Origin of the sequence: Vibrio sp. 1751, assembly GCF_033339895.1 — a bacterium.
GTDB classification, from domain to species: domain Bacteria; phylum Pseudomonadota; class Gammaproteobacteria; order Enterobacterales; family Vibrionaceae; genus Vibrio; species Vibrio alginolyticus.
The window spans coordinates 57,672-115,342 of the sequence record NZ_JAWOVM010000005.1 but is presented as its reverse complement, the minus strand read 5'-3'; the positions used below and the strand labels follow the sequence as shown (position 1 = coordinate 115,342).

Sequence of the window (57,671 nt, the reverse complement as noted above, 5' to 3'; positions counted from 1 at the left end):
AACGCAGCCACAAGATTTACTGAGTCATAGCTATCACGTCCAGTTAAGCTGATGTAGTAACGACCCGCTTTAACGTAACCATCTTGCTCTGGTTCAAACACAATCTCTTCATTGCTGCCATCAGCATATTGACTCATTTCGAAATCATAGTAATGCGCGACTTTGTTGTAGCTCATGTAAAGATCCGCATCACCCGCACCCTCAATAGATACATTGAAGTTAACGGTGTTGGCTGGAACATCAACGTAGAACAGTTTTTCGCTGTATGCTTCGCCACTGAGCTGAAGGCTTTGGTTCGCCGTCAATTCAGTCACTTGTGCTTCAGGGCTTGTTGGTTCTGTTGGCTCTTCTGGGTCTGTATCAGGTTGCTCAGGTTCCACTTTTAATGTGTCCAACCAACGTTCAAACTCAGCATCGTATTGTTGACCTAAAGACGTCACCTGCTGTGCCCATTGTTCGAACTGGCCAGAGCGCGACAATGCCAACAAGCTTTCGACGTCTTGTGGATGATTTTCTAACATGAATCGAACAGCTAGATAACCCCAACGATAGATACGATTGGTATCGTGAGAGTACGTGGTATCAAACACAGTGGAAAGGCTCAGTTTACCATCTGCAATCAGCTCAATCGCAGCTTGGTAACCTTGCTTGTAATGCATGTATTCAGCAAAACCTTCTAGCCACCAAACAATATGACCATGAGCCAAGTTATCGCTGAACGAACCGTATTGGTTAAATCGTGCATCTAAATAGTGCGTGTATTCATGTTCTAGGTTCAAGATAGAGAGATCTTCACCATTCGCGTAGCGATAAGCGACGAAACGCGCAGTATTGTCCGCTTTTGAAGGGTCACCTTCTAGGTACTGACCACCGTTGTCCGTTGTATTACCAAATAGGAATGAAGAGTAATCAACGTAACTAGTGTTACTCGCGAATACCGCCACTTCAACACGATCATTCAAATCATCAGCGACAGGTTGATTACCCGTATTCGCAACTCGATGGAAGTCGGCTTCTTTTGCCGCTAGCACTTCACACGCTTTCGCTGCTTGAGCATCGGTCAGATCCTCAGAGCGAATAATGGCAGGTCCCTGACATTCAAAACGATTTGGCATTACACGTGCAGCTAAATCTTGCTTGGCTTGCTCAATATTCAGACCATTTAGGCCTTCTGGTGCGTAGTAGCTCATCATTTCAACGGCAGCAAGCCATAGTTTGTCATGCTCACTACCCAGTGGATAACGCTGCATCACCTGTTGCATTACTGCCAATGCTTTGCGTTTGGTCTCCTGATCTGGGCTCGCGAGCAAACGACCAGTTTCACGTAATGCATTGAAAACGATAAAGCTTGCATCCGTATCTAATGCCCAAGCATTATCAGATGCGAATTTCACCAACGTATCAATATGGTGTGTATTGTTTGCCATGTATCGGTAGAACGCATCGTTCGCCGCATGGCCTGCCATAGAGCGGAACAAGTTGTTTAAACCATCGACCCATTGCGTGTCCTGCGCGGTTTCACGATTAAAGTGCATCAACGCGGCCATCATGCTATCCATGGTCAGCGGCAACTGCTTAACGTTATCAACCATCAAAGTCAGGCTCTTCATTGCACCAACTTGTTCACGACCTTGATCCAAAGCATGAGGGTTGTTTAGGAATAGGTTCGTCGACTGAGCAAAACGCTGACTCAACGCTTGCGAAAACTCGGGTGTACCAGTACCAGCGTTGTAGCGAACGTAGTAGGCCGCTCGAATAAATTCGCCTAGGTTCTCTAGAATACGAGCTTGATCTGCTTCACCACGATAGCGAGCGATTTCTTGATCCAGCGCGACTTGGATACGGCTTAGGCTCGCTTCACTATAGATATCATTCAGCGTTTCTGAAGGTGCTGAAAACCAAGCGTGGTAGCAATCATACTCAGCACCAGAAACGGCAGTAGCCAGATCTCGCGATTGTTGTAAATCAGCAACAGCACACTGATTTTGTGCAAAAGAGAAGCCAGACACACTCGCTAGCATACAAGCAAGCGCCAAACGATGGCGCGGGAAAAAACGGATATGAGACATAACAACACTCATTGATTATTAACATACATTGAGTGGGGGTTTATATTCTTTACAGCTCAAACAGTGAAATCAGTGTCATAAAATTTATGAAACCGCTCCCAAAAATAGGTCTTTTACTCTAATTAAATGGGAGCAATCCCACTCCCAAAAAACTCACAATTATCAATAAAAACATTAATTTACCTTTTTCTAAATAACGACTTTATGAGGAAAATTGCCCTTAAACGCCCCCCTTAACTCTTCCAGATAGAGTTCACGACAATCAAAGGTTCTAAATTAAATTTTGATGCTTGATACCATCTATTTTTATTTGTGACTCATTCCCAATAAGTCATAGAGTGCATATCAAAAGGTTGGCATTAATGGTAAATTCTCCGCCAAATCAAACACATTTACTCCTCCAGTCATTGATGAGTGAATAAAGCAGATATTTGGCTAGGGATAATACATGTCACTTTGGGGATTTTTGGGAGCGGGGATTGCCTACTTCATGACAACGTTTGCCTTTGTTTTTGGCGGCATTTTTTGGTTATGTGCTGAAGGTAATACATTAAGAGAAACAAAGCGCCAATCATCAATAATGTCCGGGGTTATTGCTTGTACTATTGGAACTTGGGTGCTTGCTTTTGGTGTTTACGTTTACGGTTACTTTTGGGATAACTCTTCTCACTATTATTTTTATTTGCTCGCTCCATGGGGACTTGCCATTTTTGGGGTAAAACTTCGTAACCGCTGGGTTAAGCAATACGCGCGTGTAAAACACGCAAAAGAAGAACAGTGGCAAAAGCACTGGCGAGAATTATTAGGGGAAGATACTGAAGAGCTTCCACCATATACACATGATTACGAGCTCTACTCGGGCATTTGGCAAGCCAATGAAGCGCTCCAAGAACAGTGTTTTGCAGCCCTTCCTCACGGGAAAGCAGTCTACGAGAGAGTGAAAGCCTTCCAAACGATGGCCTCCCCCGCTGGTGACATAAACAATCAAGTTTTGCTGAGTAAACTCGATCAACTAGAGGGTGAAATCATTCAAGTTCTTGAGCAACACTCGCAAAAGAAAGTAAGCATTGAAACTGGCGCAGGTACTTTACACAAAGAGTCAAAACGCAATGTTTATCACCATGAGAATGGCCCAACAGAAGAGCAACTGTACGACTCAATCAACCTCCAACATGATTTGGATCGAGAGCTACGCAACATTATCTATGATCGGCTCGGTTACGATGGCGAAGATGAGTACTTTTTCCTCCAAGCGCCACTCGAAGAGCTTACCGAGAATGAAACCGCAATCAACTGGATGCTCTGGGGGTTAGTAAGCGACCATTTTGCTGTTGACCCATACCAAACGGCGTTGGATCTCAGCCTAATGAATGCGGAACCAAGATGGGGGCAAAATGAACGGTTTGTAATGATTACGGCTCAATAAACGCAAGTACTAAGTCTAACTTTAATACAACCTATTCTGAGACCACCCTCGCGTTGGTTAACTTAGCCAGTAAGCGGCCAACGCGATCGCGCATTTCACGTCTATCGACAATCATATCTAGCGCACCATGCGCTAGTAAAAATTCACTTCGCTGAAACTCGTCTGGTAGCTTTTCACGTACCGTTTGCTCAATGACCCGTCTTCCCGCAAAGCCAATACTTGCTTTAGGTTCACCAATATTGATGTCTCCTAACATGGCTAAACTCGCCGAGACGCCACCATAAGTTTGGTCCGTCAATACTGAGATATAGGGTAATCTGTGCTCAGATAAGTGGTTTAACGCGGCGCTGGTTTTTGACATTTGCATGAGTGCCACCAAAGACTCTTGCATGCGCGCCCCTCCGCAAGCGGAAAAACATACTAACCCAGATTTTGTATTAATTGCGCTTTCAACTGCTCGGACAAACTTCTCGCCAACCACTGCGCCCATCGAGCCTGCCATGAAAGAGAATTCGAATGCACACGCAACAACAGGCAGACCCAATAACTTGCCCTCCATCACCACCAACGCATCTTTTTCTCCAGTCGTTTTCTGTGCTAAAGCAATTCGCTCTTTATATCGCTTTAAGTCTTTAAAACCCAAAATATCTTGTGGCTCCAACTCACTTGCCAACTCTTGTTGTGTTCCATGGTCCAGAAAAGAGATCAACCTTTGACGCGCAGCCATTCTCATGTGATATGAGCATTTAGGGCATACTTCCAAATTTTCTTTTAACGCGGCACTATAAAGTATTTGTTCACACTCAGGACACTTTGTCCAAACGCCCTCAGGGATAGACGCTTTGCGCGAACCTATTATATTTTTATTCTCAAATAACCGTTCTAACCAGCTCATAAATTCACCACTATTGATTACGTTCTAGCGCGATATCTCGTTGTTTGTTCGCTTAAACTTGTAAATAAAATTGTATGTAACTTAGTACAGGGATAAAGTGCGATATGCTGGCTTGATAATCCAATAAAATGGGATAATGAAATGTTTGATAACGTTGACCAAATCTGGTTAAAAAGTTTTCACTGTGTTTATGAGAACAACAGCTTTAAGCGAGCCGCTGAGTGTTTGAATATACCAACATCAAATGTCAGCCGACACATTGCCCTGCTTGAAGAAAAGTTAAACATTAGGTTGTTCAATAGAACAACAAGGCGAATGACGCCTACCGAGGCTGGAGAAGAGCTCTATAGCAGCACTCGTCCGTTATTGGAGCAACTCAACGCCGCACTAGAAACGGTAACGCGCCACTCACACACGGTAACAGGGGAACTGCGAATTCTTATGCCAGACACACCTGTACTGGCAAAAGCTATTGTTTCCTTTTGCAATCAATATCCAGCAATCTCTTTGCATTGTGATACAACGCTCGCCCCTAAAGGCGATGCTATCGATGGCTTTGATATAATATTGAGTTTTCATAGAGGGACTTTGTCAGACAGTAACTGGGTGGCGAGAGAGATAAAACGCTGGCCCAGTACCATTTTAGCCGCGCCTCAACTAATTGAGAAATACGCCACCCCTTACAAAATTACGGATCTAAGTCATGTTCCCTGCATCACGACGCTTACCGCAGTAAATGGTGCACCATGGGTATTCAGAAACCCTGTTGGGGGCCATATTACTCAAACTGTGCAATCTTCATTCAAAGTAAACAGCGGTCATCTCGCCAGATATGGCGCGTTATCAGGGCTTGGATACGCAATATTGCCAATTGAGTCATGCCAAAATGAGATCAAAAATGGTGAGCTAGAAATCGTCACTCTAGAGTACGAACCTGAGGATTTAGTGCTTTACGCCTTTTACTCGTCTAGAAAACATGTAGCTAAGAAAATATCTATGTTTGTTGAACATTTAAAGCAAAACGCAAAACTTAACGCCTAGCTAAGCTTTACTCAACTAATTTATCGTATTCTGTTTTATCGTCTAGAAAGGACAAACACCGCTAAGCGATTTGAGACTCGATTTTTTCAAATAAAAAAGCCAGCAATTAACATTTACTGGCTTTTATTAAAGAGGGTCAGTTGGCGTTTAGATTCTAAACGCTCCTACGTGACGATCGAGTGTTCGCGATAGCTCCGCGAGTTGTTGACTTGATTCTTCTAGTTGCTCACTCGCCGTTAGCGCACTTTTCACTGAGTGGCTGACGGTATCCATGTTCATATTAATTTCGTTTGCTACCGTTGATTGCTGTTCTGTTGCGGTTGCTACTTGAGTATTGATATCTGAAATAGTCGTCACTTGTGCAGCTATTGCTTCTAAAGCCTGTCGAGCTAACTCGGTTTCTGCCGTTCCTTCTTCAATAAGAGTCTTACTATTGCTCATTGAATTCACCGCACTTTGAGCTTCAGTTTGTAGCTGGTGAATCATGTTGTCAATTTCATCGGTAGAATGAGCCGTTTTAGTCGCTAGGTTGCGAACTTCATCAGCTACGACTGCAAAACCTCGGCCGGCATCACCAGCGCGTGCAGCTTCGATAGCCGCATTGAGAGCCAATAGATTGGTTTGCTCCGAAATACCTCTAATCACCTCTAGAATACTACCAATCGACTGAGTATTTTCAGCAAGACTCACGATAATGTTGGAAGTGCTGTTCATCTCGTTTTCAAGATTAGTCATCGCCGTTTTGGTTCTTTCTAGCGTCGTGTAGCCATCTTGCGCTTCATTACTTGCTGCACTCGCAGCATTTGCCGCTCCAGCAGCATTGGAGGCAATTTCATTGACCGTCGCAATCATTTCGTTCATGGATGTGACAACCAGCATGGTTTGCTCGTTCTGCTCTTGCCCTCTTGTGAGCGCTTGTTGAGATTGCCCACGCAAAGCGACAGCTGAACTATTAAGCTCCACACCAGTATTTACAACTTGTGTAATAATCTCATGTACTTTCCCAACAAAAACGTTGAAAGCAGAAGAAATTTGCGCGACTTCGTCATTACCTTTCGCTGGCAAACGAACGGTTAAGTCTCCGTCTCCTTTTGAGATGTCTTGTAGAGCGTCTTTAAGCGCAGAAAGCGGTCTCATCAGTTTATTTAGCAGAAGTGACAGAATCAAAACACACATAACGAAGATCGCCACCATAGAGATCAACTGGTAAGTAATAATTCCATTCGTCGCTTGGCTCACTTCGGTAATAGGAATACCGATATCAAAAGTACCGTATAACTGACCATCCACATAAATTGGTGCCATGATGTCAAACACCCATACTTTCTGGACATCGGCATACCACTTTGAGTACTGTTGAACACCTCTCGTCGCGCCTTCAACAGTATATTCATCGTTATAGGTTTTGTTCAGCTTGTGCTTATCACTGTGGGCTACTGCCGTTACGTTACGGTCAATTACAACGGCATAACTCACGTCTGAACGTTGTTTCAGCCCCTCAACAAGCGATTGTAAATCTTGCATTGGATTGGCTGAGTTCTCCAAAATATAACTCGCATTTCCCGCTAGAAACTCAGCTTGAACTTGGGATTTGTTTAAGATGATGTCATCGATTTTCTGACTCGAAATTAGGTACGTTGATGCCATACTCGCCACGACAGCAATACCAAACATGGCGCAGACTGCTAATAAGATGATTCTTTTCATTATAATTGTCTCAATACAATTCAATTGATGCTCATTAATCGAGCGCTAAGCCTTTCTTCTCCAAAACCAACCAAACTGCATTTTGGGTCTGTTTGGCAGAGCAAGACATAACTTTATAACTATGTATCTGCTTGGTTCCCGATTACTTTAGACAGAAGGAAAAAAAGTCTTCAAAACGTCACATTTCTACGAGGTTTGGCGAAGGGACGAGTACGCAAAAGGAAACGTTTGCATAGTTAAATTTAACTATGCGACCAAATTGGTATCGAACATTAAAGAAAAGACTTCTAATTAGCGTTTTGACCGTCGGGAGCACTGTGGTCAGTGCTCCCGTTTTATCATTTAGTATCTCAGGTTCAGATATTAGAGCCACAATTGCAGCGGTTGTAATCCGAGATGCTTGGTGAAGCGAGAATGACTTGGTTTGCAGATATGGCAGCGATGTCAGATCGAGTGATTCTCAATCAAGAATCGGCAGCAAAATAGGCAAACCAAGGCATGAAGCTATTACCCATGCAAAAAGAAAGGAAAAGAATCTTTACCACAGAGTTTAACTTGTCAGCGATATGTATCCATGCATACCCATGTATAAACCAACTGCACTGATCAAGACGCCCGATAAGTAAGGAGCTCGACGTGCAACATCATTCAAACCGCTCCATTTAGATGTCGCTTTTTGCACGCCCACTGCTGCCACAACGCCAACTGCAACCAGAGTCAAGGCTAAGCCAATACTGAATGACACAACTAAAGTCGCACCAAGAGTCATTGCCTTAAGCTGCAAACAGATAAGCAAAACCGTTACCGCAGCAGGGCATGGAATCAAACCACCCGTTAATCCAAACAGCAGAATTTGCCCATTCGTCACGTCTCGATTCTCAAAGCGTTTTTGAATGTCTAAAGCGTGAGCGCGTTCGTGAGCATCTTGATATTCCTTATCTTCGCTTTCTAAATGAGAACCAGGACGGAAATGTACATCAAAGTCATGGGTATGATCATGGTGCCCGATGATCAAAGTGACAGAAAGTCCATTAGAGACTTTAATGCAAGACGCCGATTCCAAGTATCCATCACGCTCTATAAAGTTATAGATATCAGCAGGTTGATAACCATCACTCGATACCGAAACCTTGATACCTTCAGCAGTTAAAGGTTTACCGCTGAGTGTTCGCAACTGGAAACGGTGATGCTCCCCTTCCTCTGTAATCGAAAGCGAAACATGCCCATGTCCTGTATCCACAACTTGCGTCGTCCAGTCGCGAGCATGATCCTGAGCTTTGTTCCAAGCTCGCTCATCGCTCCATGTCCGCCAAAACATCCATACGCCGGTTGTCACGATAATGACCCCAGAGATAAGTTGCATCCATGGTTCAGCCGCTTCAGCGGTGAATTTCTGGCTAACATACATCCCGCCAACAGCGATTAACCATACAATTGCAGTGTGAGAAAGTGTGGCAGCTAAACCCAGCATCACGGCTTGTTTGACCGTTCCTTTCACCGCGACAATGAACGCCGCCATCATCGTTTTAGAGTGCCCAGGTTCTAAACCGTGCAAGGCGCCAAGCAAAATGGCACTGGGAATAAAGAACCACCCATTACCTTGTTGTAGTAACGCGACAAAATCCATTGTTGTTCTCTGTTGTTGATTCTAATTTATCGCAAACTATACTCCCCCCTAGTATTAAATACTACCCCCCAGTATAAATTGAGTGCTACATTATCAGTTAGAATAACTCGGCCCGTAACTTAAAGAAGATAAGACATGTCGCATACAACCAGAGATCAAAAGAAGCTCAACACTCGAGTCAGTAAAATACAGGGTCAGGTGAATGGACTTAAAAAAATGCTGGAAGAAGAGCATGAATGCCAAGATGTGTTGCAGCAGATTGCCGCTATTCGGGGAGCAGTAAATGGTTTGATGCGAGAAGTAATTAAAGGTCACTTACTTGAACACGTCGTACTTGAGGAAGACAAAACTCAACGTGAAAAAGATATGGAAGTCGTATTAAAAGTACTGGACTCTTATATAAAGTAACCCTACTTCGCTAGAGTAAAGTCACTAGGGTTAAACTCGAATATACCCTTTATAGATAATCGCTTACTAAGCGGGAAATAACAATTCCATTTCATATTGATTAAGTTGAAAATGGAACCTATATCGGTTCAAGTTAAATAGTTTATTTATAAGAACTAAAACGGCCCAAACATAGGGCCGTTCATATTATTAAAAAACTCTAAACTATCTGATAAAAATACATATTGTGATAGGTTTTTACTTTATGGAAGAGTACAAGTAAACCTTTATACCTCTTGTAATTCGACGTGCTTAGCGCTGTAAGATTTTGTAAATGCAACACACCCCAAAAGTACAGCAAGTGGTAACACAGGATCAAAGATTGAACCATGAGATCCGAAGAATAAGTTAAGAATCATGACTAATGAACCACCAATAGCCCAAGCAATTGTTGTTGGAATAGTCCAAATAATGAGTTGTTTCTTAACCTCGGTCACCCCCATTAGTCGATTAACAATATGGAATAGCGAGTCATTAAAGTAGCCAGCAAATAGAGATCCCATCGTAGCTGCCGTCGCTGCGAATAAAAGATTAACGTCAGGAATATTTACTAAAACTGGGGCAGATATAGAAGCAGCGGTTATCATGGAGACTGTACCAGAGCCCTGAATAATACGAACTAACGTCGCAATAATAAATGGAATCATAACCGCAGAAATAGGAAGCCCTGCAACTTGGTTAGCAATCTCTGCGCCCGCACCCGTTTCACGCAATACGGCACCTAACGCGCCACCAGCTCCTGTTACTAACAAAATGATGCCACAAGTGGAGATTCCTTGTTCCATCTTTTCATTCGCTTCTTCTTTGGTAAGGTTATTACCCAATGTGTAAACCGCTAATAACGTCGCTATTGATAGTGCAATAGTAGGGCTGCCGATAAAAGCGATAAATTGACCAAATGTTGTTGCAGTCAGCCCTTCGAAACCGAAAGTCCCCTCTAATAAACCCATCACTGATTTCGCAAGTATAAGTAAAATAGGGATAATAATTGGAGCGATAGATTTACTTAAAGCTGGTAGGTCTTTCGCTTCTTTACATGCAATGTACTCTTTGTGATCATTAATCAGTTGCTCACTAGACTTCGAGAAATGTTCGGTTGGAATGAATTCAGGAAACTGTTTTTCTAACCATCTTGCATACCAAACAATACCCATGACACAAGGCGCTGCGATCATCAAACCAAAACCTAACATGCTGGCAAGATCGACACCAAAGATACCAGCAACTCCCAAAGGCCCTGGAGTCGGCGGAATAGCGTGATGCGCTACGACCAAGCCGCCCGCCAGAGCAACCGTAAGCGTTAAAATCGAGCGATTGGACGTTTTTGACAAAGACTTCGCTATTGGATAAAGAATGATAAGCGCGCTATCCACAAAGATTGGGATGCTAACAATATAGCCAGTCACAGCAAGAGCGGCCTCTTCTTTCTTTTTTCCTAACCACTTTATAAAATTATAGGCAATACTTTCTCCTGCTCCAGAAGCCTCTAAAATAGCCCCCATCATAACGCCGAGACCGATGACAATACCTATACCGCCTAATGTTCCACCAAATCCTTTGCTAACGGTCGCAATCGTGTCGTCAACACTTAACCCACCAATAATACCTGCGATACATGCCGCAATTAACATCGCAATTAACACATGAACTTTTGTACGTAATACAAGAAAAACAAGGACTGATACGGCTACTATTAGTCCAATTACTGAGGTTGGTAACATTAGACAATCTCCATATTGTTAACAGAAATAAATTGTTGTAATACATCCTTGAAATTACTGTCTGCTTTAAATCCAAGCTCCAGTTCTTTAGTACAATCAATTTTTTGTGGCCAACTACTCACAATACGATCAATACCCGCATCATGCTCATAGGTAATATAATTAGAAAGTTGTTTACCCATTAGAGTGTCCATTGTTTGAATCATCTCAGCTGGTGTAGTTTGAATACCAGGTAAATTAAGCGTTCTATAGGACAGATTATTTAACTGCTCATAAGGCATTAGCCCTGCATATTGAATATTGTCCACCACTCTAGACGGGCTCGATATCCAAAGTTTTAGCGTAGGGTCTACAGGACAATTTGATTCTTGAGCATTCAAAGGCTCACGAATAATTCCGCTTACGAAAGAGCTAGCGGCAAGGTTTGGTTTCCCAGGGCGAATACAAATAGTCGGTAAACGTACGGATACAGCTTTAACAAAGCCTTTACGGGCATAGTCGTTCACCAATAACTCACCTATAGCTTTTTGCGTCCCGTAGGATGACTGAGGATGAAGTGCTGTTATTGGTGTAATCGTTTCCGGAAGATCACCACCAAATACAGCTAAAGATGAAGCAAACGTAAAACGAATATTAGGGTTTACTTTACGGCAACGCTCAAGCAATAACTGTGTGGTCGTCAGATTTACAGCTACGCCTAAATCAAAATCTTGCTCAGCATGGCTCGATACAATTGCCGCTAAATGAAAAATGTGTGTCGTTTCGGCAGTAATAACTTGGTCTATATTTTCTCGTTTTGTCATATCCATGACTAAAGAAACGACTCGGTCATCAATGCCCTCTAAGCGCGACTTTTGAATGCCGACAATAGTAATACTTTCAGCTTTGTTTTCTTTTAGTAGTGATTTGGCAAGTAGGGTTCCGAGAAAACCCGCCCCTCCAGTTATGATAATATTCATAGTCACGACCCTTTGTTTTTGTAATTAGTTTCAAGTTATTTATGGATAGAAATTAAAATTGTTATAGGTATGGTTTAACCCAACTAAGGCCCAGCTGCGTGCTATGCCTTGGGTTGTATTCACAACCGATCCAGCCTTGGTAACCAGAGTCATCCAAAACATTGAATAGGTGTGGGTAATTCAGTTCGCCTTCCGATGGTTCGTGCCTTTCAGGCACAGAAGCAATTTGAATATGGCCTGTGTATGGCGCCACATCGCGAATCAACGTACTCAGATCACCGTCCATAATTTGTGCGTGATAGAGATCGAGCTGCAATTTCACGTTTGGACGAGCCACTTGTTTGATGAGTTCCACCGCTTCACGCTGATGTGCAACAAAGTAGTTCGGTACATCGCGATTGTTGAGTGGCTCAATCATCAGCTCAACACCTTGTTCGGCAAACTTATCCGCTGCATAACGAATGTTTGAGATAAAGGTTTCAATATGCTGATCACGAGTGAAGCGAGAATCAACAATGCCAGACATAGCGTGAACCTTTTTACAGTTCAGTGCCTTGGCGTACATCAGAGCAGTCTCGACGCTCGTTTTAAATTCATCCTCACGCCCCGGAATAGCTGCAAAACCTCGTTCACCTGCATCCCAATCACCTGGAGGCATGTTGAATAACGCTTGCTCAAAACCAAACTGCTGTATCTTGCTTGCTAGTTTTTGCGCTTCGAATGCGTATGGGAAAAGGTATTCCACCGCTTTGAAGCCCGCTTGGTGTGCTTTTTCGAAACGATCTAGAAAAGGAACTTCTGTGAATAACATTGTCAGATTTGCCGCGAATTTAGCCATTACTTACCTCTCCCTTTTAGGTCTTGAATCTCAGTATCCGTTAAGTAGCGGATGTTGCTGTCTTTAAGAATGAACGCTAGCTTCGCTGTCTCTTCTAGCTCTTCTGCGTTATCCACTGCATCTTCAAAGTCCGTACCCGTGATCACTGGACCATGGTTCGCCAGGAGGAAAGCTCGGTAGTCACTTGCCCGCTGCGCAAGTTCTTCAGCAATCTGAGGGTCGCCCGGGCGCAGGTACGGAATCACTGGCAGTTCGCCAATGCGCATTACAAAGTAAGGTGTGAAAGCTTTGATGGCATTCTCGCGATCTAGACCTTCAAGACAAGAAAGCGCCGTCAAGTAAGTAGAATGCAGATGCACAATCGCATTACACTTTGAGTTATTTCGATAAATCGCCAGATGAAAAGCCACTTCTTTTGATGGCTTTTCACCAGAGATATGGTTGCCATCAATATCCACAACCGAAAGCTCTTCAGCAATCAAGCGGCCGAACGAGGAACCAGTTGGCGTTGCCAGAAAGTGTCCATTAGGCAGCTTTAGAGAAAGGTTGCCAGCGCCGCCAGTCGCATAGCCACGTTCAAACATAGAGCGAGCCATAGTGACCATTTGCTCTCGCAGTTGTTGTTCTGTCATCAATTCTTTATTCATCACAACCTCACCTATTCAAAAAACGACTGTGCTTTGGCAAAGAAGTGTTCATCGCCGAAGTTGCCCGATTTCAGAGCCAAAGAAAGCTCGCCTTCAAGTGACTTCACCCAAGGTACACCTGGTGCGATTTGAGGACCGATATGAAAACCTTTTACGGCTAGGCTTTGGGTTACAACCCCTGAGGTTTCCCCACCCGCAACGATGAAATTTTTCACACCGTTCTGCTGAAGTTTAACTGCAAGTTGGCTAAAGAATTGTTCAACCGCGTGACTTGAAGCATGCGCGCCAAACTCTTGTTGAATCGCTTTTAACGCCGCTGCATCTGCGGTTGCGTAAACCAGTGGTGCGAACTCGCTTTCGATGTTGGTCATGACCCAATCAAACACTTGATTTGAGTAGTCTTCCCCCGTCAGACACGCCTTCACATCAATAGCAAAGTGTGGCGCTTTTTCTTTGTAAACAGCGACCTGTTGGTTGGTCATGACAGAACAAGATCCAGATAACACAACGGTTGGTGCCTTTTTAGGGTTCCCCTCTTGCTTCGCATCACTTTGATCTTCAAGGTTCTCTATCCAGTTCTTAGCAATACCCGCTGCCAAACCAGAACCACCAGTTACCAGTTTTAGAGACTTCGCCGCTTGGCCAAGTGTGACAAGATGCTCTGCATTGAATGCATCAACCACTGCGTAGCGGTTGCCTTGTACTTTTAGCTCTTCAAAGCGCTCAATTACCGCTTTTGGACCTTGTTCAATTATTTGGAAGTTCACCAGGCCAGATTTGCCTTGAGATTGAGCATCCATCATACGAACTAGGCTTGAATCAGTCATTGGTGTCACAGGGTGATTACGCATACCTGAGTCGCTTAGCAAGTCCTGGAATACAAATAGATGGCCGTTGAAAACTGTGCGACCATTCACTGGTAATGATGGGCATACAATGGTGAACGCTTCACCTAGCTCTGCAAGCAGTGCATCCGTTACAGGACCAATGTTACCTTCTGCTGTGCTGTCAAACGTTGAGCAGTACTTGAAGTAAAACTGCTGACAGCCATTTGCTTGCAGCCACTTAAGCGCAGCTACTGAATCCTCGATTGCCTCATCTACAGGACAGGAGCGAGATTTAAGACTGATCACGACCGCATCTGCGTTTACATCAATCTCTTCTTTTGGAATACCGTTAAGCTGAACTGTGCGCATGCCGTTTTCTACAAGAAAACCTGCGATGTCTGTTGCGCCAGTAAAGTCGTCTGCGATAACGCCTAATAACATCATTTTTTCTCCGTTTTACGTGCGCTTACTTCTGTTTGTTTTCTACACCTGGAAGCTCAATACCATCAAAAATCTTGATAACGGCACTGTCGTCTTCCTGGCCAAAACCAGCATTGCTTGCACTCAAAAACATGTTTAGTGCTGTGCTTGATAGAGGAAGTGGAAATTTGAGATCTTTTGCTGTGTCCGATACGAGGTTTAGATCTTTCACAAAGATGTCGACCATAGATTTAGGGGAGTAGTCACCATCAACTACATGCTTCATGCGGTTCTCAAACATCCAAGAGTTACCCGCTGCATTCGTCACCACGTCGTACATCAGGTCAAGAGGAATGTTTGCACGTGCCGCTAATGCCATTGCTTCAGCACCAGCTGCGATATGAACACCTGCTAGCAATTGGTGGATAATCTTCACAGTTGCGCCTAGGCCAATCGCTTCACCGATGTTGTAGACTTTAGCTGCCGTTGCGTTGAGTACTGGTTTAAGTGCATCAAATGTGCTTTGCGCTCCCGACGCCATAATAGTCATCTCACCTAATTCTGCTTTTGCAGCACCACCAGATACCGGTGCATCAAGCATCACAAGATTGTGTTCTGCCAATTTCGCTTCAATTTGTTTTGCATCTTCTGCTGAGATGGTTGCTGAAACCATTACTGGCGTATTCGGCTTAAGCACTTTAGCAAGACCGGTTTTGAACAAGACCGTGTTAACTTGAGCTGCGTTCACAACAAGAACTAGAACCGAATCAAGCTTATCTGCAAACTCAACTGCATTTGCAGAAACTGCTTTTGCACCGAATGAACCTAACTCGTCAAGCGCTTGAGAACTTAAATCGAAACCATAGACATCTAGGCCTGCACGCACACATGACTTTGCGGCGCCCATTCCCATAGAGCCTAAACCGATAACACCTACAGATTGAACTTCACTCATAAAAACAATGCCTTCTGGTCTATTAAACTTTGTTAATTCTTGTTTGGTTGATGTGATTATATGTGAAGATTAATACTAAGACCTCGCTTTGAATCACATTTTTTCACACAAATTAACAATGTCGTGATATATACCTCTTTATGGGCAGAGATATTCCGAGCAGTTAACACAAGCGAAGGCTGTTCTTACAACGTTGAGAACATAATTCACAGATATTCACAACAAATGAAAAGATTGGTAGGATACTGAAAAACAAGAATATAGAAGTGAAACTATGATCCCAGCAGAACGTCAAAGAACCATATTATCCCTGTTATCACATCAAGAAGTGTTAAGCATTTCAGATTTAACCGACCACCTTGGCGTATCACATATGACCATTCGTCGTGATATCGTGAAGCTTGAATCCTCAGGTAAAGTCGTTTCTGTTTCTGGTGGAGTGCAACTCGCTCAAGCTCTACATTCCGAACTTTCCCATGATGCGAAGGCCGAGCAACAAGCGGATGAAAAAATTCAAATTGGTAAGCTGGCGGCTACGTTAATTGGTCAAGACGCTACGATTTACTTGGATGCGGGAACAACCTCTCTAGAAATCGCCCATCAAATAGCAAATCGTAATGATCTTTTAGTTATCACCAATGACTTCTCTATTGCTGCTTTCCTTATGACGCACAGTGAATGTGAGCTTTACCACACTGGGGGAAAAATTGACCGCGAGAACCAATCCACCATTGGAGGAAAAGTCGCAGAGTTCTTGAATGGGCTAAATATTGATATCGCCTTTATTTCGACTTCATCTTGGAGCTTGAAAGGCTTATCAACACCTAATGAAAATAAAGTTCTCGTTAAAAAAGCAATCATCAAGGCGGCACAAACCAATTATCTGATCTCAGACTCAACTAAATACGGTCAGATAGCGAGCTTTCATGCATTAGACATCGAGCAATTGGACGGAATTATTACCGATCGAAACCTATCCGAAGTGGTCACTCAAGAATTAACGGATAAAGGATTACGTGTGTATAAAGAGTAACACTACCTAAACATCTGAGTTCGCGTAACTTTTATACTCGTTAATTTATAGGTGCTTCCAATATACATAGACCGTGCTGTGTACTTTCTGGCAGAAAACACATCCTTTTGTTTTCTAAATTACCAAATTACTGATTACATCTGGATATGGAAGCTCACTTCGCTTTATCGCTGCTCGTCACTTGTCATCAAAAATCAAATTCACCGCAATTGCCATCAAAACCAAGCCTGAGATTGGTAGTAAGACACCTAATGGCGAGCGCTCAATGTAAGGCAGATTCTCTGCAATCAATAAACCCCACTCAGGTTCAGGCGGCTTAACGCCAAGTCCGATAAAACTCAGAGACGTCAGGCTGAGCGTAATGTATGGCAAACGCAGAAACGCGTGACGAATCAATGGCGGCAGCACATAAGGCAACAAGTAGTAACGAAGTACTCGCCACTGACTGGTTCCCCAAATGGGCGCAAGATGCGTGTAAGGCTGCGCTTTGGCTTCCATCAACAAGCTCGCACAGTGCGCCGCTAATGGTGCCCATGACACCATAACAATCGCAATCAAGGCACTGTTTGGGTTCATTCCCGTTAGACCAGCGATCAGCAGACCCGCCACAATGTATGGCACACCTTTGGTGATCTCAATTAAGCCTTGGCTATAACGAGTCACGAAGCCGAGCAGCAAACCAATCACCAAACTTAGGAACGTTGCGATGATGCCCATTTTGATTGTCGACATCATACCGCCGCCAACGCGAGCAAGCAGATCTCGCCCGACCGCATCTGCACCAAACGGGGCAGCTAAGCTTGGCGATTCAAGGCGGGTAAATTGGATGGTGTAAGGATCGCGCATTAACGCCCATCCAGCACAACCAATCAGCAAGACAAAGATTGTGGCACTGACGATACGTTTGGTGGTGCTTTGGGTAAAACGGAACGTGCTGTGACTGCTGATCAACTTGCCACTTGTGACACTGTGCCCGAGTAACCAACGTTGCAATAAGATGCTCGCACTGCTGATTAACATCGAGAACACCAACAACACCAACAAGCCGCCTTGCAGCATCGGCAGATCTTGTGACTTCGCTGCACCCAAGATTAGTCGTCCGATGCCCGGAATGGAAAACACTTGTTCCACAGCAACCGCGCCGCCGGTTAAACCAATCACCGTCATTGCGATTTGAGGAATCAAGTTACTAACGGCACGCCACAAGGCAAAGCGTAAGATTTGAAACTTACTGACGTTTGCCGATAGCCAAGTGATCACCCAAGGCTCATCTAATACTCGCTTGAGGCTGTCATTGAGCAAGCGCCCGAACAAACCAGCAGCAGGCAATGCCATTGCCAAACTTGGTAGCCAGAGGTTTTGCACGCCTTGCCAACCATAAGGCGGGAACCAGCCCAACCAAATGGAAAACACCATGATCAGCAACGAAGCAATCACGTATTCAGGCAGTGAGACCAACACCGAACTGAGCGTGTCATGATGTTTGTCTAAACGATTCTGTTGCCAACGACGCACAGTGTAAAGGACGCTCGCCATACACATTACAAATGCCATGCCTAGCGCTGTAAGCATCAGTAATAGCGACGTTTTTGCGGTTTGTTGAACGCTCTCCATCACGGATGCGCCACTCACCCAAGAGACACCTAAGTCACCTTGCATGGCAAGCGTCAACCAATCCCACAGTCGCTCAGCAGCGCTGCGGTCAAGTTGAAGATCTTCTCGAATTGCTTGCAGAGCTTCCGCCGTCAGCAATTGTTGAGCACCCGCACGGGCACGGAGGATTGATTGGCTTGGATCGATACCTGCAATATCCGGCATCAAACCCACCAGCACAACCACTACCCCGAGAGACAGGAAGCGCGACAAAAAACGCGTAAACCATTCAGGCATACAAGCGCTCCAACGAGAGCGCATGTTGGCAACAGACGACATCGAGTTAGTTCACCTCAGTAAACTGGTCGATCAGGCGACGCTCACGTGGGTCACGTTGTGCATTCTTCACACGATCACTCTCACCTTGGATTACACGCTCGTGAAGCAGTGGAATCACAGCGTATTGTTCAAGGATTTTGCTTTCTGCTTCGATGATCGCTTGTTGGCGTTTCTCACCCAATGGCTGACGATCAGCGTGTTTCAATGCAGCATCCACTTCTTCAGAGCAGAGCTGACCTAGGTTGTAAGAACCTTTACAGCTAAAGTCACTTTGCATGTACGCCACTGGGTCACCAGAATCCAGCACCGTTGCACGTGACAACAAGAACGCATCGAACTTACCTGCTAGTGCATCGTTTTCGATTTGTGCGTATTCACGAACGTCTAGTTCAACCACAAAGCCAGCCGCTTCAAGTTGTTGCTTTAGTAGCACCGCCACTTCTGGCAACTCTGCACGGTCGGTAAACGTACCAATGGTGATCTTTTCACCATTCGCGTGGCGCATTTCCATGGTTTCCATACGAGGGTTCGCATCACGAATTGGTTGAGCCCATGCCAATGCAGGACCTAACAAACCTTTCGCTGAGTCGGCGTGGTTCTCGTAAACCGTTTTGATGATTTGCTCACGGTTAACCGCTTGAGCCGCTGCTTTACGCAAACCGAACTGGCTAAACACATCTGATTTATTGTTTAGGTAAAGCGTGTTGGTACGTGGCATGGCGACTTCGTGCAGCTGTGAAGATTCCATCATCGCGATTTGCGAAACAGGAACGGCTTCAACTACATCCGCCTCACCGGTACGTAGTGCAGCAGCACGAGCAAAACCGTTTGGTACGTATTCAGCAAAGATACTGTCTACTTTTGCTTTTTCGCCCCAATAACCGTCAAAACGCTTCAGTTTCGCGCTGGTTGTGCCGTTGATTTCTGTCAGAACGAATGGACCGGTACCCGCATTAATTGGCACAACGCGACCATTTTCTTGATATGCAGCACCAGAAAGGATCGCTAGCTGTGGGCTAGATAGACGGCTTGGCAACAATGGATCGTTAAAGGTCGTTTTGATTTCAACAGTGAAGTCGTCCAGTGCGCTAACTTGCCATTCGATACCATCCAAAATGCGTGGTTTTGGTGCAGCATCTAATGCTTTTTGTAGAGAGTTCACAACCGCGTTTGCATCAAGATCAGAACCATCGTGGAATTTCACGCCCTTACGTACCGTAAATTGCCACGTCATCGGGTCAATTTGTTCCCACTCTGTTGCCAGCATAGGCTCTGCTACCGACTGATCGTTTAGGTTCACCAGCGTTTCTGCCGTGCTCCAACGTGACAGTTTGAACGCGTCATCTGAAAGTGGTGACAAACCTGTGCGTGGTGGTTGCATCATGGCAACGCGAATTTCCGTTGCTTGCGGTGCAGCTGCTTTTTCCGCTTCTGGCTTGCTTTCGCCAGAGTCAAAACAACCCGTCAGCAGTGCGCTTAAAGCCAGCGACAAAGCTAACTTGGGAGTACTAAGGTGCATAAGAAACCTCTCCAATGGTTTTTGTGAATTCATTACCTTTGTGTTGAGCGCTCATCAAGGCTCTCGTGATCAAGTGCGATGGGTTATTTGTCACGTTCTGTGCTGTGCCGTGCTCGACAACGCGTCCTTTGTCTAACACTAGGATTTCATCGCATAGGGTTTGTGCCGCATCGAGGTCATGTGTCACCAAAATCAAGCGCATCTGACGACTCTTTTGAATGCCTGCCAACAAGTCGAGAATCTGTTTACGACTGACGGGGTCTAAGCTACTGGTTGGCTCATCGGCAACCAACACGCAAGGCTCAACAATCAAAGCTCTGGCGATAGCCACACGTTGAGCTTGCCCAACTGATAATTGCTGCGGGTTACGATCCAGCAATGTGAGATCCAAACCGACATCCGTCAAAACCTTTTCCACCTTCTCGTTAAGCTCTTGCGTCAAACCAATGTTGCTTAGCGGCTCCAGTAAGATCTGGCGAACGGTGTAGTACGGATTCAAGCTCGATTGCGGCTCTTGAGGAATCAGTTGAATGTGCTGACACAACTCTTGACGCTGCTTAGCCGAGCTACGCGATAACGGATAACCACACACATACACTTCACCAGATGTGGGTTTACGAAGACCAAACAGAAGTTCAATCAAGGTCGATTTACCCGCACCAGAAGGACCAACAATCGCAATGTTCTTTGTGTCGATGGCAAGATCCAGTTGTTCGAGCGCTTTAAACGGTTTGCCCCCTAACCAACTTGGTTTGGAGTAATAGTGAACACTGGCTTGCTCAAAGCGAACTTCCGCCGATTTAGGCTGCGTGTGCCCGCTCAAGTTGTGCTTAGTCAAAATAGGCTCCAGAGATGAGGTTAAGGCAGCAGTTGCGCAAGTTGTTGGCAGAAAGGATGCGAGCTTTGCTGAATGGCTTGCCATGGTTCGCCATAAGCCACCATGGTGTTATCCGCAATCACCAAGACTTTGTCACACGCCAAAGCCGCAGACAGATCGTGCGTGATCAACAAACCACTGATGCTGCGTTGCTGAACACTGCTGCGGAACAACTCAAGGATCTCCGCTTCGGTGATGGGATCGAGCGCACTGGTAGGTTCATCAGCGATGATCAAGTTCGCACTACCAAGCAACGCAATCGCAATACAAATACGCTGGCGCTGACCACCAGATAACTGGCTTGGATGCTGCGCTAATGCTGCTTTTGGCTCCGTAAATCCGAGTTGAGACAACAAGGTCGTCACCGTGTCTCGGTTTGCTGAAGACAAGCGCGTTTTGTTGCCCGTCAATGCCAAACACAGTTGTTGCTCGACAGACGCCAATGGATTCAGCGCTTTAAGTGCATCTTGGAAAATGACCGCGGGACGCTGGGATTGACTCCGTTGCAGCATGGCAGTTTGTGCGACTTCACTGCTGTTAAGCTGGATAATTCCGTCTACCCAAATATCAGACGGCAAAAAACCTGCGACGGCTTTCGACAACATGGATTTACCAATGCCGGAAGGTCCCATAATGGCAAGAACTTCACCTTGAAACAGCTCAAAAGAAATGTCTTTGAAGAGTGTGCGTTCTGAGTCTGTAAGGCTGAGATTATTAACGGAGAGTATTGGTTGAGAAATCACGACATCAAACTAAATGTAACAATATAACATAACGATAGTATCACGCAGGTCTGAGCAAGAAAACAACTCAGAGGGGGTATTTCATCACCTTTTTCACGCTTTTATCAGCAAGGGCAGATGGCTCCGCCCTTGAGATAAAAAATCGAAATAAAACCGATTGTAAAAGCGTGAATTACTGACACTTTTGTTTCACTTGATCGAGGTACGGGAACAAGAAGACAAAGCGCCCAACGTAGAACAAAGTGAATGCCAGCCACAAACCGTGATTGCCCCAATATTGCACCGCAATAAATTGAGTCACTAAGAACAACACCATGGTTAGGAAGGTAGAGTTACGTACTGGTCGTGTCGTCCCTGTGCCGGTAAAGATGCCGTAAAACGTAAGACCAAAACCAGCAACCAGCGGGAATGCCAATAACCAAGGGCTCATGTCTAGGTACAGCGCAACAAGGTTTGGCAAAGTGGTAAACAACGTCACCACTTGGTGTTTGAACAGTACCAACAGCAAGGTCAATACAACAACGAACGCCGCGGTCCATTGCGTGTTTAGCTTAATCACGTTATCAAGCAATGTCGGATTCTTCTGCCCTACGGCTTTACCTGCAAAGACGCTCGACGCATTCGCTACACCATCAAACATGTAGCTGACGATAAAGGTCACTTGCATCAAGATTGCGTTCGCAGCGAGCACATCAGAGCCAAGCTGAGAGCCTACACGCGCCATCATGTTGAAGAACACCAATAGACACACAGTACGAAGCAGCAGATCCATATTGGAAGACGCGATAACTTTGAGATCTTTACGCGTCATTTTCGCGGTCTGAATGTAATCAAACAGCGGGAAGCGACAGGTTTTCAACACCAGCACCGCACCAATAACAAACGTCGAGATTTGCGCGATAAGTGTCGCTACCGCAACACCAGCAATGCCCATATCGAAGTACAACACAAATACGATATCCAGCACGATGTTCAGCACGTTACCAAACACTTGCGTGAACAAGGTTTCTTTGGCTTTCGCCTGCCCCATCAACCAACCAATCACGGTGTAGTTCAGCAGTACAAACGGCGCACCAAAGATCATGATATCGAAGTAAGTCTTAGCGTTTTCTGCCACGACGGCATCAGGGGAGATAATCAGCTCTGCCCCCATCCAAATCACGGACTGCAACGCAATGAAAATCAAGCCAAGGCAGAGTGAAAGCACGAAAGGACGCAATAAGCTACTCGCTTGATCTTCTGGGCTATTTTTACCTAATGCGATTGCACTTTGCCCGGTAGTACTGACGCGGAAAAAGCCAAACAGCCAATACAAAGTATTCATGATGACGGTGCCGATCGCCACGCCACCAATCATCTCAGCCACACCAAGTTTACCGATCACCGCGGTGTCCACCGCCCCCAATAATGGTTGGGTAACAGTAGAAACAATGAAAGGAAATGCGATTTTAAAATAGTCTTTATGAGTCAGGGACATCTTAAATTATGAACGGGGTTAATTTTTTATAAGGTCGCTATCATATGCGAATGGCGTCCGAACATGAACCAAAGTTCGCCAGCAAGGAATAGCATTGATAATTGATACAACCAGCAAACGTATTCTCATACCAAAGCTTGAAATAGGATAACGACTTATGAGAAAAGCCAAGTTAACTGCATATAAATGAGTTTCTAGTTTGGAAAGATTAGCGTTTGGTTGAGCATGGCAGATCAGAATGTATCTGCCATGTCATAACGGTAGTGATTGGTGAAAAGAGACCGTACAGATGATATTTAATGCTTGTGGGTTTCATCTGACAATGTTTAGGTCGATACCAAGCCTTATGTTCTGTAAAGCACCTTTACAACATGCCAACCGAACTTGGTTTTAACTAAATGCGGCGTTAACACTTCGCCAGAAAAGCACACTTTGTCGAACTGAGGTACCATTTGACCACGGCGGAATTCACCAAGGTCACCACCGCGTTTGCCTGACGGGCAAGTTGAATACTTCTTCGCTAATGTCTGAAACTTAGCGCCTTTTTTCAGTTGCTTGATTATGTCTTCCGCTTGCTCTTTGTGCTTCACAAGAATATGTAATGCGGCTGCTGTATTTGCCATTGATCTATCTCTCACTATTCTGGTCGCGCAAGTGTACCCAATCCTTTTTAACAGACCAAACATTTCTTAATAATAGCTCAGCGGTAAAGGCCCCAATACACGAGGAATATAAAATCGTCTACATAATGAGTTTAAAATACAAACAAGTTTTGCTCAGTTAATCACTATTCTCTAAAAGATTGTCTAAAAAGCTCACATTTGTCTCTCCGATGGTTGAAGCCTTCGTCTGATAAGATTAGATTAGACACAATTCGGTGGTATTTATAAGGTTATTTTCATGGCAAAAGTCGTAAGCAAAGCGAATCAGTCTCAGGGCATGTTGATGTTTAAGCTCACCCTGCAACAGAGTTTCGCTATCGGTACGCTAAAAGTCCGTGAAATCGTCCCATACATGCCAACGACGAAGATCCCTTACTCGCATCATCACGTCATTGGAACAGTTACGATACGTAACTTAACAGTACCAGTGATCGATATGTCAGCAGCTGTTGGCTTTCGTCCTATAAGTGAAGAAGAATATAAAAGCTGCTACTTGATCGTGACAGATTGCTTGCGAACCGTGGTTGCTTTTATGGTTCGTAGTATAGAGAAGATCATTGAGTGCGATTGGAAAGCTATTGAAACGCCACCTCCGAGCGCTGGAAAAAATATTTTCGTGACTGGAATTACTCGCTACGAGGACAAAACTGTTCAAATGCTGGATGTGGAGCTGCTACTTTCCAAAATTTATCCGCAGTACGAGAATTCAAAGATCCCAATGCTGACAGATATTGAGCGAGAACGCCTAAAAGCACTCAGTATTCTATTGGTGGATGACTCTTCCATCGCTCGTAAACAGCTGTGTGACGCACTCGATAGCATCAATATTGGGTATCAAATCTGTAAAAATGGTTTAGATGCATTGGAACTGATGAAAAGTGACGCTGCGGCTCATCGCCCAATTGATATTCTGGTCAGCGATATTGAAATGCCCGGATTAGACGGTTATGAGTTAGCATTTGAAGTTCAGAATAATTCTTCTCTGAACCATTCATACCGCATTTTACATACATCGTTATCGAGCGAAATCTGTGTAGACAGAGCTCACCAAGTTGGCGCGCATGAGGCACTTGAGAAGTTCAATGCTGGAGAACTAATCGAAGCGATGCTTCGCGGAGCAAAAGAGCTAGAAGCCAAAGCTATGACTTCTTAACTCTTATTGGACGAGTTGATTTGAGAATATAATGCAGTGCTTGTCCTATCCCTGATGCTCACATCCGCTAATTTCTCAGCTCACTTCTTTGGCATCGCGTAACTACGAGAAACGAATTCCGTCTCTTTGACTTGGTGAGCATGATTAATATAAGAAGCTAGGCTGTAAAGTACATTCGCTAATAAGTTCGCGTAACGAAACAAAATAGGTGAGGGCTGCTTCTTACCTGTATGTTCAACGGCAACTAATGCTCGTACCGTTTTTTTAGCTTGGCAACGGCACAAATGCAATTGACTGGCTGCCGAGTGCCCTCCGGGTAGAACAAAGCCTTTGAAGCCGCCATCAATACGTTGCTTGAGCAAAGCATAATCGGCCTTTAACTCTTCAACTTCCGCTTCTGTAATCGCTAATTTTCCGCGAACCGAACCATTTAGATGATAAACATTAGGCTGCATTCTTGTCAGTATATCGCGGCTAAACTCGTCCAATTCCATAGCGAGAACAAGGCCAATACGACTACAAAGTTCATCTGCTGTAATTTCAAAGTCACAAACCGGACTGTCCTCGTAAATAAACGGATAGCAAATCTCGCTCAATTCCTTGCTTACAGGTTTCATGCTTTTGTTCCAATATAAAAAAGGGAGTCAGTATAACCTAACTCCCTTTAAACGTTCATTATGCCAAATGATCGACATTCATATGATCGGTTTACAATCAGGCACTTTCGACTTTCTTGTGACCTTCTTGAAGGTGAACAAAATCTACTAAATCATCACCAGACACTTGATACGCCTGACCAAAACCTTTAACAAATAGCCCCGATTCTGGCTTTAAGTTAAACAAAACGAAATCCTCTAGCTGGCTTAGACCATCAATAATCTCACCAAAACGCTCTTTCATTTGTTCAACAACTTGTTGCCACATCTCTGTGTCTCGCTCAACTACATTTGCTACCGCATCAAAAGTTAAGCGCTTACGAGCAAACAGCTGCTTTGAAGACTCTTCATCTTCGATCATCATCAATGAAACATTTGGATTTTCTAAAAGGTTACGGGCATGACGAGCGATTTTAGAAATGAGAACGAAATAACCTTCCTGGTTTTGGACATAAGGCGCGTAGCTTACATTCGGGCGACCTTCTGCATCGACAGTTGCAAGCTGAAGTGTACGGCGCTCCTGACGAAACTCTTTGATCTCTGGCCCTAAACGACCTTGCAAACGCTCTTGTTTAACTTGTTGATCCATATTGATACCTGACTTTACTAATTAGTATTCGAGTTAAGCCTCGATTATGTTTGTGATTACTTTTTTAATTCGGCTTGTAGGGCGCGAAATGCGGTTACTTGTTCTTCAATCAACTCGCGCTTTTCGTTACGGCCTAAATAAACCTTGAAAATATTGCTTCCGCACTCCGAGAAAAAACCAAAATAGTGACTCTCTCTACCCATAAACGGTTTACTGACTAATGCGACATTTTTAACGTTATCTAATTTAAGGTGGCCGTGCAGTTCACCTTCTCTACCCATTAAATTGTAATAGCCACGCGCCACTTTTCCTTTTGGAAACGGCGCTTTAACTTCAAAGATAGAACCAAAAGAGTGGACGATGGTCGTCACCGGGCCAAAACCAACCAAACTTTCTAGGATGCTTTGCGCTTGCTCTCCTGGTGCAATAGCCACCATTTCCTGAGGTAGAGCCGCAACAACCTCAAACTCGGAAATGCCAAGACGCTCTGCCATCGCAGCTGGCAATAATTGTGGTTCTTGCTCTAGTAATACTTCAACTTGTTGCTTGATTGATTCCATTGTGTCTTCCGTTTTTGTTCAATTTGTTTTCATTAATTATTGGATGCTTTCGGTACCGTTTCGTTCATCTCTGACGTGAGTACCTGAATACAACTTTGAGCCAATGACACTGCCCAGAAGCTGCCTGCAAGAGTAAGGACTGCGCTACGTTCATGTAGCTGTACTAAGCCTTTCGCTTGCCACACTTTAAATAGAGGCAATAAAAACACGAACGCGTCCTCTCCCATAAATGATGGAAGTTGGTTTGCTTGAACAATGCCACGGTCAAACGCAGATTTGAGTGCAGAAAAAAGTGGTTCTAGAGGGCTTTGCTTCATCATCATCGCGATGGTGCATTGACCTTCTTTGACCGCTTTAATATAGGTCTCTAGTGTGCGGTGTTGCATCATCCCGTAGCCACCGATATTACCTCCAGCACCACAGCCAATTGGCAATACCTCTGCATAAGTCTTGGCTAAACTATTGTATAAACTACGCTCGCGGTTATCGATTGCCCAATGGTTCACACTCAGTTGCTTCATATGGTGTTTGGCCATAAAGTTCACACCGAGCTCATACATTCCCGCTTTTTCTGGTGTGGTCGCAGGTGGCGGGATTTTTCCCTTTTCTACGAGGTTGAGCATGGGAGCTGACCCACCAACCACTAACTGATACAAATCCAGTCCGTGTGCGCCAGTCGAGAGGAAATCATTTAAATCTTGCTCTAACACTTCTTTGGTTTGATAAGGTAAGCCATAGAGTAAATCGATAATGACCGGAATTTTGTCTTCTTTGGCGATCTCGCTCACTCGTTTGAGGACATCTTCCCTATCATCTAAACGTTTTGCGCTGCGGCGCACTTGTGTATTAAAACTTTGCACACCAAAAGAGAAACGATTAAACCCACCCTCTAAAGCGCCTTGATACAACTCATCAGAAAAACGATTGATGCGACCTTCTAAGGTGATTTCGCAGTCTGCGGCCAAAGGAAAGTGGTCTCGGATAGCCTGGCCTAACACACGAACCTGTATTGGAGATAAATCCGTTGGCGTTCCGCCCCCGATATATACGGCGTGAAAAATACCATTTTGTGTCCAAGGTAATGCCGCTTTCTCTCTAAGCTCCTGCATTAATGCTTCAAAGTACTCATCAACCAGTGTGCGACTTGCAGCATTTTGAAAGAAGTTACAAAAAGTGCAACGAACGCGACAAAACGGAACATGAATATAAAGACAGCGCTTATTGGTCGCTTTAATTGAGTTAGCCGTAATACTCGAAAAAATCGCCTGTTGTTGAGACGAGGGCACAGGTACGCTCGCTCCCCCGGCATGTGCAGAATGCTTCTTAACAAAAGCAAATCGCAATGGATCAGGACTATCACTGCCCAACACTGATTCATCAAGCTTATCGATATCGACGCTCATATATACTCGCTTAACTCCCATCATGTAAGGGATGGAAGCTGATCTTAAAAATTCTGCAAGAATCATAATTTGAGCGTAATGATAATGCAATTGATAATTGATCTTATTTCCATTGTAAGTAATAATCTGCCCAAGTTTTCATAGTTTCCCGAGATATTCCGTGAACGTACAAAGATATGTCATTGCAGGAGGTGCTTCCCTTGCCATCCATGCCGCACTTCTTTTTGTTTCTCAAGAGACAAAGGTGTTCGCGATGCCGGCTGGAAACCCAGCAAGTTCGGTAAGTCTAAATCTTGTGTCTGCTCCTCCCGCTGTCGAAAAATCTACACCAGAAAATGTAGCGCCACCAAAAGAGCAGCCTCAAGACCAACCTGAACCAGAAAAGAAGATTGTAAAAAAACAGGTCGTCAAGAAAGACGCTGTTAAGAAGAAGGTAGTAGAGAAAAAACCTGAACCGGTTAAACAATCTAAACCTAAAGCGGTCGAGCCCACCAAAACCGTAACAAAGCAAAAGGTTCAGCCCGAAGCGAAACCAAAGAAAAAAACGGAACCGGTGAAGAAAGAGACGGTAGCTCAACAATCCGCACCTGCGAGCCAATCCAAAGGGGCAACATCTCAGCCTGTCTTGGTCGACAAACCAACGTTTGTGAGTCAACCAACACAACCCCGTTACCCAAGGTCTGCACAAAGACGCGGTATTGAAGGTGTAGCCTTGTATGAGATATGGCTAGATGAGAATGGTAACCAGATTAAACAGGTTTTGATTGAGTCTTCCGGCACAGAGTCGCTAGATGCCTCAGCACTTCGTGCGATCAAACAGTGGCAATTTACACCACATATTTCAGGTGGGCTAAAAGTCGCTCACCGAGTACAAGTACCTGTTCGTTTTAAGTTGGATGGATAATGGAACAACTACAAGAATTACAAACTCAATTTGGGCTGATGACATGGCCTTTGATCATTTGCTCAGCTCTAACCGTGATGATCATCGCCGAGCGATTATTCCATGTGTTAATTAGCCTTGGTGTAGGAAAGCGAGCCATTCGCCAAAAGCTCACAGGATTAGACCCAACAAATGGGAGCGAGCTTGAAGCACTTGCTGAAGAGTTGTCGAATAAGCGGCCGCTTCTGTACCGTGGTGTTGCGATGTTGCTTGCTCATCATTCTTTCTCGAAATCTTTAAGAGAAGATGCCGCAGGTATTTGGCTGCAAGAAAAACGCCATCAGCTGCATTCCGGCCTTCGTTTGCTGACGCTGATTGGTGTCATCAGTCCTTTAATTGGCTTGCTTGGTACGGTACTTGGCTTAATTGACATGTTTAAAGGCATCGCGGTTTCAACGGGGAATATCACTCCGAATGATTTGGCTGACGGCCTAGGTCTTGCTATGCGCACCACTGCCGCGGGTCTCATTATCGCACTTCCTGCCATTTCAGGAGCGCAGATCATTGGTTTGTGGGCGGATCGTGTAATCGCCAAGCTTGAGCACACTTTAAACTACGTCAACTTATGGCTTGAAGGTATCTCGTTACAGCATGTCTCGCCAGACCACTCAAAAGTAACACTGCGCTCTTCTGAGAAGATTGAGGCTGCAACTCAATGATTAAAACACCACAAGAAAATAGTCGTAACGGTTTAACCCCCGATTTAACACCGCTGTTAGACATTATTTTTATCGTCATGGTTTTCCTGATGTTAACCGCAGCGGTCAAACTCGATTCATTAGACGTCAATTTACCGAGCACAGAATCTCAGGCTGTTGCAGATGTCGATAAGCAATCCATCACGGTAAATATTCTTAAAGACGAGCCTTACTGGGCTATTAACGGCAAGACATATATCGATTGGGACAACTTTACCCTCGCGCTGTTAGAAGAGAGTAAGTCAAGCGATAAACCGATTGTAATTGGAGCAGAAAAAACCGCGAATATTCAGTCGCTAGTACAACTTCTCGGCTTTTTACAAGAAAACGGAATTCAAGCAACTCAGTTACTCACTGAAGAGCCATCATAAAAATAAGTAAGATAGAGATCCTTTCAAAATGAAGAACACACGCATCACTATTCATGCTGTTGTCACGGCAGCTATTTCCCTACTTGCGAGTAGTCAACTTTTTGCCAATGAAACGCCATCCTCAGAGCGCGTTGTTAGCGCAGGCAGCGCCGTCACTGAACTCTTGCTTGAACTCGACGCTAAAGATAGCTTGGTTGCTATCGACGTCACCAGTCAATTACCAAAAGGAATGGAACTGCCTAAAGTGGGCTACCATCGTCGTCTTTCAGCGGAGGGGTTGCTCGCCTTACGTCCGACAAAAGTCATTGGTTCTGATGAGATGGGGCCGAAAACAACATTGAGCCAATTGAAATCGGCTGGCGTAGATGTAGAAATCGTTAATACTGATGCAAATGTCGAGGGCCTTTATCAACGTATTGATCAAATTGCGAACCTTATGGATCGCAAAGCTCAAGCTGAAAGCTTAAAGCAAGATGTCCAGGCGCAAGTACAAGCACTCAATGCAAACCAACCTGATCAAGCGAAGAAAAAGAAAGTGCTCTTTCTGCTGATCCATGAAGGGCGACCTGCAAATGTTGCGGGCTCACAAACGACACCCGATGCAATTATTCAACTCGCCGGCGGACAAAACCCAGCCGCTACACAACTCTCGTCTTACAAGCCTCTATCCACAGAAGCGATGGTAGAGATGCAGCCTGACGTGATTCTTGTTAGTGGTCGCAGCTATGAAACGTTGGGTGGTGCCGATGCAATTTTAAAAGCAATGCCGCTTCTTGCTGCAACACCCGCTGGAAAGAACAAAGACATCATAACGATTGATGGCCATGCTCTGGTAGGTGGTTTGGGCCTTAAAAGCCTTGCAGAAGCTAAACGCTTGAATGCACTGCTTTACCCATAGAGACATGACATGTTGTTAAGACGCATCCCCCTTTCAACGACGTTATCAGTGCTTAGTGGATTTTTAGCATTTATTGCTATCGCCTCTATTACCGTTGGCCCAATGAACATTAGCTTTGCTGACAGTTTGCGTAGCCTAACGGGAGGCAGTTCTGATCTCGCTCCTCACATTCAGTTGGTCATTAACGAAATCCGATTGCCTCGCACCATTTTGTGTATGTTCATCGGCGCCATTTTAGCAATTTGTGGTGTGGTTATGCAGGGCTTGTTCCGTAACCCATTAGCCGAGCCTGGTATCATTGGTGTGTCTGCTGGCGCTGCTCTTGGTGGTGCATTCGCTATTGTTGTATTTGCTGAATTTAGCCAAAACTATCCGCAACTAATGAACTTAGCGGCTCTGCCTCTTTTTGCTTTCCTTGGCGGTGCACTAACGACTATTCTCGTTTATAAACTCGGCACAAGTAAGTTTGGTACCTCAGTTACAATTATGTTGTTAGCCGGCGTTGCCATCAGTGCGCTCTCGGGTGCTGCGATTGGCTACATGAACTTTATCGCAGATGATCAGATGCTGCGAGACTTGACGCTTTGGTCGATGGGCTCATTAGCTGGTGCAAATTGGTCAGGGATTGCTCTATCTGCTGTAACACTCGTCATCCTATTACTCTGGTTCCAGAAGAAGTCGATGGCGCTGAATGCTCTGTTGTTAGGGGAATCAGAAGCAAGACACTTAGGAGTTCCGGTTCAAAAACTCAAACGTCAGCTTATTTTACTTTCTGCACTGGGTGTTGGTATTACGGTGAGCATCAGTGGTGCAATTGGCTTTATTGGGCTCGTGATTCCTCACTTAGGGCGCATGCTCGCTGGGCCTGACCATCGAACGCTATTACCAATATCTGCCTTAATGGGAGCACTGCTTCTTACTGCCGCAGATATGTTTGCTCGTGTTGCCGTGGCACCAGCTGAATTACCAGTTGGAATCGTGACCGCATTGATTGGCGCGCCCTTTTTCATCTACTTATTGTTCCAGCAAAAAGGGAAGATTTTGTAATGAACCAGATCGTTTTATCGGGGAAAAACATTTCGATGACGTATGGCAACCGTGTGGTGCTCAATGACATCAACATTGATATCCGAGCTGGTGAAGTGACCGCCCTACTCGGCCCCAATGGCGCAGGTAAAAGTACTTTGCTCAAGCTTCTATGCGGTGAGATCTCTTCGAATCATCACATCACTTACTTCGGTAAACAAAAGCATGATTGGGAGCCTGAAAAAAGCGCCAAACATATTGCAATGCTCCCGCAGCACAGCACCTTAACCTTCCCATTTCTAGCCAGAGAAGTAGTAGAGCTGGGGGCAATACCGCTATCACTGTCCAATAAAGAAACCACTAAACTGGCTTTACATTACATGGAACAAACCGACGTATTGCATTTAGCAGAAAGCCTGTACCCGTCTTTATCTGGTGGAGAAAAGCAACGACTGCATCTAGCACGAGTGATGACACAACTACATCAATCTGGCGAAAAACGAATCTTAATGCTTGATGAACCTACCTCAGCGTTGGATCTCGCCCACCAACACAACACGTTAAAGATTGCTCGTGAAACGGCAAAAGCACAAAACGCAGCGGTGGTTGTGGTGTTACATGACTTGAATCTAGCCTCTCAGTACGCAGACCGCCTTGTACTCTTGCATAACGGGAAACTAGTTTGTGATGACACGCCATGGAATGCACTAACGTCAGAGCGCATTGAGCAAGTTTATGGCTATCGATCTATTGTGACAAAACATCCGACGCTAGACTTCCCTCAAGTGCATGCCGCAGCATAAAGCGTATCTCCTCTAAGCCGTCTCTAAAACACTTCGATACGACAAAGGCCCGCAATATGAGAGTTGCGGGCCTTTGCTTTGATAGTGGCAGAATTTGGTGCTTTAAAGGCTATTACTTGCTCATTTGGATCAATGATCGACCAATCAACCACTCAAGCTCTTTGTCACCACCCGCACCAAACTGGCTTTCAACCATTTTGTATAAGCGGTCAATACCATTAGCAGCAAATTCTTGCGCATTTTCAGCGGTGACAATGTGATGGAATAGCAGTCGTAAAATCGCGAGAAACTCAGCATCTTCCAGCGCTTTAATCCAACTTTGTGAAAATGCATTTAATCCTTTATCAAACTCTAAGTGTTCAATAAACATTTTAAAGATACGGCCATCCAGTGCGGCGGTGAAGTCCGTTTTCTTAGGGAAGTGATGGCTAATACCGGTACGCGATATACCTGTCTGCTGGCTTAGCGTCGTGTACGACATTTTGTCGTAACCTAATCTGAGTAGCTGATCAATAACGGCATCCATGATCTTTTGGATAGTGATTTCGGTATCTTCTTTACTACGCTTTGGCATATTTTAAGCTCTTCTCTTTGTAAATCCATCTAACTCACTATTAAATGAGGCCAGAATGAAATCATTCTTAGCATTATACCCGGCTCGCCGATGCGGTTCGATTAGCGAAAACCTAGAAATCAGGTTGCTAAGCGCTGCACTTGAAAGCGCTTTGGGTATATGTATTGCGACTATTTAATATCATGTCGAGTTCCAAACCATAACGTCTTTACACTGCGTAATGTGTAATTTTCAGTTATGTTTTTGTCAATACATGCTACTCAAAATAAGGCGAAAAGTTAGTCTCATCAAAACCTTGCGCCAATTATTCATCGAAACTATTCAAAGACCAAGAATGATAATTATTAAAAATAATCAATCAAGAAATAGTCTTATAAATTAACCATTAGTTCAACTGGACTGAGCAAAATCTCGTCACTATGTTCGTTAATTGATTTTAAATGTTGATATATATCACATTAACGTTCTTGATGATTTAGTAATCCAATCTTTAACCCTTACTTAACAAGTGCCTATTCTGTTCCTTTTTTACGCAAAAGTCGTCATTTTTGTAGATACAGATCAAATACCTGATAGAATACCCTTAGTATTTACAAGAGGATTCGTTATGAGTGTCGAATTAGAAAAAAACCAAGTATGTGAGGCCTGCGGCTGTGCTGGCGAGATAGGCTTTATCATCAAAGAAGGTGACGAAGTTGCCGACGTAACGGTTTTCGCACAGACAAAAACAGAGCTAGAGTCTGAACTACAAAAATACATCGAGCTCGCTAAATCAGTATGTGCTGATGTTGAATACAATGTTTCAGAAATAACCGAAGAATCGAACCAAGCGACGGCTCGATTCAAATTTGAAGTAAGTGCTGAAAAACTTATCTTTGAATTAAAAACTCGCTCACTCGCGCGTTAATGAAAAAAGCGAGCATGATGCTCGCTTTTTATTTTTCCAATCTCTTAATCTTAAACCGCTCTAAATGAAACAGACAACTTCGGCGCGTTTATTTATCTTTTTTGAACACGACCCACTTTAACGAGCCATTGGTTTCAAAATCGTTCTCAGCGGTACACATCAGTAATACGCCTTCAACATTAATCACGGCCCCTGTGGTGTAGGCTTTATCATCGTAGTAACAGATACGCTGACCTACCTTACCGTCAGCAACTATTAGCGCTTTGTTTTCTGGTGTACTGTATGATTTAGCAAAAACGGAACCCGACAGCAGTACTGCAAAAACACCAGCGGTAAAAATAGATACACTTTTTAACTTCATGAAAATCTCCCTCAAACCTCAATAATACTAACAAGGACCCTTGTGAAGTTCTTGGAAGAATCTCATATTATTCAAATATCTACTGATATTTTTCTCACCTCTACACTTGGGTCTGCTTCACATTCAATCATTTAATTTATCTCATTTTAGTAAGCTTGAAGTTACTTAGCTCAGTAAAGAAGCGCACACTTTTAACGTGTATCTCTAATTTGAATATTTAAGTTATGAATCAAAAACTGTGAGCAAAAAATGCATAATAGGTTTATTTAAGTATAAGATAAGCACCTGTTGATCTCGGTATTTAACTAACTCTTTGACTATGCGTTTTGTTTCCCTATGCATTACTTCAATCCTGCTCTGCTCGTCTCCTTTGGCATATGAGCTAGATTACTATTCTAAGTTTGGTCACATCGATAATTACGGCAATCTTGATCTTAGAAACAAGCCTTACACCCAACTCCCCTCTGGCCTAGTGGTAAAGGGCAACTTAAACATCTCACAAACCCCTATCAAAACCTTGCCTAAAGGGCTTGATGTTGAAGGCAGTCTGGAAGCAACTAACAGCGCACTCAAAGTTATTCGCTCAGGAACAAAGATAAAAGGCTATGCAAACCTACTAGGTAGTAAGATCGAAAACTGGCCTAAAGGCATCAAACTAGGCGGTTACCTAAATCTGACAGATACACCGTTAAAAGCGCTTCCAGCTAAACTTCGAGTAAAAGGTGATCTAAGTGTTATTCGCACTCCCATTTCTGAACTTCCTGAAGGATTGGTGGTTGATGGTAATCTTTATATTGGAGGATCAGCGCTGAAAGTATTTCCAGACACAATGACGGTGAAAGGGAATATCTATTTAGGTGGTAACAGGATCACCAAATGGCCTAGCAATTTAACCCTTGGTGGCGCCGTCGCACCTTAAAGAGCAGATAAACAAAAGCCCCGGCAGGCCGAGGCTTTAAGGCATTCTGAATCAACAGAGTTCAGTGACGAAGATTACTCTTGGTTATTCACAGGATTAGCATAGCTCGCCACCAAATAAGGTCTTGCGCCTTCAGGTAGCTGATCCAACTTATCCGCGAGATGACGCTTAACCGCTTCCGTAATGATGCTCGAATCTTCATGCCCAGCAGCTAACAAGTTGATTGGGTACAACTTGTAGTTGTTGTGAATTTGGCGGTCGATTTCACCAGCAAGAGATTCCGGCGTTTCAAACTCTTGCTCAATCACATCACCAAACGCAACATGTACACGGCCTTTATAGCCAACGATACCTTGAATGATGCTTTCGATATCTTCAAATTCGCCTTTTTCATAGCGGCCATTTTCTGCTTTTTCGTACAGCTCTTTTGCTTTGGCAGCGTCACATGGATCATTTTCATAGGCAATCGAGACAGGAACGATTTTCAGAGAACGCGTGTACTCACCAAAGCTGATCTTTTGTTTACGACCTTCAACATGGAACATTTTTAAAATCGCAGGATCAGTAAAGTCGTTTCCATCTTTAGCACGGCCTTCCTTTTGGGCAATCCAAATTGAATTGCCAGTATCAAGCGAATGTTTGATATAGCTTGAAAGTTGTCCCAATGCTTTCATCATTTCTCTAGGCGCTTTAGCAGAGCGCTTAACGATGAAGCTCTTATTGAGTCGCATCAATTCTGTCGCACATGGCTTCTTCAGCAGGTTATCGCCAATCGCTATACGAACTGTACGGTGCCCACTTTGGTACAAGCCATAGTTTACGAGCGCAGGGTCCATCGCAATATCACGGTGGTTAGAAACGAATAGGTATGACGTGTTTTTATCCAGCTTATCCAAACCAGAAAAAGTGACGCCATCCGTTGTCTTATTCAATGTATCTTTCAGATACTTCTTCACTTCAATCTGAATTGCTTCGACAGAATCAAGCTTGCTCCACTTAGCTTTCAGGTAGATGCGCAGGATCGGGCTCATTAGCGTTTTGAACCACGCTGCTTTATTAGCAAAGCGATGTTCTAGGATAGCAGTGATAAATTCATCATCTTGGATTAGACGATCCAGCGCTGCTGGAATTTCTTCGTCGTTGTAAGGACGAATTTCAATATAAGGATCGGTATTGGCTGTCATTGTTCATTACATATCAAAAAAAGCTGGCACATTTTACGCATAGTTTTGCTGACAAGCAGCATTTCAACCCATACTTTTAACATGGTCATACCAGTTAAGCCACCATTTATCATGCTAAAAAATTCTCTCAGCAGGTTGGAATCGTATGGGTTTAACGTTACCCTTAGCGCCAAAAAACACTGGTACTCATAATGAACTACGCAATTGAATTTCACGACGCTAAATACCCCTTTCTTGATGTAGCTGCGCGTAAAAAAGCACTGAAGCACAGTCTATTGTCTGTCATCGAAGGGTTAGCCGTCATTAAATTGGGTAAGCAGGAGTATGCCATTGAACCAGGCCAATATTTTTGGATTCCTCAAGGATGTTTGAGCTCCCTCACCTTTTTACCTAATTCTCGTGTATATCGTTGTGATTTTTCTGTGCGTTTAAATGACGACTTCTCACAACAAGCGGGCTTTGTGAAGCCTTCACCGCTACTAAAAGCGCTCGTCGAGAAGCTAGCAACAACTGCCGAACGCTCGGATCTGCAAACCGATCTACTGACAGTAGTAAGACATGAAGTATTGACGCTGTCTCCTAAACTAGCGCACTCAACGTTAACGAGAACCATCAATCAATGGACTCCTGGCTGTGACATGAATATTTCTAAAGAGCTTTGCTTGGTACTAACACTACGTGAAGCAAGAAAAATGAAACTGTCGGGGAAGAAGGAAGAGCAAATTGTTGACTCTCTTTTTGCTGGTAACACCGAAGAATATGAACAGCTTTGCTTTTTAGTCTTTGGAGAAGCGCTATAACTTGCTCTTTAACAAGCTACGTTTTCAGCATTACGTAGAGTTACGGATACAGAAAGTAGAGATTCAAGTAAAAGCAAAAAGGGCGTACATTGATAATGTACGCCCTTTTTTCATTTGCTTGAGATGTCTAGAAAGGTACTTCTATCTGCATCATCCAGTCAGCGTCATAATATTCGTGCCAACGATAATCAAACCGCATTCTTGGCTGTCCGTCTGATTTATCACCAAAACCAACGCTGAACATCAACCCGTGACTACGAAGCCACTCTTCTGTATCCATTTTACTCTCTTCGTCTCGGAGCTCTTCCGGCATCCAAAAACCAAGACCAAAGTAATTCTTTTCTAAGTTTTGAGTTAGAAGTGGGGTCTCTTCCGGCTTAATCGCCCACTCCTCCCAATAGTTTTCTGTTGGTCCTTCAAGCTTCGCTTCCGCTGCATACCAAATCAATGCTTCAGTACTTAACACGCCGATGGAATCTAAAATTTCTTCACAGATAGGAAGAGTGTTATCTTCAAACACCACGGAACGATCAGAAAAATAGTTACACGCGGAATGAGCTTGTGTCACCACAAGCAGCGCACATGCACTAAATAAAACGACTCTGACCATGAAAATCTGACCTCTCAGTTCCCAGACAATGTTTCTCTGTATAAGCCTTTACTAAGTAATAAATCACGTACGGAAGGTGTTGTATAGGCGCCGATCTCTTCACCCTCGGCCAATGCTTTGCGAATATCCGTGCTTCTGACTTTTACTTTTTCAGGACATGCCATAACAGTCCAACGTTCCGTAATCTCTTCAGCTCTACTAAATTTAGCAAATTTGAAGAAATTATCAGGACCAATGACAAAAGTTATATCGGCAGTTGGGTAGATTTCTTGAATTTTTTCTAACAACGCATAGGTCGTCACACTTTGTCCAGGTTGGTATAAAGCTTGCTCTGCATCAGAACGCTGAACATTAGAAAGCCCCATATCCTTGATGAACACATCAACCATTTTGCACCGAGTTGGGTAATCAAGCATGTTCTTGCCCCAAGCGTGTGCAATGCTTGGCTCAAGTAGCACAAGATCAAAGTGGCTCAAAGACTCAATAACACTTTTATGCCCTAAACTAGGTGGGTTAAATGCACTACCAAAAATGGCGATTTTTTTCATATCCGGTGATTACCTGGTTGAAGAGAGTTTTCTAATCTGATGATTTCGGTATGATACTACTAATCTTTACAGCTTTTGACCCTAAAGTCGCGTTTAATGAGCCTCAACTGTATGGTTTATCACCATTTGAGCAAATGCGCTTTAGAGTCTGAAATATTTGCAGGAAAAGGAACCCTAAATGGAACAATCCATCCGTGACGAAATGCGCGTACTCCCTTCAATTGATCCGCATTTTGAAATTGAACGCCGTGTCGCTTTTATTAAGCGTAAATTGCAAGAAGCGGGCTGTAAGTCTCTTGTTCTTGGCATCAGCGGTGGCGTTGACTCAACGACATGTGGTCGTTTAGCTCAGTTGGCTGTAGACCAACTAAACGAAGAAGCGGGCAACAATAGCTACCAATTTATCGCAGTTCGTCTGCCATACGGGGAGCAAAAAGATGAAGATGAGGCTCAGCTCGCTCTGTCTTTTATCCAGCCAACCCATTCTGTATCGGTGAACATCAAAGCAGGTGTTGACGGGCTTCATTCGGCTTCTCACGTTGCATTAGAAGGCACAGACCTTCTACCAACTGATGCAGCAAAAGTCGACTTCGTAAAAGGCAATGTAAAAGCGCGTGCTCGCATGGTTGCTCAATACGAGATCGCGGGCTACGTAGGCGGCCTTGTTCTTGGTACTGATCACTCAGCAGAAAACATCACTGGTTTCTACACTAAATTTGGTGATGGCGCTTGTGACATGGCACCATTGTTCGGATTAAGTAAACGCCAAGTTCGTGAAGTGGCTGCTACATTGGGTGCACCTGAGCAACTAGTGAAGAAAGTGCCAACAGCAGACTTAGAAGAGCTTGCTCCACAAAAAGCAGATGAAGATGCCCTAAGCTTAACTTACGAGCAAATCGACGATTTCTTAGAGGGCAAACCCGTTCCACAGCAAGTAAGTGACCGTCTGGTAGCGATTTACAAAGCAACGCAGCACAAACGCCAGCCAATCCCGACGATTTACGACTAAGCGATATTTTCAGCTCTCTTTAAAACTCAAAACGCTGCTAAAAATAGCAGCGTTTTTTTGTCTAGGAACAGTTTTTGTCGAAGGACAAAGACGTTCTCGCCTAGTTGGTTACTGTTACGTCCGTCTCTGGCACAGCACAACACGCCAATACGGTTCCCATTGCACGTTCCTCATCAGTCAACGCGGGCACGTCCGGATGATGTACTTGACCCGACGTAAGCTGAACCTTACACGCGCCGCATAAGCCAGCACGACAGCTATTACTAACAACCTTCCCTGCATCTTCGAGCTGATCTAACAATGTTTTTTGGTTGTTGCCTACGACTTTAGTTCCATTAAAGTCAATAGCGAGACTTTTCTCTGGCTTTGACGTAAGAGAAGAAACTCCAAACGCTTCTTGATGGTAGTTTTCCTCTGGCAGCCCTTTTCTTAGTAGAAGACTTTTTGCTTTATCCATAAAGCCATCCGGGCCACATACAAACACCTGCCGCTGTTCAACATCTTTGATTTGCTTAATGTGTGACAAACTTAAACGCCCTTTCAAACCAAACCAATCAACAGCAGGTTGCGTTAAACAGACTTTTACTTCTAGCCCTGGGTGCTCACGCTTTAACTGCTCCAACTCTGAGCGACAAGGAATATCATTCTCGGTGCGACATTGATGGTAGAAAACCACATTATCCAACTGATTGTGATCCGCTAAGTAACGCACCATTGATAACATTGGTGTTACTCCGCTACCCGCAGAGAGTAACAGCAGAGGCTGCGCTTCATGCGTTTTAAGGTGGAACTGACCGTCAGGTTGTTCTGCCTCTAAAACATCACCGACTTGTAAGTTGTCTAAGAGTGAGTTAGAGACTCTTCCACCCGCGATACGCTTTACAGAAATAGCATAACGACCCGGGCGAGAAGGACTGGATGATAAGGTATAGCGTCGACCCACTTTCTTACCATCAATATTCACCTCTATTGGCAGGTGTTGTCCTGGCAAGTAATTAGGCAAAGAACCTTTGTTTGGCTCTAACCATAAGGTCACAAAGTCTTGGGCAATTTCTCCACGCTCAACACATGTAAGCTTCATGCGCACTGGCGAGTTATCTGCGTAAAACTCCGGCTCTTTGTACTCCAATACTTCAACTTTATCGCCTTGACGAATAATGCCTTCATTTCGCGCGACAAGATTCTGGCCAAAGAACACACCACCGACATCGTTTGCACGGAACTGTTGCAAGGTTTTGAGCGGCTCTTTGCTCTCACGGAATGTGCCTCTTTGGGTATTCACCGTAGTCAGGATACAGCGCTCGCAAGGTTTGAGAGACTCAAACTCTACCTCACCGATTCGTATGCGCTTCCATGAATCTTCTTCAAATGGCTTAGTATCAGAGACAACTAAGTTAGTACGAAACTGATCCATTGAGTGTAGCTCTGAACTTCTTCGGTTCAGCTCATCAAGTGAAGCTTGGCTGATCACTAAAACCGGATAACCATCAGCAAAACTGACGTTTTGACCTAGCTTTTCACGGACACGATTCGATTGCTCACCACTAAATAACAACTCAACGCGCAGCCCCAACACACGACTAAACCAGTCATCTGCATCATCTGTCGTGGTATAGGCAGTAAATGTATCTTTCCAAACCGTTGCAGGTGTCTCCTGCATTTTGAAATCTTGGTAACGGATTTTAAGTGGCTCCATACCCAAACTACTAAACACCACTCCATCGGACAATAGGGCAGACTTAATGGTTACCATTTGCGGATACTTTCGCGCAGTGATCATCGAGCCATCAGCTTTCGCAATCATAAAGCGACGATCGAAGCTCAATCCTTGCTTCTCAACCCATACGGACGACAGCGATAATCCGCCAACTGACTTAACCGGAAAAACATTAATTTGGGATAAAACGGGTTGCGACATGGCCTTCTTCCTACGGGTGTTTTTTATTTGTTGCGGTATTGTATACTCAAATCACATTAAGTTGCAGAGTCTACTGCCTCTTCATCCATCGCAACTTTCTCGAAACCATATTCTTATAAATTTGGTTTTAGTGACAAGTATTTACTACACTCAATATTCGCGTTTTTTAACACCGTTCTGACCAAATACCGTTTGATAAAGTGTGATACGACACACATAATTCACCCAAGTTATCACTACTCCCATTTATCGATTTGGAGCTTAATTATGGATACAAGAAAACTGGTTCTGATTCTGTTTTGTATCTTTCTTCCGCCTGTCGCGGTGTTTATGGAGAAAGGTCTAAATAAAGACTTTTTGATTAATCTAATATTGACGTGTTTCTTCTTTCTACCAGGTACGATCCACGCGCTTTGGTTAACAATGAAGTAACCACTTACACCCTCACTCTTTATAAAATTGAAAAATGGGATGAAATATGAGGGCAATTCCTCTATCATCCTGTCGCCTAAGCGCAAGCGTTTGCTCAAAAGCAAATACGGCGCTTAGGCTCCAATCAGACAACTTTTCAATGGTGGGAGCAATTAATGACAACACTGACTATCACTCGTCCTGACGACTGGCACGTTCACTTACGCGATGGGGAAGTTCTTAAAGACACCGTTCGCGACATCAGCCGCTACAATGGCCGTGCGCTGATTATGCCAAATACCGTCCCACCTGTTACCACAACTGAGCTCGCCCTAGCCTACCGTGACCGAATTATTAAAGAGCAACATGGCGAACAGTTTGAGCCTTTAATGGCGCTTTACCTTACAGATAACACGACACCAGACGAAATACGTAAGGCTAAAGCCACCGGAAACATTGTTGCTGCCAAGCTTTATCCTGCAGGCGCTACCACAAACTCAGATTCCGGTGTGACCAATGCGAAGAACATTTATCACGTTTTAGAAGCGATGGAAGAAGTCGGAATGTTACTTCTGGTTCATGGCGAAGTAACACATCACGATGTTGATATCTTCGACCGAGAGAAAGAATTCCTTGATACTGTCCTCGCTCCTATTGTCAATGACTTCCCTAATCTTAAAATCGTTCTAGAACATATCACCACCGCCGACGCAGCAAACTTCGTTAACAACGCCTCAGACAACGTAGCGGCTACCATCACTGCCCACCACCTTCTTTTCAACCGTAACCACATGCTTGTGGGTGGTATTAAACCTCATTTCTACTGTTTGCCAATTCTTAAGCGCGGAACCCACCAGCAAGCGCTGATCGAAGCAGCAACTAGTGGTAGCAAGAAGTTTTTCCTAGGTACAGACTCAGCGCCACATGCGAAAGGGGCAAAAGAATCGGCTTGCGGTTGTGCTGGTTCTTACACTGCACACGCAGCGCTAGAGCTTTATGCAGAAGTCTTCGAAAAAGAAGACAAGTTGGAAAACTTGGAAGCTTTCGCAAGCTTCAACGGTCCTGATTTTTACGGCATTGCACGTAACACAGATACGGTAACGTTAGAAAAATCCGCTTGGGATGTGCCAGAAACGATGCCATTTGGCAATGATATCGTTGTGCCTATTCGAGCAAATGAACAGATCGAGTGGAAAGTGAAGTAAGTACTTTACTGACATTTCACCTATAAAACAGGGTCATGCTTTTTGTAAAAAGAAGTCATGACCCTTGTTATTATCGTCTCATGTTTTAGATGTGATTATTGACCACGAAGCTTTTCAACCATCGTCCATACCGCAACCACAACCAACCCCGCCACAAAGCCGATAATACCGTTCAATAAAATAGGCAAAATGGCTGTAGCAACCGAATGACCACTAAAGTTCATAATAATCGGCTCTACAAAGTGATGAATGGCTGGCACGTTGTGCACCACAATTCCTCCACCCACCAAAAACATCGCAGCAGTTCCTACAATGGTTAACAACTTCATCAACTTTGGTGCAAAAGCGACCAAGGCCCCTCCGACTTTCGCCACCCAACCTTTACCGTTTGAGCGACTTTCAAGGTAAAGGCCTAAATCATCTAGCTTCACAATCCCAGCGACTAGTCCATAAACTCCAACCGTCATAATCACTGCAATTAAACTGACAACTAAAATTTGCGTAACAAGACTGGCTCCTGTCACGGTACCTAACGCAATCACGATGATTTCTGCTGAAAGGATAAAGTCTGTTCGAATCGCACCAGAAACTTTACGCTTTTCATACTCTTCTATCGACTCGCCAGTATTAACTAGCTCCTCTTTTTCTTCGTGCGGATGCGAGTGAGGAAACACTTTCTCAAGTACTTTCTCTGCCCCTTCAAAGCAGAGAAATAAGCCGCCAATTAGCAATAATGGCATAATAAGCCATGGAATAATCGCGCTAATAAGTAAAGCTGAAGGAACTAAAATCAATTTATTTTTGAATGAGCCTTTTGCAACCGCCCAAACCACTGGAATCTCTCGCTCAGATGCAACACCAGACACTTGTTGAGCGTTTAACGCTAGATCATCTCCCAACACACCTGCGGTTTTCTTTGCAGCCATTTTTGACATTAAGGCGACATCATCAAGCACCGTGGCAATATCGTCCAACAGTGTGAGTAAACTTGCTCCAGCCATTTTTTGTCTCTTATATGAAATTGAGTAAGTAACAAAATGTAACACCAATGAATCACTCATCAAAGTGATGATTTTGCAAAGAATACCACCCCAAATGGTGTTTTATATTGCCGTAAAGATAAGACAGGTCTAGTCTTGTGATACCTTTCAGCAGTCAAAAGAAAAAGTATAGATGAAAAGTGGATACATTTACCCAATCGGTACTCCTGGCCAACCTTGGAACGAAGAAGAACGTAAAGCTTGGTTAGCAACGCAAGAAGTAAAACGTAGCTACCAAGATGAAGTCGTCAGTAAAATCGATGCCCTACGCGAGCGTTTTGATGTTGAACAATATGGTGCGCTCTCATACAACGAGGCACGCTTCCCTCTGTTTTGTATCAAAACACGCAATTGGGATTCAACTAAACCTGCTGTGTTGGTCACAGGCGGCGTGCACGGTTACGAAACCAGCGGTGTACATGGCGCTTTAAAGTTTGTAGAAACGGAAGCAGAGCGCTATGCAGAGCATTTCAATATTGTCGTTGCACCCTGCGTAAGCCCTTGGGGTTACGAGGTGATCAACCGCTGGAATCCAAACGCGATTGATCCAAACCGCTCTTTCTATAAGGATAGCCCTGCCGAAGAGTCCGCTAACCTCATAAAGCTAGTTGCAACTTTAGGCGATGTGTTAATGCACATTGATCTACATGAAACGACAGATTCTGACGAAACTGAGTTCCGTCCAGCCTTAGCTGCTCGTGATGGTATTGAGTACATTGAAGGTATGATCCCAGATGGCTTTTACACGGTGGGAGATAGTGAAAACCCTCAGCCTGACTTCCAAAAAGCGGTCATTGAGTCAGTTGCAAAAGTGACTCACATTGCACCAGCAGATGAAAACGGAGAAATCATTGGTTCACCCGTCGTACAGTTTGGCGTTATCAACTACCCAATGGTAAAACTGGGCCTGTGTGGCGGCGTAACAAATTGCGTTTACGGCACGACAACGGAAGTGTACCCAGACAGCCCAACAGTGACCGACGAAGAATGTAACGATGCACAGGTTGCAGCCGTGGTGGGTGGTTTGAATTACATAATCGCTCAGCTATAACAATCGATTCTTGTATTGCTCCGGTGTCATGCCGGAGTATTTCTTGAACATCGCGATAAAAGGGCTAGCTTGGTTATAACCTAACGTCAGAGCGACTTCTTTCACAGTCTGCCCTTTACGCAGCAACTCCATAGAATGTAAATATCGCACACGTAAGCGCCACTCAGTAAAGCTCATGCCCAACTCACTCTGGCAATGTCTCGCTAACGTGCGTTCTGTGGTATGCACTTTTGCCGCCCACTCCGCCAAACTGATCTCATCCGTCGGCGATTCTTCTACTGCTTTTAAAATCGGTTCAAGATACTTATTGTCGGTAGTCGGTAAAAAGTGATGTTCGACTTCTTGCTTTGCAAGCTGGTCCAATAACACTTGTACCAAGCGCTTGTCTTCATCAGTTTGCGCGACGTTAATGTCACGCTGACGAAAGTCCTCAATGATGGCAGAAACGATGGGGGTGACTTTGATTAAACTGGTTTTGGTTGGAAAATGCGCCGTCAATTCAGGGGCAATGTTCAAAGAACAATATTCGATTGGCTTACGGTTGTAGCTAGTGTGACGAACTCCGGCGGGAACCCAAATAGCAAGATGTGGAGGTGCTAGAAATCTTGTGTCTTCTGCATCCATCTCCAGAATCCCACCGCTGATCAGTTGCACTTGCCCCCAAGGGTGGCTATGAATTCGTGTTTCTGTATTAGAGAGAAACGCTTCGAAATTCATAAATACATCTGATGGCGCACGATCGATTGATAAGGAGGGGTGAAGATTTCTGGCGCTCTTTTTCAAAATTGTCTTCCTATCGCTTACGATGTCTTTTAAGAGATACTTTTTATTATAAAGACCTGCCAGACTAGCGCCATCAATAATTGTGCTATAGGGTTCTCATGATTTATTTACTTCCGTTTTTCACCGTTATGATTTGGGGTGGTAACTCAATTGTGAACAAGATGGCTGCGAGCGCCATTGAACCAAGTGCGATGAGTTTCTACCGTTGGTTTGTCGCAATGGTACTCCTAACGCCATTTTGCCTGCCTGCAATCATCAAACAACGACACATTATTCGACCTTACTTAGCTAAGTTGGCGTTTCTTGCGTTACTTGGTATGGTTCTCAACCAGTCACTTGGATACTATGCCGGTTTAACAACAACGGCCTCTAATATGGCCCTGATCACCTCTTTAGTTCCTTTGATCAGTGTGTTTTTAAGTGTCCCATTGCTCGGTAAATCTATATCAATGTTAAGTATCGTCGGTGGTGTCATTTCGCTCGGCGGCTTGGCATTTATGCTTGGTCACGGTGATATCACTTACTTTTTACATCAAGACTTAACGCAAGGTGACAGCTTAATGCTCGTTGCTGCCATGGTATACGCGGCTTATTGTGTTCTGCTAAAACGCTGGAAAATGCCATTCAGTAGTTTGACTCTGGTTTACATGCAGGGCTTCTTTTCTGTTTTGATGCTCACACCACTTTGGCTCTCTAGTGAGCAACTGTTACCAAGCCAAGACGCGCTACCATTAATCGCTTATGCTGGTATTGCTGCTTCCATTTTCGCGCCGCTGATGTGGGTCAAAGCGATTGATTCAATTGGTGCTGATTCAAGTGCTATGTTCATGAACCTAATGCCTGTGGTTTCCGTCATACTTGCTTCAACACTAATTGGTGAGAAAATTTACGCTTACCACATTATTGGTGGGTTGTTAGTCATCTCTGGCGTTATCTTGTCGCAAATAAAAGTAAGACAGAGAAAACCATTATCCAATTCTGAGATTGCCTCTACCGCCAATTAACATCTACACCCCAAGCCACAGAACTACGCTGTGGCTTGTCACTTCCAGCGTTCGAATAAAAGTTAATATTTTGTTTCATTCGCTATTCCCGAAAATTCATCTTGCTGCTAAATTGGGAAAACAATAACCCATCAAGGAAAGACAGATGAGCAGTGGTCAAAGAGACATTACCCTTCGCTTTTTAGCAGAACCCAGCGATGTAAATTTTGGCGGAAAAGTGCACGGCGGCGCCGTAATGAAATGGATCGACTTGGCAGCGTACGCCTGCTCTGCAGCGTGGAGTGGTAAATATTGCATTACCGCATATGCTGGCGGCATTCGGTTTGTTGCGCCGATTCATGTCGGCAACTTAGTCGAAGTTAGCGCGAAAGTCATTTATACCGGACGAAGCTCAATGCACATTGCGATTGACGTGCAAGCTAGTGATCCAAAGCAAATGAAAAACAGACTCACCACTCACTGTATCGTTATCATGGTTGCTGTAGATGAAAACGGAAAACCAACCGATGTACCGAAATGGATTCCAGAGTCAGATGAAGACAAAGCCTTAGAGCAATCCGCTATCCGTCTTATGAACATGCGTAAAGAGATTGGGGAAGAAATGGAAGCACACGTTAAATATCTCAAGTAACTGGCATCCGTTAAGAACGCTATTAAGTACCTCAACGTTACCTAGACCCAGAGTGTGGAGCAACATCATGGTTTTGCCATTTGTTTCACGCTCGCCCTTCTCTGTCATAAATCCTTCACCTAGCTTTGCTTAAATCCATCCATTATTTTAGAGTTGGATAGAGTTTGGATCTTGAGACTAAAAGAAACGACCTTAAGTGAAGAGACGTTGACCAATTTAAAAGCGGTCGAGTACCAGTGGGTGAGAACCATGTACGTCGAGGGGTATAACGAAACAGAAATTAATCATTACATTCAAACTTGCTTTGGCGGTGACGTTACCTTTGCTAATCTATTTCGTCGCGTCGCACTGCAGCAAGAAAGTTTGTACACGCTGCTTCAATACGTTGGATGCGCACCTTCCAGCCGAGAGTTTTAATCTCTTCCTTCCCTACCTCAATTTAGCTTTTTACTAAGCTCTAGTTATTTATGTGAAGTGCTACGCAGGGCATTATTCAAGCCCTGTGTAATCCATTGCAAAGCCGCTAGTCTCTGTCTACTTATTGCAAAATTGCCTTTAACAGGCATAAAAAAACCTGAGTCTAAACTCAGGTTATGGTTACAAAAACTGTTAGTGATTGAATCGTAAGGAACTAAGCTAACAGCCAGCTATGCGTAACGCCAATAAAAGCCAAGATATTACTGATCGGCGGCCAAACCAAAAGTGTAATATCCGTGCTAAGTATAAGGGCGACCATGTGGTCGCCCTTTTCTAGTTATTCTTATCAATCTCAGACCACAAGAGATTATCCTTTCACACCACCAGCGGTTAGACCACCAACCAACCAGCGCTGCGCAAGTAAGAATACGGCAGTGATTGGCACTGCTGAAAGTACAGCAGCTGCGGCAAAGTCACCCCACAAGTAGTTTTGTGGATATAGGTATTGCTGCATACCCACTGCAAGTGTGTACGAGTCTACATCAGAAAGCAGTAGTGACGCTACAGGAACTTCACCAATTACCATGATGAACGACAATATGAAGACTACCGCTAGGATTGGCACAGACAGTGGCAGCAATACCAAACGGAATGCTTGCCATGGTGTAGCACCATCAAGAGCCGCTGCTTCTTCTAGAGACGAGTCAATACTTTCGAAGTAGCCTTTAATGGTCCAAACGTGCAGTGCGATACCGCCTAAGTAAGCGAAGATCAGACCGCCATGCGTGTTCAGACCAAGGAAAGGAATGTACTGACCCAGTTTGTCGAACAACGCGTACAGAGCAACCAGTGCCAACACCGCAGGGAACATCTGGAAGATCATCATCGCTTTAAGAATGGTGTTCTTACCTTTGAACTTCATACGAGCAAACGCGTAAGCCGATGTGGTTGATAGCGCCACGATTAGGATTGCAGAAATACCACCCACTTTTACCGAGTTCCACAACCATGTCATTACTGGGAATGGTGGCGGTGTAACTGTACCGTCTGGATTAGTCACCGAGAAACCTAATGCCAATTTCCAGTGATCAAGTGTTGGGTTGTCTGGGATCAGGCTACCCGTTGCAAAGTTACCTTCACGGAATGAAATCGCGATGATCATCAGTAAAGGGAAAATAATCAGTGCCAAGAATGCCCACATTGCAATATGAGTAGCCCAAACACGATACTTTAATGACTTACCTTGTACCATTGCCATTGTAATTTCTCCTTAGTCCTGAGCTACTTTAGTTACGCGTAGGTTGATAAGTGCCAATGCGCCAACCAATAGGAAGATAAGCGTTGCTACTGCACTTGCTAGACCGAAGTCTTGACCACCAGCACCTTCGAATGCGATTCGGTAGGTGTAACTTACTAGCAGGTCGGTGTAACCCGCAGGCTCTGATGTACCAATCATGTTTGGACCACCGCCAGTCAACAACTGGATAAGTACGAAGTTGTTGAAGTTAAATGCAAAACTCGCGATCAACAATGGTGTTAACGGCTTCAACATCATTGGTAGTGTGATACGTGTGAAGTTCGTGACAAAGTTCGCACCATCAATTGCTGATGCTTCATATAAATCGTCTGGAATCGCTTTTAGTAAGCCCATACACAAAATCATCATGTAAGGGAAACCAAGCCAAGTGTTCACAATTAAGATCATGGTTTTCGCCATGAACGGGTCAGAGAACCAAGCCGGGCTAATTCCGAATAAGCCTTCCAACAACATGTTGATCTCACCAAAGCTTTGGTTAAACAAACCTTTAAAGATCAAGATAGAAATAAACGCCGGAACTGCATAAGGCAGGATTAGCAACAAACGGTAAACTGAGCGACCTTTAAGTGCTTCCCACTGAACCACACTGGCAAGGACAAGACCAATAACAAGCGTAAACAATACGGTTAGCGCAGAGAAAACAATGGTCCAGATAAAGATACTGATAAACGGCTCTTTGATACCATCATCTTTCCAAACACGCTCAAAGTTGTGGGTACCAATGTTCACCACGAAACCTGGTGACGCTGTGCTGCCAACAAATTGACCGTTTTCATCGACAGGCTGGTAGTAACCTACTTCCATATTTGGACGTAGCGTTTCTTCAGTCCGGTTGTTGTAAAGCGTTTCACCATCTTCTTGTAATGTGTACAAAGGCACAACTGCAGCAAATTTGCGCAGCCCACTCATACGGATATCATCACCGCTTGGCAAATGTAAATCGACACTGCTCAACGCACTGCGGTTCTTAACAATCGCCTTGATTGATTCTTTTTCACCCGTCACTTCTTCAATTGGTGAAAGATCAAACTCCGATGCTGAAAGGTTATCAAGCTGAAAAGTCGGGCTTGCAAGTAGCTCACCATCTTTTTCAACCACAAGTTGATGGCCTTGCTCCGTTTTATACAAAGTGAACGGGTAGCTATCACCACTTTGGTAAGTTCGGTCCAAAAGTACGTTCTGAGCGCGATCAAAAGAGAGTTGGTTCTTCGCGCTATAGTTGGTAAACGCCAAACCTATGGTGTACGCCAAAGGAAAAAGAATGAAAAGGATCATCCCTGCTATACCAGGGTAGATGTAACGGTGTGCGTACGTCTTTTTGCTACCAAAGATGAACAACGCTAAAGCGGTAAGAATGAGCGTAAGTAGTGCAAACGCAATCTCACCGCGAGAATACATAAGGATTGTTGCGTAGCCATTGATGATGCCGACTGTGCCTAAAAGTGACCATTTCATGAACACTTTTTTGCTGCTCGGAAGGCTGGCTTCTGGTGCTGTCATAGCATTTGTACCTTGAACTGACTGCATAGGGAACCTGCTAGCGAATATAGAATAAATATAGAAAAGTAAGGAGGAGTTGCCTCCTCCTTAAAAAGGTCTTACTTAATTATTTAGTCATTTGTTTTTCTGCATCTGCAAGAGCTGCATCGACAGTTTGACGACCGTCAACTACGTTGATGATTGCGTTCTTAGCCGCACCCCAGAATGCGTTCATTTGAGGGATATTTGGCATGATTTCGCCGTTCATCGCATTGTCCATTGTTGCTGCGATACGAGTATCTGAATCAAGCTCACGTTGGAACGAGTTAAGTGCTACCGCACCTAGAGGCTTATCGTTGTTAACCATACGTAGGCCATCGTTTGTTAGTAGGTAGTTCTCAATGAACTCAACTGCTAGGTCTTTGTTTGGAGACGCAGTGCTGATACCAGCCGTTAGAACACCAACGAATGGCTTAGAAGATTGACCTTGGAACTTAGGTAGCGTAGTCACGCCGTAGTTAACGCCAGACTTCTCAATGTTGCCCCAAGACCATGGACCGTTAATCGTCATCGCTGTTTTGCCTTGGTTGAACGCAGACTCAGACACGGAGTAATCCATATCCGCAGAGATTACGCCTTTATCAACTAAGCCTTTTACGAAGCTCATTGCGTCTTTAACGCCTTCTTTCGCGATACCAGCGTCTTTAACATCGTAACCTTCAGAAGTGTATTTGAACGCGTAGCCGCCATCAGCCGCCATTAATGGCCAAGTGAAGTACGGTTCTTTTAGGTTCCACATGATTGCAGACTTGCCGTCTTTTTTAAGTTTTGCATCTAATGCTGCAACCTCTTCCCAAGACTTTGGTGGGTTTGGAACTAGGTCTTTGTTGTAGATTAGAGATAGAGACTCAACCGCAACTGGATAGCCGATCAATTTGCCGTCGTAACGTACTGCATCCCAAGCGAAATCAACGATACCTTCTTGAATATTCTTAGAAGGTTTAATTTCTGCTAGCAGGCCAGCTTCTGCGTAACCACCGAAACGGTCGTGAGCCCAGAATACGATATCAGGACCGTCGCCAGTCGCTGCAGTTTGAGGGAATTTGTCTTGAAGGCCATCTGGGTGAGCCACAGTCACTTTAATGCCTGTGTCTTCTTCAAATTTCTTACCAACTTCAGCAAGGCCGTTGTAGCCTTTATCACCGTTGATCCAGATAGTAAGTTGTCCTTCTTCGATGGCAGCATTAGCACCAAAAGAACCCAAAGCAACAAGAGTACCTAGTGCTACAGCGCTTAACTTTTTCATGTTCGTATCCTTTTTATATTTTTGATGTAGGGCTAGTCCATTGAGGTTCAGCCGTATTTCGACATATATCATCTGAAATAATCCAATATGTCTCATCCTCCTAATCCCTACGCCCTTACAATTATGACGTATTTTCGTGATCTAAATCGCCAAGGGTAAGAGACTCAAATCACAAAATGGATAGTTCCTGTGATCGGTTTCAACTTTAGGTGGTGCAATAATGTGATTTCCGACCAACTGCTTTCTTCCTCCTCCTTTTTTACTCCTCCCTTTCTACTCCCCCTACAATTATTTCTATTAGGAGGATGTCGCACTACGCACAATCTTAGAAACTGCAGTCATCCAAGAGTGGATGGTAAGAACCCTTTCCCAGCAGTGCCTACGTATTAGGAAAAAGATTTGCTGGTTTTGCATTGCCAGACGAGTGGAATGTCATTATTAGTGTTGTTTGTGGTAATTATTTCACGGGGGAGACAATACGAATAATGTGGGGGAGAGAAACTCGTACTTGGCTATGATGGGTAGCACTTCTATTCAGGACATTTTATTGAAGTGCTACCCTACTTTTCTTACCAACCGCAAGAACTTACCGATTCCTACTGTTACTGCTCGCTAGATAATTCATATAATGATGAGCGGTGAATAATAAAAAATTGATCGAGGACGAGCTACATGGCGAGTGTCACGTTAAAAAATGTTTGTAAAGCGTATGGCGACGTACTGATTTCTAAGAACGTAGACCTAACAATCAACGAAGGTGAATTTGTTGTTTTCGTAGGTCCATCAGGTTGTGGTAAATCTACCCTTTTACGTTGTATTGCCGGTCTTGAAGACATTACTTCAGGTGATTTGTATATTGGTGACCAGCGCATGAATGACGTCGAACCATCCAAACGTGGTGTTGGTATGGTATTCCAGTCTTACGCTCTTTACCCGCACCTTAACTTATATGACAACATGTCATTTGGCTTGAAACTAGCAAAAGCAGACAAAGCAGAAATCGACAAGCGTGTTGAACAAGCAGCAGAAATCCTACAACTAGGCCACTTGCTTGAGCGCCAACCAAAAGCACTTTCTGGTGGACAGCGTCAACGTGTGGCGATTGGCCGAACATTAGTATCGCAGCCAAATGTATTCCTTCTAGACGAGCCACTATCAAACTTGGATGCGGCACTGCGTGTAAACATGCGAGCACAAATTACTAAGCTACAACGCCAACTTGGTTGTACCATGATCTACGTAACGCACGATCAGGTAGAAGCGATGACAATGGCAGATAAAATCGTTGTACTAGACGGCGGTTATGTATCGCAAGTTGGTAAGCCGCTTGAACTTTACCATTACCCACAAAACCGCTTTGTAGCTGGCTTTATCGGTTCTCCGAAAATGAACTTCATGAGCGTGTTCATTGATGAAGTAGAAGCAGAGCGCGTCAAAGTTCAACTATCTAACGGCGTATCTTTCTGGATTCCGGTGGATGGTACAACAGTTAACCGCGGCGACCGAATGTCTTTAGGCATTCGCCCTGAGCACCTATTATCCGCTTCTGAAGCTGATGCAAGTATTCACGGTGAAGTGATGATTGTTGAGAAGCTAGGTAACGAAACTCAAGTATACCTAAATCTAGAAGGCGCGGACGCCGACGTTATTTTCCGTCAGCCGGACACGCTTGCAGTCGACACTGGCGATAAAATCGAGATCGGTATTCCAGCTCATCGTTGTCACCTGTTCCACAGTGATGGTCGCGCATGCCGCCGCCTATACAAAGAAAACGGCGTAGAAGTCGAATAGTTCATTCGTCCTTACTCAAAAATCCCTCTCACTTGAGAGGGATTTTTTTATCTTAATAAATATCAGCAATTCGATACTAAATCATTAATCGTGAACGAATCAAATCACCCGTTTCTTCTACCCTCACATAAACCATTGTCTTTGTACTGATACTTCATTTTTAATACTTTTCCTCATCCCTCATAAGTAAGTACCAGCTTTTTCCTAACCCGCCAAACTTAGCCAAAGGGCTAAATATCATTCTTATTTCCACTTACCTCAACAACGCAAATTTTTACACTTATCAACGAAATTACACGTGACAAAAAACTCAGCAGCATTCCACAGAATGCTCTGTGCACTAACTACTAATAACGTTCACGACACGGCAATTGGGGAAGACACCCAAGGGCGGTAGCGTGTCAGAAGGGAAACTGAGTCATGAAACAAAAAGGACTTATCCGCTCTCATGAGATGGAGTTCGCTTTTTTATATCGCATCTCAGATCTTGCTGTCATCGTCTCTTTTATGCTGCTTTTAGTGTTCAAAGACATGAATACTGCGATGGGGAAAGATTACGTCATATTGGCTTTCGTTGGAGGCATCTCTTTTCTATTTATGGCAGAAAGCGGCAATCTGTATCGCTCTTGGCGAACCAGTTCGTTTAAAGAGCAGATGTTTATTGTCTGTGTTTCTTGGGCGGTGACTTCTGCACTTATCTTTATTGTGCTGTATTTTTCTGAAGTCCATACCTTATTTGATAACACAATTTTAGTGCTGTGGTTTGCGATTACGCCCGCTCTGCTCTTAGCATGGCGAGTAACATTCCGTACCGGATTAGCCTATTTGAGAAAGAAAGGATTCAACACTCGCACTGCGATCATCATCGGCCAAACTCCTCACGGCATTACCCTAGCTAACGAAATTCAAAACCACACAGAACACGGCGTGCTTTTTGATGGCTTTTACGACGAACGATCTTCCGACAGATTGCCAAATTCTGATTATCCTATTAAAGGAGCTGTTGACCACGCCCTTGAGCGAGCTAAAAAAGGGGAAGTAGATTACGTCTATATCGCGATGCCAATGCACGCAAAAGAGCGCATTGCGTCACTTCTTAACCAATTCTCAGATACCACCGCAAATACGTATCTGATTCCCGACTTCTTCACTTATAACCTTTTACATTCTCGTTGGGCGCAGATCGGCCAAGTTCAAACACTAAGTGTCTTTGATACACCTTTTGCTGGAATTTCTTCTTGGGTAAAACGGTTTGAAGACATCTTGTTTTCGAGCATTATTTTGGTCTTAATCGCCCCTATTCTATTCGTCATTGCGATTGTCATTAAGGCAACGTCTAAAGGCCCTGTCATCTTTAAACAACATCGGTACGGTCTTGATGGACGCAAGATTGAAGTCTGGAAGTTCCGTTCAATGACAACCATGGATCAAGGTTCCAACGTGAAACAGGCGACAAAGAACGATCCTCGTATTACGCCTTTTGGCGGATTTCTACGTCGCACCTCTTTGGACGAACTACCTCAATTTATCAATGTACTGCAAGGGACCATGTCTATTGTCGGCCCACGCCCTCATGCCGTGGCACACAATGAAGAATACCGTCAGATCGTGGATCGCTACATGCTACGTCACAAAGTAAAACCAGGCATTACTGGCTGGGCGCAGATTAATGGTTATCGCGGCGAAACCGACACCTTAGAAAAAATGGAAAAGAGAGTCGAGTTTGATTTGGATTACATCCACCATTGGTCGGTTTGGATGGACATCAAAATCATCTTTATGACCGTTTTCAAAGGCTTCACTGGTGCTAACGCTTACTAAGGTTGAGATTATGAAGAAACTGACAATGGCAATAGCATTGAGTCTGTTTTCTACTGACTTGCTCGCAGAACCGATGGCTTACCAAACCGAGTCTGGTATAGAGTTGATTCCCCTCGTAAAAACTTTCTACGAGGGAGATGACAACATCAATAAAGCGGAAAAATCCGGCAATGTAGAGTCAGTCAATATTTGGGGTATAGAACCAAGCTTACTAGCACGTATAGAACGGAATCGCTATCGCGCAGATATTTTATATAAGTTAAAAGCTGGCTTTTCATCTGACGATCGCAACGACTTCGACGACCACACTTTTCAGTTTTCCAACTTTTTCGAATTTAATCATCGTCATCGTTTAGTGGTTGATTACCGTTTTCGCGCCCAGCATGAAGTTCGAGGAGAAGATATTACCGAAGGTAATGGTAGCGCAATCGACGCACCAATAGAGTTCAACCGTAACGATGTAAAAACCAATTATGTCTTTGGATCTAACGGTGCCAAAGGCAGACTCGAATTCGGTTTAGGCTATAGTGATAAAACCTATCAAAACTATCGTGACGGCTTGCCTGGTCGCCCAAACGCTAAAACTAAATACAACGATTTTCGAGCTCCCAATGCACATTTGGAGTTCTATTTAAGAGCGACGCCAAGAACCTATTGGTTAGTCGGAACAAACCAAATCGTAACCGAGTATCAGCACCGAAATTCTGCGCAGCCATCGAAAGATAACAACACCAGTTTCTATTACACCGGTGCCGAATGGGAAGTCACAGGAAAAACCAAAGGCATCGCTCGACTCGGTTATCAAATCAAAGATTTTGACAGCGCTAAACGAGAGACATTTAAAGGCTTTAGTTGGGATATCGGCTTTGAATGGTTGCCTCAAGAACAAACTCTAGTCAGCGTGAAAACCACTCAAGCGGCGGTTAACCCCGATCAAGATGGCGATTACAACCTACAAACTCGTTACCGACTGAACCTGAAGCACGATTGGAATAGTTACCTTGCAACTCGCTTAGGTGCTGTTTATCAACAAGATGATTACACGGGAATCTCCAGAAACGACGAACGGTACACTCTATCTTTTGGTATCGATTATCAGATCAAACGTTGGATACTGCTGCAAGCCGATTGGCAATACCAAGATAAAAACTCTAGCCGATCGGGTTATAGCTTCGAACAAAACATTTGGACTTTAAGCGCACAGTTTTCTCTGTAAAAAGGATTATTAATGAAGGCATTCATCAAATTCATGAGTGTAGCGTTGTTGCTATTTAGCACTTTGGTCAACGCTGACTCAAACGAGGAAGATTACTTACTCGATACTGGCGATACCATTTCCGTGCAGGTCTATGGTGAAGAAGATCTTACGATTAAAAATATTCTAATAACGTCAGATGGCTACTTTGATTACCCCTACCTTGGCCGAATTAAAGCAATCAAAAAAACACCAAAACAACTCAAGTACGAAATAGAAACGGGCTTAAAAGGCGATTATCTCATCAATCCAAAAGTGATGGTCACCATCAATAACTTTCGTCTGTTTTACGTTAATGGAGAAGTCAGGAAACCTGGTGGATTTGAGTACCGTCCAGGGTTAACCATAGAGAAGGCCATCGCTCTAGCAGGTGGCTTGACCGACAGAGCCTCACGCAAAGGCATTAA

Annotated in this window: 56 protein-coding genes (2 of these 56 cut by a window edge); 25 read left to right on the top strand and 31 right to left on the bottom strand. The window is 44.2% G+C overall.

Annotated features, from left to right (window positions below; all coding sequences use genetic code 11):
• Positions 1-2,069 carry the 5' portion of a M9 family metallopeptidase gene (locus tag R7041_RS03765; protein WP_005375382.1) on the bottom strand. It extends 358 nt beyond the left edge of the window, so only the first 2,069 of its 2,427 coding nucleotides appear in the window; it begins with the start codon at positions 2,067-2,069; the stop codon falls past the left edge of the window.
• 448 nt (positions 2,070-2,517) lie between these two features.
• Between R7041_RS03765 and R7041_RS03760 the strand changes: the two genes are divergently transcribed.
• Positions 2,518-3,495 (top strand): hypothetical protein, encoded by a 978-nt coding sequence (locus R7041_RS03760; RefSeq protein ID WP_171342505.1) that lies wholly within the window; start codon positions 2,518-2,520, stop codon positions 3,493-3,495.
• A gap of 31 nt (positions 3,496-3,526) precedes the next feature.
• Here the strand turns inward: R7041_RS03760 and accD are convergent, their stop codons facing one another.
• Positions 3,527-4,390 (bottom strand): acetyl-CoA carboxylase, carboxyltransferase subunit beta, encoded by an 864-nt coding sequence (accD, locus tag R7041_RS03755; RefSeq protein WP_064354563.1) that lies wholly within the window; start codon positions 4,388-4,390, stop codon positions 3,527-3,529.
• Between the two features lie 141 nt (positions 4,391-4,531).
• On the opposite strand from accD, the gene R7041_RS03750 reads away from it, so the two are divergent.
• Complete coding sequence (locus R7041_RS03750) at positions 4,532-5,431, top strand: LysR family transcriptional regulator (protein WP_171342504.1); 900 nt, start codon at positions 4,532-4,534, stop codon at positions 5,429-5,431.
• A 147-nt stretch (positions 5,432-5,578) separates the two neighbouring features.
• Here the strand turns inward: R7041_RS03750 and R7041_RS03745 are convergent, their stop codons facing one another.
• Both R7041_RS03745 and R7041_RS03740 read right to left on the bottom strand, forming a co-directional pair.
• Entirely contained in the window at positions 5,579-7,138 is a 1,560-nt protein-coding gene (locus R7041_RS03745) for a methyl-accepting chemotaxis protein (protein WP_017635256.1), read from the bottom strand.
• A gap of 550 nt (positions 7,139-7,688) precedes the next feature.
• Positions 7,689-8,765 (bottom strand): nickel/cobalt efflux protein RcnA, encoded by a 1,077-nt coding sequence (locus tag R7041_RS03740; RefSeq protein ID WP_206949069.1) that lies wholly within the window; start codon positions 8,763-8,765, stop codon positions 7,689-7,691.
• Between the two features lie 135 nt (positions 8,766-8,900).
• Between R7041_RS03740 and rcnR the strand changes: the two genes are divergently transcribed.
• Positions 8,901-9,173: a Ni(II)/Co(II)-binding transcriptional repressor RcnR gene (gene rcnR, locus R7041_RS03735; RefSeq protein ID WP_005375370.1), complete on the top strand. Its 273-nt coding sequence runs from the start codon at positions 8,901-8,903 to the stop codon at positions 9,171-9,173.
• Positions 9,174-9,439: 266 nt separating this feature from the next.
• On the opposite strand, the gene R7041_RS03730 is transcribed toward rcnR, so the two are convergent.
• From R7041_RS03730 to ltnD, 6 genes are all read right to left on the bottom strand, one after another.
• On the bottom strand, positions 9,440-10,933 hold the full coding sequence (locus tag R7041_RS03730) for a GntP family permease (protein WP_206949070.1): 1,494 nt from the start codon (positions 10,931-10,933) through the stop codon (positions 9,440-9,442).
• Positions 10,933-11,892 (bottom strand): D-erythronate dehydrogenase, encoded by a 960-nt coding sequence (gene denD, locus R7041_RS03725; RefSeq protein WP_258512578.1) that lies wholly within the window; start codon positions 11,890-11,892, stop codon positions 10,933-10,935. The genes R7041_RS03730 and denD overlap by 1 nt, the downstream gene beginning before the upstream one ends.
• A gap of 61 nt (positions 11,893-11,953) precedes the next feature.
• On the bottom strand, positions 11,954-12,730 hold the full coding sequence (gene otnI, locus R7041_RS03720) for a 2-oxo-tetronate isomerase (RefSeq protein ID WP_017635261.1): 777 nt from the start codon (positions 12,728-12,730) through the stop codon (positions 11,954-11,956).
• Positions 12,730-13,377 carry an aldolase gene (locus tag R7041_RS03715; RefSeq protein ID WP_005385078.1) on the bottom strand — a complete coding sequence of 216 codons (648 nt, stop codon included), beginning with the start codon at positions 13,375-13,377 and terminating at the stop codon, positions 12,730-12,732. The genes otnI and R7041_RS03715 overlap by 1 nt, the downstream gene beginning before the upstream one ends.
• An 11-nt stretch (positions 13,378-13,388) precedes the next feature.
• Entirely contained in the window at positions 13,389-14,645 is a 1,257-nt protein-coding gene (otnK, locus tag R7041_RS03710; protein ID WP_025998665.1) for a 3-oxo-tetronate kinase, read from the bottom strand.
• A gap of 25 nt (positions 14,646-14,670) precedes the next feature.
• Entirely contained in the window at positions 14,671-15,579 is a 909-nt protein-coding gene (gene ltnD, locus R7041_RS03705; RefSeq protein ID WP_206949071.1) for an L-threonate dehydrogenase, read from the bottom strand.
• A 274-nt stretch (positions 15,580-15,853) separates the two neighbouring features.
• Between ltnD and R7041_RS03700 the strand changes: the two genes are divergently transcribed.
• Positions 15,854-16,612: a DeoR/GlpR family DNA-binding transcription regulator gene (locus tag R7041_RS03700; RefSeq protein WP_017635264.1), complete on the top strand. Its 759-nt coding sequence runs from the start codon at positions 15,854-15,856 to the stop codon at positions 16,610-16,612.
• A gap of 177 nt (positions 16,613-16,789) precedes the next feature.
• On the opposite strand, the gene R7041_RS03695 is transcribed toward R7041_RS03700, so the two are convergent.
• The 6 genes from R7041_RS03695 to ppiC form a co-directional block, all read right to left on the bottom strand.
• Positions 16,790-18,544: an ABC transporter permease subunit gene (locus R7041_RS03695; protein WP_373921003.1), complete on the bottom strand. Its 1,755-nt coding sequence runs from the start codon at positions 18,542-18,544 to the stop codon at positions 16,790-16,792.
• A 4-nt stretch (positions 18,545-18,548) separates the two neighbouring features.
• The gene (locus tag R7041_RS03690) at positions 18,549-20,063 is read right to left on the bottom strand and encodes an ABC transporter substrate-binding protein (protein ID WP_017635265.1); all 1,515 of its coding nucleotides are present in this window, start codon (positions 20,061-20,063) and stop codon (positions 18,549-18,551) included.
• Entirely contained in the window at positions 20,053-20,901 is an 849-nt protein-coding gene (locus R7041_RS03685; RefSeq protein ID WP_206949072.1) for an ABC transporter ATP-binding protein, read from the bottom strand. The genes R7041_RS03690 and R7041_RS03685 overlap by 11 nt, the downstream gene beginning before the upstream one ends.
• Before the next feature lie 20 nt (positions 20,902-20,921).
• On the bottom strand, positions 20,922-21,683 hold the full coding sequence (locus R7041_RS03680; protein WP_017635267.1) for an ATP-binding cassette domain-containing protein: 762 nt from the start codon (positions 21,681-21,683) through the stop codon (positions 20,922-20,924).
• Between the two features lie 172 nt (positions 21,684-21,855).
• Complete coding sequence (locus R7041_RS03675) at positions 21,856-23,160, bottom strand: MATE family efflux transporter (RefSeq protein ID WP_258512577.1); 1,305 nt, start codon at positions 23,158-23,160, stop codon at positions 21,856-21,858.
• A gap of 344 nt (positions 23,161-23,504) precedes the next feature.
• On the bottom strand, positions 23,505-23,846 hold the full coding sequence (gene ppiC / locus R7041_RS03670) for a peptidylprolyl isomerase PpiC (RefSeq protein WP_080276970.1): 342 nt from the start codon (positions 23,844-23,846) through the stop codon (positions 23,505-23,507).
• Positions 23,847-24,060: 214 nt separating this feature from the next.
• Here ppiC and R7041_RS03665 point away from each other — a divergent pair, with 214 nt between their 5' ends.
• The gene (locus R7041_RS03665; protein WP_005385059.1) at positions 24,061-24,975 is read left to right on the top strand and encodes a chemotaxis protein; all 915 of its coding nucleotides are present in this window, start codon (positions 24,061-24,063) and stop codon (positions 24,973-24,975) included.
• Between the two features lie 80 nt (positions 24,976-25,055).
• On the opposite strand, the gene R7041_RS03660 is transcribed toward R7041_RS03665, so the two are convergent.
• The 4 genes from R7041_RS03660 to hutW form a co-directional block, all read right to left on the bottom strand.
• Positions 25,056-25,592 (bottom strand): ATP:cob(I)alamin adenosyltransferase, encoded by a 537-nt coding sequence (locus tag R7041_RS03660; protein WP_053303815.1) that lies wholly within the window; start codon positions 25,590-25,592, stop codon positions 25,056-25,058.
• 97 nt (positions 25,593-25,689) lie between these two features.
• Complete coding sequence (gene hutZ / locus R7041_RS03655; protein ID WP_017635270.1) at positions 25,690-26,220, bottom strand: heme utilization protein HutZ; 531 nt, start codon at positions 26,218-26,220, stop codon at positions 25,690-25,692.
• A gap of 56 nt (positions 26,221-26,276) precedes the next feature.
• Positions 26,277-26,780 carry a heme utilization cystosolic carrier protein HutX gene (gene hutX, locus R7041_RS03650; RefSeq protein WP_005385051.1) on the bottom strand — a complete coding sequence of 168 codons (504 nt, stop codon included), beginning with the start codon at positions 26,778-26,780 and terminating at the stop codon, positions 26,277-26,279.
• Between the two features lie 32 nt (positions 26,781-26,812).
• On the bottom strand, positions 26,813-28,183 hold the full coding sequence (gene hutW / locus R7041_RS03645; RefSeq protein ID WP_206949074.1) for a heme anaerobic degradation radical SAM methyltransferase ChuW/HutW: 1,371 nt from the start codon (positions 28,181-28,183) through the stop codon (positions 26,813-26,815).
• 160 nt (positions 28,184-28,343) lie between these two features.
• On the opposite strand from hutW, the gene R7041_RS03640 reads away from it, so the two are divergent.
• From R7041_RS03640 to R7041_RS03615, 6 genes are read left to right on the top strand one after another with little or no spacing between them, the layout of a single operon-like run.
• On the top strand, positions 28,344-29,087 hold the full coding sequence (locus R7041_RS03640) for an energy transducer TonB (RefSeq protein ID WP_025998667.1): 744 nt from the start codon (positions 28,344-28,346) through the stop codon (positions 29,085-29,087).
• On the top strand, positions 29,087-29,785 hold the full coding sequence (locus R7041_RS03635; protein ID WP_005385044.1) for a MotA/TolQ/ExbB proton channel family protein: 699 nt from the start codon (positions 29,087-29,089) through the stop codon (positions 29,783-29,785). The genes R7041_RS03640 and R7041_RS03635 overlap by 1 nt, the downstream gene beginning before the upstream one ends.
• Positions 29,782-30,195: an ExbD/TolR family protein gene (locus R7041_RS03630; RefSeq protein ID WP_005375322.1), complete on the top strand. Its 414-nt coding sequence runs from the start codon at positions 29,782-29,784 to the stop codon at positions 30,193-30,195. Before R7041_RS03635 ends, R7041_RS03630 begins: the two co-directional genes overlap by 4 nt.
• A 28-nt stretch (positions 30,196-30,223) precedes the next feature.
• A complete protein-coding gene (locus tag R7041_RS03625) occupies positions 30,224-31,093 on the top strand; it encodes a heme/hemin ABC transporter substrate-binding protein (protein WP_005375320.1) in 870 nt (289 codons plus the stop codon).
• 9 nt (positions 31,094-31,102) lie between these two features.
• Positions 31,103-32,140 carry a FecCD family ABC transporter permease gene (locus R7041_RS03620; protein WP_005375318.1) on the top strand — a complete coding sequence of 346 codons (1,038 nt, stop codon included), beginning with the start codon at positions 31,103-31,105 and terminating at the stop codon, positions 32,138-32,140.
• A complete protein-coding gene (locus tag R7041_RS03615; protein ID WP_053303821.1) occupies positions 32,140-32,922 on the top strand; it encodes a heme ABC transporter ATP-binding protein in 783 nt (260 codons plus the stop codon). The genes R7041_RS03620 and R7041_RS03615 overlap by 1 nt, the downstream gene beginning before the upstream one ends.
• A 112-nt stretch (positions 32,923-33,034) precedes the next feature.
• On the opposite strand, the gene R7041_RS03610 is transcribed toward R7041_RS03615, so the two are convergent.
• The gene (locus R7041_RS03610) at positions 33,035-33,496 is read right to left on the bottom strand and encodes a TetR/AcrR family transcriptional regulator (RefSeq protein WP_005385033.1); all 462 of its coding nucleotides are present in this window, start codon (positions 33,494-33,496) and stop codon (positions 33,035-33,037) included.
• 607 nt (positions 33,497-34,103) lie between these two features.
• On the opposite strand from R7041_RS03610, the gene R7041_RS03605 reads away from it, so the two are divergent.
• Positions 34,104-34,403 (top strand): YfcZ/YiiS family protein, encoded by a 300-nt coding sequence (locus R7041_RS03605; protein WP_005375307.1) that lies wholly within the window; start codon positions 34,104-34,106, stop codon positions 34,401-34,403.
• Between the two features lie 88 nt (positions 34,404-34,491).
• On the opposite strand, the gene R7041_RS03600 is transcribed toward R7041_RS03605, so the two are convergent.
• Positions 34,492-34,764 carry a YnjH family protein gene (locus R7041_RS03600; RefSeq protein ID WP_005375306.1) on the bottom strand — a complete coding sequence of 91 codons (273 nt, stop codon included), beginning with the start codon at positions 34,762-34,764 and terminating at the stop codon, positions 34,492-34,494.
• Positions 34,765-35,083: 319 nt separating this feature from the next.
• Here R7041_RS03600 and R7041_RS03595 point away from each other — a divergent pair, with 319 nt between their 5' ends.
• Positions 35,084-35,683, top strand: a complete 600-nt coding sequence (locus R7041_RS03595; protein ID WP_025998668.1) for a hypothetical protein — start codon at positions 35,084-35,086, stop codon at positions 35,681-35,683.
• Positions 35,684-35,757: 74 nt separating this feature from the next.
• On the opposite strand, the gene R7041_RS03590 is transcribed toward R7041_RS03595, so the two are convergent.
• A complete protein-coding gene (locus R7041_RS03590) occupies positions 35,758-36,867 on the bottom strand; it encodes a 1-acyl-sn-glycerol-3-phosphate acyltransferase (RefSeq protein WP_318114796.1) in 1,110 nt (369 codons plus the stop codon).
• A 191-nt stretch (positions 36,868-37,058) separates the two neighbouring features.
• Between R7041_RS03590 and R7041_RS03585 the strand changes: the two genes are divergently transcribed.
• A complete protein-coding gene (locus tag R7041_RS03585; RefSeq protein ID WP_005375302.1) occupies positions 37,059-37,667 on the top strand; it encodes a hypothetical protein in 609 nt (202 codons plus the stop codon).
• A 127-nt stretch (positions 37,668-37,794) separates the two neighbouring features.
• On the opposite strand, the gene R7041_RS03580 is transcribed toward R7041_RS03585, so the two are convergent.
• Entirely contained in the window at positions 37,795-38,277 is a 483-nt protein-coding gene (locus tag R7041_RS03580; protein ID WP_005375301.1) for a hypothetical protein, read from the bottom strand.
• 14 nt (positions 38,278-38,291) lie between these two features.
• A complete protein-coding gene (locus tag R7041_RS03575; RefSeq protein ID WP_065275432.1) occupies positions 38,292-38,825 on the bottom strand; it encodes a nicotinate-nicotinamide nucleotide adenylyltransferase in 534 nt (177 codons plus the stop codon).
• A gap of 178 nt (positions 38,826-39,003) precedes the next feature.
• On the opposite strand from R7041_RS03575, the gene nadE reads away from it, so the two are divergent.
• Entirely contained in the window at positions 39,004-39,834 is an 831-nt protein-coding gene (gene nadE / locus R7041_RS03570; RefSeq protein WP_005375299.1) for an ammonia-dependent NAD(+) synthetase, read from the top strand.
• Between the two features lie 100 nt (positions 39,835-39,934).
• Here nadE and R7041_RS03565 read toward each other — a convergent pair whose 3' ends face one another.
• Positions 39,935-41,752 (bottom strand): hybrid-cluster NAD(P)-dependent oxidoreductase, encoded by a 1,818-nt coding sequence (locus R7041_RS03565; RefSeq protein WP_206949075.1) that lies wholly within the window; start codon positions 41,750-41,752, stop codon positions 39,935-39,937.
• Positions 41,753-42,019: 267 nt separating this feature from the next.
• Here R7041_RS03565 and R7041_RS03560 point away from each other — a divergent pair, with 267 nt between their 5' ends.
• Positions 42,020-42,184, top strand: a complete 165-nt coding sequence (locus R7041_RS03560; protein ID WP_318114795.1) for a YqaE/Pmp3 family membrane protein — start codon at positions 42,020-42,022, stop codon at positions 42,182-42,184.
• A gap of 155 nt (positions 42,185-42,339) precedes the next feature.
• Complete coding sequence (gene pyrC / locus R7041_RS03555; protein WP_064369668.1) at positions 42,340-43,368, top strand: dihydroorotase; 1,029 nt, start codon at positions 42,340-42,342, stop codon at positions 43,366-43,368.
• 95 nt (positions 43,369-43,463) lie between these two features.
• On the opposite strand, the gene R7041_RS03550 is transcribed toward pyrC, so the two are convergent.
• Positions 43,464-44,369: a DUF808 domain-containing protein gene (locus R7041_RS03550; protein WP_017821242.1), complete on the bottom strand. Its 906-nt coding sequence runs from the start codon at positions 44,367-44,369 to the stop codon at positions 43,464-43,466.
• Positions 44,370-44,541: 172 nt separating this feature from the next.
• Here R7041_RS03550 and R7041_RS03545 point away from each other — a divergent pair, with 172 nt between their 5' ends.
• Positions 44,542-45,459 carry a M14 family metallocarboxypeptidase gene (locus R7041_RS03545; protein WP_017635280.1) on the top strand — a complete coding sequence of 306 codons (918 nt, stop codon included), beginning with the start codon at positions 44,542-44,544 and terminating at the stop codon, positions 45,457-45,459.
• Here R7041_RS03545 and R7041_RS03540 read toward each other — a convergent pair.
• On the bottom strand, positions 45,454-46,242 hold the full coding sequence (locus tag R7041_RS03540; RefSeq protein ID WP_206949076.1) for an AraC family transcriptional regulator: 789 nt from the start codon (positions 46,240-46,242) through the stop codon (positions 45,454-45,456). The genes R7041_RS03545 and R7041_RS03540 overlap by 6 nt on opposite strands.
• 98 nt (positions 46,243-46,340) lie before the next feature.
• On the opposite strand from R7041_RS03540, the gene R7041_RS03535 reads away from it, so the two are divergent.
• From R7041_RS03535 to R7041_RS03525, 3 genes are all read left to right on the top strand, one after another.
• Entirely contained in the window at positions 46,341-47,246 is a 906-nt protein-coding gene (locus R7041_RS03535) for a DMT family transporter (protein ID WP_017821248.1), read from the top strand.
• Positions 47,247-47,391: 145 nt separating this feature from the next.
• Positions 47,392-47,877, top strand: a complete 486-nt coding sequence (locus R7041_RS03530) for an acyl-CoA thioesterase (RefSeq protein ID WP_005375279.1) — start codon at positions 47,392-47,394, stop codon at positions 47,875-47,877.
• Positions 47,878-48,048: 171 nt separating this feature from the next.
• Positions 48,049-48,294: a hypothetical protein gene (locus R7041_RS03525; protein WP_005375277.1), complete on the top strand. Its 246-nt coding sequence runs from the start codon at positions 48,049-48,051 to the stop codon at positions 48,292-48,294.
• A gap of 367 nt (positions 48,295-48,661) precedes the next feature.
• Here R7041_RS03525 and malG read toward each other — a convergent pair whose 3' ends face one another.
• The 3 genes from malG to malE form a co-directional block, all read right to left on the bottom strand.
• The gene (gene malG, locus R7041_RS03520) at positions 48,662-49,552 is read right to left on the bottom strand and encodes a maltose ABC transporter permease MalG (RefSeq protein ID WP_005375275.1); all 891 of its coding nucleotides are present in this window, start codon (positions 49,550-49,552) and stop codon (positions 48,662-48,664) included.
• Positions 49,553-49,564: 12 nt separating this feature from the next.
• Complete coding sequence (gene malF / locus R7041_RS03515; protein WP_258512574.1) at positions 49,565-51,139, bottom strand: maltose ABC transporter permease MalF; 1,575 nt, start codon at positions 51,137-51,139, stop codon at positions 49,565-49,567.
• A gap of 79 nt (positions 51,140-51,218) precedes the next feature.
• Positions 51,219-52,397 (bottom strand): maltose/maltodextrin ABC transporter substrate-binding protein MalE, encoded by a 1,179-nt coding sequence (gene malE / locus R7041_RS03510; RefSeq protein ID WP_005375272.1) that lies wholly within the window; start codon positions 52,395-52,397, stop codon positions 51,219-51,221.
• A gap of 672 nt (positions 52,398-53,069) precedes the next feature.
• Between malE and malK the strand changes: the two genes are divergently transcribed.
• From malK to R7041_RS03490, 4 genes are all read left to right on the top strand, one after another.
• Positions 53,070-54,188 (top strand): maltose/maltodextrin ABC transporter ATP-binding protein MalK, encoded by a 1,119-nt coding sequence (gene malK / locus R7041_RS03505; protein ID WP_005375271.1) that lies wholly within the window; start codon positions 53,070-53,072, stop codon positions 54,186-54,188.
• A gap of 420 nt (positions 54,189-54,608) precedes the next feature.
• Entirely contained in the window at positions 54,609-56,009 is a 1,401-nt protein-coding gene (locus tag R7041_RS03500) for an undecaprenyl-phosphate glucose phosphotransferase (protein ID WP_005375269.1), read from the top strand.
• A 10-nt stretch (positions 56,010-56,019) separates the two neighbouring features.
• Positions 56,020-57,225 (top strand): outer membrane beta-barrel protein, encoded by a 1,206-nt coding sequence (locus R7041_RS03495; protein ID WP_258512573.1) that lies wholly within the window; start codon positions 56,020-56,022, stop codon positions 57,223-57,225.
• 12 nt (positions 57,226-57,237) lie between these two features.
• On the top strand, positions 57,238-57,671 hold the 5' portion of the coding sequence (locus tag R7041_RS03490) for a polysaccharide biosynthesis/export family protein (RefSeq protein WP_005375265.1). Its footprint extends 100 nt past the window's final position; the window shows 434 of its 534 coding nt (coding positions 1-434); its start codon is at positions 57,238-57,240; the stop codon falls past the right edge of the window.

Excerpts from the sequence above, each read along its gene's own strand:
- R7041_RS03530 (WP_005375279.1), top strand. The coding sequence starts at position 47,392 with ATGAGCAGTGGTCAAAGAGACATTACCCTTCGCTTTTTAGCAGAACCC.
- malF (WP_258512574.1), bottom strand. The coding sequence starts at position 51,139 with ATGCAGTCAGTTCAAGGTACAAATGCTATGACAGCACCAGAAGCCAGC.
- hutZ (WP_017635270.1), bottom strand. The coding sequence starts at position 26,220 with ATGGATCAACAAGTTAAACAAGAGCGTTTGCAAGGTCGTTTAGGGCCA.
- malK (WP_005375271.1), top strand. The coding sequence starts at position 53,070 with ATGGCGAGTGTCACGTTAAAAAATGTTTGTAAAGCGTATGGCGACGTA.
- R7041_RS03605 (WP_005375307.1), top strand. The coding sequence starts at position 34,104 with ATGAGTGTCGAATTAGAAAAAAACCAAGTATGTGAGGCCTGCGGCTGT.
- R7041_RS03635 (WP_005385044.1), top strand. The coding sequence starts at position 29,087 with ATGGAACAACTACAAGAATTACAAACTCAATTTGGGCTGATGACATGG.
- R7041_RS03495 (WP_258512573.1), top strand. The coding sequence starts at position 56,020 with ATGAAGAAACTGACAATGGCAATAGCATTGAGTCTGTTTTCTACTGAC.
- R7041_RS03660 (WP_053303815.1), bottom strand. The coding sequence starts at position 25,592 with ATGAAACCTGTAAGCAAGGAATTGAGCGAGATTTGCTATCCGTTTATT.
- R7041_RS03580 (WP_005375301.1), bottom strand. The coding sequence starts at position 38,277 with ATGGTCAGAGTCGTTTTATTTAGTGCATGTGCGCTGCTTGTGGTGACA.
- R7041_RS03550 (WP_017821242.1), bottom strand. The coding sequence starts at position 44,369 with ATGGCTGGAGCAAGTTTACTCACACTGTTGGACGATATTGCCACGGTG.
- otnI (WP_017635261.1), bottom strand. The coding sequence starts at position 12,730 with ATGGCTAAATTCGCGGCAAATCTGACAATGTTATTCACAGAAGTTCCT.
- ltnD (WP_206949071.1), bottom strand. The coding sequence starts at position 15,579 with ATGAGTGAAGTTCAATCTGTAGGTGTTATCGGTTTAGGCTCTATGGGA.
- nadE (WP_005375299.1), top strand. The coding sequence starts at position 39,004 with ATGGAACAATCCATCCGTGACGAAATGCGCGTACTCCCTTCAATTGAT.
- R7041_RS03625 (WP_005375320.1), top strand. The coding sequence starts at position 30,224 with ATGAAGAACACACGCATCACTATTCATGCTGTTGTCACGGCAGCTATT.
- rcnR (WP_005375370.1), top strand. The coding sequence starts at position 8,901 with ATGTCGCATACAACCAGAGATCAAAAGAAGCTCAACACTCGAGTCAGT.
- R7041_RS03560 (WP_318114795.1), top strand. The coding sequence starts at position 42,020 with ATGGATACAAGAAAACTGGTTCTGATTCTGTTTTGTATCTTTCTTCCG.
- R7041_RS03630 (WP_005375322.1), top strand. The coding sequence starts at position 29,782 with ATGATTAAAACACCACAAGAAAATAGTCGTAACGGTTTAACCCCCGAT.
- R7041_RS03600 (WP_005375306.1), bottom strand. The coding sequence starts at position 34,764 with ATGAAGTTAAAAAGTGTATCTATTTTTACCGCTGGTGTTTTTGCAGTA.
- pyrC (WP_064369668.1), top strand. The coding sequence starts at position 42,340 with ATGACAACACTGACTATCACTCGTCCTGACGACTGGCACGTTCACTTA.
- R7041_RS03615 (WP_053303821.1), top strand. The coding sequence starts at position 32,140 with ATGAACCAGATCGTTTTATCGGGGAAAAACATTTCGATGACGTATGGC.
- R7041_RS03610 (WP_005385033.1), bottom strand. The coding sequence starts at position 33,496 with ATGCCAAAGCGTAGTAAAGAAGATACCGAAATCACTATCCAAAAGATC.
- R7041_RS03500 (WP_005375269.1), top strand. The coding sequence starts at position 54,609 with ATGAAACAAAAAGGACTTATCCGCTCTCATGAGATGGAGTTCGCTTTT.
- accD (WP_064354563.1), bottom strand. The coding sequence starts at position 4,390 with ATGAGCTGGTTAGAACGGTTATTTGAGAATAAAAATATAATAGGTTCG.
- R7041_RS03585 (WP_005375302.1), top strand. The coding sequence starts at position 37,059 with ATGAACTACGCAATTGAATTTCACGACGCTAAATACCCCTTTCTTGAT.
- R7041_RS03730 (WP_206949070.1), bottom strand. The coding sequence starts at position 10,933 with ATGTTACCAACCTCAGTAATTGGACTAATAGTAGCCGTATCAGTCCTT.
- otnK (WP_025998665.1), bottom strand. The coding sequence starts at position 14,645 with ATGTTATTAGGCGTTATCGCAGACGACTTTACTGGCGCAACAGACATC.
- R7041_RS03675 (WP_258512577.1), bottom strand. The coding sequence starts at position 23,160 with ATGTCCCTGACTCATAAAGACTATTTTAAAATCGCATTTCCTTTCATT.
- malE (WP_005375272.1), bottom strand. The coding sequence starts at position 52,397 with ATGAAAAAGTTAAGCGCTGTAGCACTAGGTACTCTTGTTGCTTTGGGT.
- malG (WP_005375275.1), bottom strand. The coding sequence starts at position 49,552 with ATGGCAATGGTACAAGGTAAGTCATTAAAGTATCGTGTTTGGGCTACT.
- ppiC (WP_080276970.1), bottom strand. The coding sequence starts at position 23,846 with ATGTTTGGTCTGTTAAAAAGGATTGGGTACACTTGCGCGACCAGAATA.
- denD (WP_258512578.1), bottom strand. The coding sequence starts at position 11,892 with ATGAATATTATCATAACTGGAGGGGCGGGTTTTCTCGGAACCCTACTT.
- R7041_RS03760 (WP_171342505.1), top strand. The coding sequence starts at position 2,518 with ATGTCACTTTGGGGATTTTTGGGAGCGGGGATTGCCTACTTCATGACA.
- R7041_RS03740 (WP_206949069.1), bottom strand. The coding sequence starts at position 8,765 with ATGGATTTTGTCGCGTTACTACAACAAGGTAATGGGTGGTTCTTTATT.
- R7041_RS03535 (WP_017821248.1), top strand. The coding sequence starts at position 46,341 with ATGATTTATTTACTTCCGTTTTTCACCGTTATGATTTGGGGTGGTAAC.
- R7041_RS03590 (WP_318114796.1), bottom strand. The coding sequence starts at position 36,867 with ATGACAGCCAATACCGATCCTTATATTGAAATTCGTCCTTACAACGAC.
- hutX (WP_005385051.1), bottom strand. The coding sequence starts at position 26,780 with ATGGAATCAATCAAGCAACAAGTTGAAGTATTACTAGAGCAAGAACCA.
- R7041_RS03595 (WP_025998668.1), top strand. The coding sequence starts at position 35,084 with ATGCGTTTTGTTTCCCTATGCATTACTTCAATCCTGCTCTGCTCGTCT.
- R7041_RS03690 (WP_017635265.1), bottom strand. The coding sequence starts at position 20,063 with ATGCACCTTAGTACTCCCAAGTTAGCTTTGTCGCTGGCTTTAAGCGCA.
- hutW (WP_206949074.1), bottom strand. The coding sequence starts at position 28,183 with ATGAGCGTCGATATCGATAAGCTTGATGAATCAGTGTTGGGCAGTGAT.
- R7041_RS03545 (WP_017635280.1), top strand. The coding sequence starts at position 44,542 with ATGAAAAGTGGATACATTTACCCAATCGGTACTCCTGGCCAACCTTGG.
- R7041_RS03665 (WP_005385059.1), top strand. The coding sequence starts at position 24,061 with ATGGCAAAAGTCGTAAGCAAAGCGAATCAGTCTCAGGGCATGTTGATG.
- R7041_RS03565 (WP_206949075.1), bottom strand. The coding sequence starts at position 41,752 with ATGTCGCAACCCGTTTTATCCCAAATTAATGTTTTTCCGGTTAAGTCA.
- R7041_RS03715 (WP_005385078.1), bottom strand. The coding sequence starts at position 13,377 with ATGAATAAAGAATTGATGACAGAACAACAACTGCGAGAGCAAATGGTC.
- R7041_RS03745 (WP_017635256.1), bottom strand. The coding sequence starts at position 7,138 with ATGAAAAGAATCATCTTATTAGCAGTCTGCGCCATGTTTGGTATTGCT.
- R7041_RS03620 (WP_005375318.1), top strand. The coding sequence starts at position 31,103 with ATGTTGTTAAGACGCATCCCCCTTTCAACGACGTTATCAGTGCTTAGT.
- R7041_RS03695 (WP_373921003.1), bottom strand. The coding sequence starts at position 18,544 with ATGTCGTCTGTTGCCAACATGCGCTCTCGTTGGAGCGCTTGTATGCCT.
- R7041_RS03750 (WP_171342504.1), top strand. The coding sequence starts at position 4,532 with ATGTTTGATAACGTTGACCAAATCTGGTTAAAAAGTTTTCACTGTGTT.
- R7041_RS03575 (WP_065275432.1), bottom strand. The coding sequence starts at position 38,825 with ATGAAAAAAATCGCCATTTTTGGTAGTGCATTTAACCCACCTAGTTTA.
- R7041_RS03700 (WP_017635264.1), top strand. The coding sequence starts at position 15,854 with ATGATCCCAGCAGAACGTCAAAGAACCATATTATCCCTGTTATCACAT.